Annotated in this window: 55 protein-coding genes and 1 pseudogene (1 of these 56 running past the window's edge); 42 read left to right on the top strand and 14 right to left on the bottom strand. The window is 57.2% G+C overall.

What is annotated here, in order from left to right; all coding sequences use genetic code 11:
• Window positions 1–41 carry the start of an acyltransferase gene (locus HMPREF3143_RS05380; protein WP_070532031.1) on the bottom strand. Its footprint begins 412 nt before the window's first position, so 41 of the gene's 453 nt are visible here — the first part of the coding sequence; its start codon is at window positions 39–41; its stop codon lies beyond the left edge, outside the window.
• Between the two features lie 96 nt (window positions 42–137).
• Here HMPREF3143_RS05380 and psiE point away from each other — a divergent pair, with 96 nt between their 5' ends.
• Window positions 138–548, top strand: coding sequence for a phosphate-starvation-inducible protein PsiE (gene psiE, locus HMPREF3143_RS05375; RefSeq protein WP_021242727.1), 411 nt, complete (start codon window positions 138–140; stop codon window positions 546–548).
• A 97-nt stretch (window positions 549–645) separates the two neighbouring features.
• On the opposite strand, the gene malG is transcribed toward psiE, so the two are convergent.
• The 3 genes from malG to malE all read right to left on the bottom strand — a co-directional run bounded on the left by malG (window position 646) and on the right by malE (window position 4407).
• Window positions 646–1536, bottom strand: coding sequence for a maltose ABC transporter permease MalG (malG, locus tag HMPREF3143_RS05370; RefSeq protein ID WP_008500077.1), 891 nt, complete (start codon window positions 1534–1536; stop codon window positions 646–648).
• A gap of 14 nt (window positions 1537–1550) precedes the next feature.
• Entirely contained in the window at window positions 1551–3095 is a 1545-nt protein-coding gene (gene malF, locus HMPREF3143_RS05365) for a maltose ABC transporter permease MalF (RefSeq protein WP_045407231.1), read from the bottom strand.
• Window positions 3096–3216: 121 nt separating this feature from the next.
• On the bottom strand, window positions 3217–4407 hold the full coding sequence (gene malE, locus HMPREF3143_RS05360) for a maltose/maltodextrin ABC transporter substrate-binding protein MalE (protein WP_008500079.1): 1191 nt from the start codon (window positions 4405–4407) through the stop codon (window positions 3217–3219).
• Between the two features lie 370 nt (window positions 4408–4777).
• On the opposite strand from malE, the gene malK reads away from it, so the two are divergent.
• The 5 genes from malK to ubiA all read left to right on the top strand — a co-directional run bounded on the left by malK (window position 4778) and on the right by ubiA (window position 9910).
• Entirely contained in the window at window positions 4778–5887 is a 1110-nt protein-coding gene (gene malK, locus HMPREF3143_RS05355) for a maltose/maltodextrin ABC transporter ATP-binding protein MalK (protein WP_008500080.1), read from the top strand.
• A 71-nt stretch (window positions 5888–5958) separates the two neighbouring features.
• Entirely contained in the window at window positions 5959–7284 is a 1326-nt protein-coding gene (locus HMPREF3143_RS05350; RefSeq protein WP_008500081.1) for a maltoporin, read from the top strand.
• Between the two features lie 112 nt (window positions 7285–7396).
• The gene (gene malM / locus HMPREF3143_RS05345) at window positions 7397–8350 is read left to right on the top strand and encodes a maltose operon protein MalM (protein ID WP_008500082.1); all 954 of its coding nucleotides are present in this window, start codon (window positions 7397–7399) and stop codon (window positions 8348–8350) included.
• A 180-nt stretch (window positions 8351–8530) separates the two neighbouring features.
• Window positions 8531–9028, top strand: a complete 498-nt coding sequence (gene ubiC / locus HMPREF3143_RS05340) for a chorismate lyase (protein WP_021242729.1) — start codon at window positions 8531–8533, stop codon at window positions 9026–9028.
• Window positions 9029–9040: 12 nt separating this feature from the next.
• A complete protein-coding gene (gene ubiA / locus HMPREF3143_RS05335) occupies window positions 9041–9910 on the top strand; it encodes a 4-hydroxybenzoate octaprenyltransferase (protein ID WP_023293539.1) in 870 nt (289 codons plus the stop codon).
• An 89-nt stretch (window positions 9911–9999) separates the two neighbouring features.
• On the opposite strand, the gene zntA is transcribed toward ubiA, so the two are convergent.
• Together zntA and HMPREF3143_RS05325 are read right to left on the bottom strand one after the other, a co-directional pair.
• A complete protein-coding gene (gene zntA, locus HMPREF3143_RS05330) occupies window positions 10000–12171 on the bottom strand; it encodes a Zn(II)/Cd(II)/Pb(II) translocating P-type ATPase ZntA (RefSeq protein ID WP_070532028.1) in 2172 nt (723 codons plus the stop codon).
• A gap of 76 nt (window positions 12172–12247) precedes the next feature.
• Complete coding sequence (locus tag HMPREF3143_RS05325) at window positions 12248–12874, bottom strand: lysoplasmalogenase (RefSeq protein ID WP_065102827.1); 627 nt, start codon at window positions 12872–12874, stop codon at window positions 12248–12250.
• Between the two features lie 129 nt (window positions 12875–13003).
• On the opposite strand from HMPREF3143_RS05325, the gene HMPREF3143_RS05320 reads away from it, so the two are divergent.
• Window positions 13004–13363: a DUF2500 domain-containing protein gene (locus tag HMPREF3143_RS05320; RefSeq protein ID WP_008500087.1), complete on the top strand. Its 360-nt coding sequence runs from the start codon at window positions 13004–13006 to the stop codon at window positions 13361–13363.
• Window positions 13364–13445: 82 nt separating this feature from the next.
• Here the strand turns inward: HMPREF3143_RS05320 and HMPREF3143_RS05315 are convergent, their stop codons facing one another.
• Window positions 13446–13727, bottom strand: coding sequence for a DUF1145 family protein (locus tag HMPREF3143_RS05315; RefSeq protein WP_008500088.1), 282 nt, complete (start codon window positions 13725–13727; stop codon window positions 13446–13448).
• Window positions 13711–14313, bottom strand: a complete 603-nt coding sequence (gene rsmD / locus HMPREF3143_RS05310; RefSeq protein WP_008500089.1) for a 16S rRNA (guanine(966)-N(2))-methyltransferase — start codon at window positions 14311–14313, stop codon at window positions 13711–13713. Before rsmD ends, HMPREF3143_RS05315 begins: the two co-directional genes overlap by 17 nt.
• Before the next feature lie 127 nt (window positions 14314–14440).
• On the opposite strand from rsmD, the gene ftsY reads away from it, so the two are divergent.
• The 6 genes from ftsY to livJ all read left to right on the top strand — a co-directional run bounded on the left by ftsY (window position 14441) and on the right by livJ (window position 21426).
• Entirely contained in the window at window positions 14441–15901 is a 1461-nt protein-coding gene (gene ftsY / locus HMPREF3143_RS05305) for a signal recognition particle-docking protein FtsY (RefSeq protein ID WP_070532026.1), read from the top strand.
• 2 nt (window positions 15902–15903) lie between these two features.
• A complete protein-coding gene (gene ftsE / locus HMPREF3143_RS05300) occupies window positions 15904–16575 on the top strand; it encodes a cell division ATP-binding protein FtsE (protein ID WP_008500091.1) in 672 nt (223 codons plus the stop codon).
• A complete protein-coding gene (gene ftsX, locus HMPREF3143_RS05295) occupies window positions 16562–17617 on the top strand; it encodes a permease-like cell division protein FtsX (RefSeq protein ID WP_025912214.1) in 1056 nt (351 codons plus the stop codon). The genes ftsE and ftsX overlap by 14 nt, the downstream gene beginning before the upstream one ends.
• A 251-nt stretch (window positions 17618–17868) precedes the next feature.
• Window positions 17869–18726 carry an RNA polymerase sigma factor RpoH gene (gene rpoH / locus HMPREF3143_RS05285; RefSeq protein ID WP_008500093.1) on the top strand — a complete coding sequence of 286 codons (858 nt, stop codon included), beginning with the start codon at window positions 17869–17871 and terminating at the stop codon, window positions 18724–18726.
• Between the two features lie 136 nt (window positions 18727–18862).
• Window positions 18863–20128: a 4-aminobutyrate--2-oxoglutarate transaminase gene (locus HMPREF3143_RS05280; protein ID WP_070532023.1), complete on the top strand. Its 1266-nt coding sequence runs from the start codon at window positions 18863–18865 to the stop codon at window positions 20126–20128.
• 197 nt (window positions 20129–20325) lie between these two features.
• Window positions 20326–21426: a branched chain amino acid ABC transporter substrate-binding protein LivJ gene (gene livJ, locus HMPREF3143_RS05275; RefSeq protein WP_021242735.1), complete on the top strand. Its 1101-nt coding sequence runs from the start codon at window positions 20326–20328 to the stop codon at window positions 21424–21426.
• Window positions 21427–21603: 177 nt separating this feature from the next.
• On the opposite strand, the gene panM is transcribed toward livJ, so the two are convergent.
• Window positions 21604–21987, bottom strand: a complete 384-nt coding sequence (gene panM, locus HMPREF3143_RS05270; RefSeq protein WP_008500097.1) for an aspartate 1-decarboxylase autocleavage activator PanM — start codon at window positions 21985–21987, stop codon at window positions 21604–21606.
• A 424-nt stretch (window positions 21988–22411) separates the two neighbouring features.
• Here panM and livK point away from each other — a divergent pair, with 424 nt between their 5' ends.
• From livK to ugpQ, 10 genes and pseudogenes are all read left to right on the top strand, one after another.
• Complete coding sequence (livK, locus tag HMPREF3143_RS05255) at window positions 22412–23521, top strand: high-affinity branched-chain amino acid ABC transporter substrate-binding protein LivK (RefSeq protein WP_008500098.1); 1110 nt, start codon at window positions 22412–22414, stop codon at window positions 23519–23521.
• 46 nt (window positions 23522–23567) lie between these two features.
• A complete protein-coding gene (livH, locus tag HMPREF3143_RS05250; RefSeq protein WP_070532021.1) occupies window positions 23568–24494 on the top strand; it encodes a high-affinity branched-chain amino acid ABC transporter permease LivH in 927 nt (308 codons plus the stop codon).
• Window positions 24491–25768 (top strand): branched chain amino acid ABC transporter permease LivM, encoded by a 1278-nt coding sequence (gene livM, locus HMPREF3143_RS05245; protein WP_008500100.1) that lies wholly within the window; start codon window positions 24491–24493, stop codon window positions 25766–25768. Before livH ends, livM begins: the two co-directional genes overlap by 4 nt.
• Complete coding sequence (livG, locus tag HMPREF3143_RS05240; protein ID WP_008500101.1) at window positions 25765–26532, top strand: high-affinity branched-chain amino acid ABC transporter ATP-binding protein LivG; 768 nt, start codon at window positions 25765–25767, stop codon at window positions 26530–26532. The genes livM and livG overlap by 4 nt, the downstream gene beginning before the upstream one ends.
• 1 nt (window position 26533) lies before the next feature.
• Window positions 26534–27247 carry a high-affinity branched-chain amino acid ABC transporter ATP-binding protein LivF gene (livF, locus tag HMPREF3143_RS05235; RefSeq protein WP_008500102.1) on the top strand — a complete coding sequence of 238 codons (714 nt, stop codon included), beginning with the start codon at window positions 26534–26536 and terminating at the stop codon, window positions 27245–27247.
• 247 nt (window positions 27248–27494) lie between these two features.
• A complete protein-coding gene (gene ugpB, locus HMPREF3143_RS05230) occupies window positions 27495–28811 on the top strand; it encodes a sn-glycerol-3-phosphate ABC transporter substrate-binding protein UgpB (protein ID WP_070532018.1) in 1317 nt (438 codons plus the stop codon).
• A 106-nt stretch (window positions 28812–28917) separates the two neighbouring features.
• Window positions 28918–29805 carry a sn-glycerol-3-phosphate ABC transporter permease UgpA gene (gene ugpA, locus HMPREF3143_RS05225; RefSeq protein WP_008503352.1) on the top strand — a complete coding sequence of 296 codons (888 nt, stop codon included), beginning with the start codon at window positions 28918–28920 and terminating at the stop codon, window positions 29803–29805.
• On the top strand, window positions 29802–30647 hold the full coding sequence (ugpE, locus tag HMPREF3143_RS05220) for a sn-glycerol-3-phosphate ABC transporter permease UgpE (RefSeq protein ID WP_013099125.1): 846 nt from the start codon (window positions 29802–29804) through the stop codon (window positions 30645–30647). Before ugpA ends, ugpE begins: the two co-directional genes overlap by 4 nt.
• A 1-nt stretch (window position 30648) precedes the next feature.
• Window positions 30649–31719 carry a sn-glycerol-3-phosphate import ATP-binding protein UgpC gene (locus tag HMPREF3143_RS05215; RefSeq protein WP_008503354.1) on the top strand — a complete coding sequence of 357 codons (1071 nt, stop codon included), beginning with the start codon at window positions 30649–30651 and terminating at the stop codon, window positions 31717–31719.
• Window positions 31716–32461 (top strand): annotated as a pseudogene (gene ugpQ / locus HMPREF3143_RS05210) (glycerophosphodiester phosphodiesterase). The gene HMPREF3143_RS05215 and the pseudogene ugpQ overlap by 4 nt, the downstream one beginning before the upstream one ends.
• Here ugpQ and HMPREF3143_RS05205 read toward each other — a convergent pair.
• The gene (locus tag HMPREF3143_RS05205; RefSeq protein WP_021242742.1) at window positions 32445–32822 is read right to left on the bottom strand and encodes a DUF2756 family protein; all 378 of its coding nucleotides are present in this window, start codon (window positions 32820–32822) and stop codon (window positions 32445–32447) included. The pseudogene ugpQ and the gene HMPREF3143_RS05205 overlap by 17 nt on opposite strands.
• A gap of 123 nt (window positions 32823–32945) precedes the next feature.
• On the opposite strand from HMPREF3143_RS05205, the gene ggt reads away from it, so the two are divergent.
• A complete protein-coding gene (ggt, locus tag HMPREF3143_RS05200) occupies window positions 32946–34691 on the top strand; it encodes a gamma-glutamyltransferase (RefSeq protein ID WP_175441108.1) in 1746 nt (581 codons plus the stop codon).
• Window positions 34692–34777: 86 nt separating this feature from the next.
• On the opposite strand, the gene yhhY is transcribed toward ggt, so the two are convergent.
• Window positions 34778–35266, bottom strand: a complete 489-nt coding sequence (gene yhhY / locus HMPREF3143_RS05195; RefSeq protein ID WP_069597759.1) for an N-acetyltransferase — start codon at window positions 35264–35266, stop codon at window positions 34778–34780.
• 256 nt (window positions 35267–35522) lie between these two features.
• Here yhhY and HMPREF3143_RS05190 point away from each other — a divergent pair, with 256 nt between their 5' ends.
• From HMPREF3143_RS05190 to gntU, 5 genes are all read left to right on the top strand, one after another.
• Window positions 35523–36560 carry an oxidoreductase gene (locus HMPREF3143_RS05190; RefSeq protein ID WP_070532016.1) on the top strand — a complete coding sequence of 346 codons (1038 nt, stop codon included), beginning with the start codon at window positions 35523–35525 and terminating at the stop codon, window positions 36558–36560.
• Window positions 36561–36682: 122 nt separating this feature from the next.
• Window positions 36683–37378 carry a pirin family protein gene (locus HMPREF3143_RS05185; protein WP_008503360.1) on the top strand — a complete coding sequence of 232 codons (696 nt, stop codon included), beginning with the start codon at window positions 36683–36685 and terminating at the stop codon, window positions 37376–37378.
• A gap of 101 nt (window positions 37379–37479) precedes the next feature.
• Window positions 37480–38475: a gluconate operon transcriptional repressor GntR gene (gntR, locus tag HMPREF3143_RS05180; protein ID WP_070532013.1), complete on the top strand. Its 996-nt coding sequence runs from the start codon at window positions 37480–37482 to the stop codon at window positions 38473–38475.
• A gap of 126 nt (window positions 38476–38601) precedes the next feature.
• Window positions 38602–39129, top strand: a complete 528-nt coding sequence (gntK, locus tag HMPREF3143_RS05175) for a gluconokinase (protein ID WP_008503362.1) — start codon at window positions 38602–38604, stop codon at window positions 39127–39129.
• A gap of 3 nt (window positions 39130–39132) precedes the next feature.
• Window positions 39133–40473 carry a gluconate transporter gene (gntU, locus tag HMPREF3143_RS05170; protein ID WP_014833577.1) on the top strand — a complete coding sequence of 447 codons (1341 nt, stop codon included), beginning with the start codon at window positions 39133–39135 and terminating at the stop codon, window positions 40471–40473.
• Between the two features lie 102 nt (window positions 40474–40575).
• Here the strand turns inward: gntU and plsB are convergent, their stop codons facing one another.
• Window positions 40576–42996 (bottom strand): glycerol-3-phosphate 1-O-acyltransferase PlsB, encoded by a 2421-nt coding sequence (gene plsB / locus HMPREF3143_RS05165; RefSeq protein ID WP_021242749.1) that lies wholly within the window; start codon window positions 42994–42996, stop codon window positions 40576–40578.
• 154 nt (window positions 42997–43150) lie between these two features.
• Between plsB and HMPREF3143_RS05160 the strand changes: the two genes are divergently transcribed.
• The 4 genes from HMPREF3143_RS05160 (at window position 43151) to HMPREF3143_RS05145 (ending at window position 45967) form a co-directional block, all read left to right on the top strand.
• The gene (locus HMPREF3143_RS05160; RefSeq protein ID WP_021242750.1) at window positions 43151–43519 is read left to right on the top strand and encodes a diacylglycerol kinase; all 369 of its coding nucleotides are present in this window, start codon (window positions 43151–43153) and stop codon (window positions 43517–43519) included.
• A gap of 108 nt (window positions 43520–43627) precedes the next feature.
• Complete coding sequence (lexA, locus tag HMPREF3143_RS05155) at window positions 43628–44236, top strand: transcriptional repressor LexA (protein ID WP_008503366.1); 609 nt, start codon at window positions 43628–43630, stop codon at window positions 44234–44236.
• A 63-nt stretch (window positions 44237–44299) separates the two neighbouring features.
• Window positions 44300–45637 (top strand): MATE family efflux transporter DinF, encoded by a 1338-nt coding sequence (dinF, locus tag HMPREF3143_RS05150; protein ID WP_070532012.1) that lies wholly within the window; start codon window positions 44300–44302, stop codon window positions 45635–45637.
• 120 nt (window positions 45638–45757) lie between these two features.
• Window positions 45758–45967, top strand: a complete 210-nt coding sequence (locus HMPREF3143_RS05145; protein WP_014830284.1) for a CsbD family protein — start codon at window positions 45758–45760, stop codon at window positions 45965–45967.
• A 69-nt stretch (window positions 45968–46036) separates the two neighbouring features.
• Here the strand turns inward: HMPREF3143_RS05145 and zur are convergent, their stop codons facing one another.
• Window positions 46037–46549 (bottom strand): zinc uptake transcriptional repressor Zur, encoded by a 513-nt coding sequence (zur, locus tag HMPREF3143_RS05140; RefSeq protein WP_008503369.1) that lies wholly within the window; start codon window positions 46547–46549, stop codon window positions 46037–46039.
• Between the two features lie 115 nt (window positions 46550–46664).
• On the opposite strand from zur, the gene HMPREF3143_RS05135 reads away from it, so the two are divergent.
• From HMPREF3143_RS05135 to pspG, 4 genes are all read left to right on the top strand, one after another.
• Complete coding sequence (locus HMPREF3143_RS05135; RefSeq protein ID WP_008503370.1) at window positions 46665–47153, top strand: cupin domain-containing protein; 489 nt, start codon at window positions 46665–46667, stop codon at window positions 47151–47153.
• 172 nt (window positions 47154–47325) lie between these two features.
• Window positions 47326–48636, top strand: coding sequence for a conjugal transfer protein TraF (locus HMPREF3143_RS05130; protein WP_021242754.1), 1311 nt, complete (start codon window positions 47326–47328; stop codon window positions 48634–48636).
• An 82-nt stretch (window positions 48637–48718) separates the two neighbouring features.
• Window positions 48719–49714, top strand: a complete 996-nt coding sequence (gene dusA, locus HMPREF3143_RS05125) for a tRNA dihydrouridine(20/20a) synthase DusA (RefSeq protein WP_059363913.1) — start codon at window positions 48719–48721, stop codon at window positions 49712–49714.
• 136 nt (window positions 49715–49850) lie between these two features.
• Complete coding sequence (pspG, locus tag HMPREF3143_RS05120; protein WP_023293521.1) at window positions 49851–50093, top strand: envelope stress response protein PspG; 243 nt, start codon at window positions 49851–49853, stop codon at window positions 50091–50093.
• Window positions 50094–50277: 184 nt separating this feature from the next.
• On the opposite strand, the gene HMPREF3143_RS05115 is transcribed toward pspG, so the two are convergent.
• Window positions 50278–51261, bottom strand: a complete 984-nt coding sequence (locus HMPREF3143_RS05115) for a quinone oxidoreductase (RefSeq protein ID WP_070532009.1) — start codon at window positions 51259–51261, stop codon at window positions 50278–50280.
• A gap of 60 nt (window positions 51262–51321) precedes the next feature.
• Between HMPREF3143_RS05115 and dnaB the strand changes: the two genes are divergently transcribed.
• From dnaB to tyrB, 5 genes are all read left to right on the top strand, one after another.
• Window positions 51322–52734, top strand: coding sequence for a replicative DNA helicase (gene dnaB, locus HMPREF3143_RS05110; RefSeq protein WP_070532006.1), 1413 nt, complete (start codon window positions 51322–51324; stop codon window positions 52732–52734).
• A 16-nt stretch (window positions 52735–52750) separates the two neighbouring features.
• The gene (alr, locus tag HMPREF3143_RS05105; RefSeq protein WP_008503376.1) at window positions 52751–53830 is read left to right on the top strand and encodes an alanine racemase; all 1080 of its coding nucleotides are present in this window, start codon (window positions 52751–52753) and stop codon (window positions 53828–53830) included.
• A 22-nt stretch (window positions 53831–53852) separates the two neighbouring features.
• Complete coding sequence (pnuC, locus tag HMPREF3143_RS05100; RefSeq protein ID WP_032656782.1) at window positions 53853–54410, top strand: nicotinamide riboside transporter PnuC; 558 nt, start codon at window positions 53853–53855, stop codon at window positions 54408–54410.
• Entirely contained in the window at window positions 54407–55417 is a 1011-nt protein-coding gene (locus tag HMPREF3143_RS05095; protein WP_008503378.1) for an AAA family ATPase, read from the top strand. The genes pnuC and HMPREF3143_RS05095 overlap by 4 nt, the downstream gene beginning before the upstream one ends.
• A 75-nt stretch (window positions 55418–55492) precedes the next feature.
• On the top strand, window positions 55493–56686 hold the full coding sequence (gene tyrB / locus HMPREF3143_RS05090) for an aromatic amino acid transaminase (RefSeq protein WP_063453163.1): 1194 nt from the start codon (window positions 55493–55495) through the stop codon (window positions 56684–56686).
• Window positions 56687–56740: the final 54 nt, after the last annotated feature.

Genomic DNA, 56740 nt, shown 5'->3' with positions numbered 1-56740 from the left:
CCACAGGTCACGTTACGAACCCCGGTTTGTTTACGCTCCATCGGTTTTCTTCCTACATAAAACATAATTAAAAAATATAGATCCCCGTCACATTTTTGCGTTATACAGAAACCTCGCCCTGGAGAATGAGGTGCTGTATGACATCCCTGACTCGCCCGCGCGTTGAGTTTATCTCAACTGTCCTCCAGACCGTGCTGAACCTCGGTCTGCTGAGCCTTGGCCTGATCCTGGTCGTCTTTTTGGGTAAGGAGACGGTGCATCTGGCGGATGTGCTGTTCGCCCCTGAACAAACCAGCAAATATGCGCTGGTGGAAGGCCTGGTGGTCTACTTTCTCTACTTTGAATTTATCGCCCTGATTGTGAAGTATTTTCAGTCCGGCTTTCACTTCCCGCTGCGTTATTTTGTCTACATTGGGATCACCGCGATTGTGCGGCTGATCATCGTCGATCATAAATCCCCGCTCGATGTGCTGATCTACTCGGCGGCGATCCTGCTGCTGGTGATCACCCTCTGGCTGTGTAACTCGAAGCGGCTGAAACGCGAATAAAAAAATGGCGGCCCGGAGGCCGCCTAACAACAGTCACAAGTTGGGTCAATACAATACGTCTAAAGTTGAGGGTTGCAGTGGCATAACAAAATGAAACTTAACCTTTCACACCGCCCGCCGTCAGGCCGTTCACCAGCCAGCGCTGCGCCAGCAGGAACACCACGGTAATCGGGATGGCAGAGAGTACGGCCGCCGCGGCAAAGTCGCCCCACAGGTAGTTTTGCGGGTTGAGGTATTGCTGCATCCCTACGGCCAGGGTGTAGCTGTTCACATCACGCAGTAACAGTGAGGCAACCGGTACTTCGGTGATCGCAGCGATAAACGACAGGATAAACACTACCGCCAGAATCGGCACCGACAGCGGCAACAGCACCAGGCGGAACGCCTGCCATGGGGTCGCGCCATCCAGCGCAGCCGCTTCTTCCAGCGAACCGTCGATGGTTTCGAAATAGCCTTTAATGGTCCACACATGCAGTGCGATACCGCCAAGGTAGGCGAAGATCACGCCACCGTGGGTGTTCAGACCGATAAACGGAATGTACTGGCCCAGGCGGTCAAACAGGGCATATAACGCCACCAGCGACAGCACCGCCGGGAACATCTGGAAAATCAGCATCCCTTTCAGCAGCGTCGCTTTGCCCGGGAAACGCATGCGGGCAAAGGCGTAAGCGCAGGTGGTGGACAGCGCCACGATACCAATGGCGGTAATACCTGCGATTTTCACCGAGTTCCACAGCCACAGCAGCACCGGGAACGGCGGCGGCGTGACGCGGCCATCCGCGTGTTCCACGCTGAAGCCCAGCGCGAGCTTCCAGTGCTCCCAGGAGATTTCGTCCGGGATCAGGCTCCCGGTGGCGAAGTTACCCGAACGCAGGGAGATGGCGATAACCATCAGCAGCGGGAACATGATCGCCGCGATAAAAATCAGCAGGCCCAGGTGCGTCGCCAGGAGGCGCAGTTTCTGAGATTTGGGTTGTACCATAGCCATGTTCAGTGCCCTCCTTAGTCAAATTTCATACGTGTGGCTTTCAGGTTCACAATCGCCAGGGCGCCCACCAGCAGGAAGATCAGGGTGGCAATCGCTGCCGCCAGACCGAAGTCCTGACCGCCGCCGCCTTCGAAGGCGATACGGTAGGTGTAGCTCACGAGCAGGTCGGTATAGCCTGCCGGCGTGGTGGTGCCAAGACGGTCCGGGCCGCCGTTGGTCAACAGCTGAATCAGCACGAAGTTGTTAAAGTTAAAGGCGAAGCTGGCAATCATCAGCGGGGTGAGCGGCTTGATGAGCAGCGGCAGCGTAATCTTAAAGAAGTTCTGGAACGGGCCCGCGCCGTCCATCGCCGAAGCTTCGTACAGGTCATCCGGGATGGCCTTCAGCAGCCCCATGCACAGGATCATCATGTACGGATAGCCCAGCCAGGTATTCACGATGATGATCATCGAGCGGGCGGTGGTTGGGTCGCTGAACCAGGCCGGTTTGATGCCGAACAGCGCGCTCAGCATCATGTTGATTTCACCGAAGCTCTGGTTAAACAGCCCTTTGAAAATCAGAATCGAGATAAACGACGGCACGGCATACGGCAGAATCAGCAGCACGCGGTAGATCGCTTTGCCCTTCAGGGATTCCCACTGGACAAGACAGGCCAGCACCATGCCCACGGCCACGGTGAGGATCACGGTCAGTACGGAGAAGACCACCGTCCAGACGAAGATGGCGAAGAACGGTTTCTGAATGCCTTCGTCGGTAAATACGCGGGTAAAGTTGTCCCAGCCGATGGTGACGGTATAGCCCGGGCTGAGTTTGTCATCACCCCATTTGCCGTCGGCAGTAATGGACTGATAGAAACCAATGTCGTTATTCGGACGGTACTTCACGCCGCTCTGGTTGTTGGTCAGCGTGCCGTCATCCGCCAGGGTATAGAGCGGTTGGGTGCCGGAGAACTGGCGCAGCGAGCTCATGATCACTTTGCTGTCGTCTGGCAGCACGGCGGTGAGCTGGGTCAGCGCCTGACGGTTTTGGGTGATGACGCGCAGGTTGGCACGTTCACCTTCCGGCAGAGCCTCGGCCTCTTTTAAGGCCAGCTTCTGCTCGCCGCCAAATTTGAAGGCGTCAGAGACATAGTATTTACCGCTTGCTTCGTCAGTAAGCGCTAACTTCCATTCGTTGCCTGCGGGATACAGGCCGAAGTTAAAGGTCTTGCCTGCCTGGTATGAGCGGTCCAGCAGGACCTGCTGCGCGCGTTCCTGCGCAAGCTGGTTGGTGCTGCTGTAGTTGGTAAACGCAATGGCGACGGTACAAATCAACGGGAACAGGACAAACAGCCCCATCCCGGCCACGCCCGGGTAGACATAGCGCCAGGCATAGGCTTTACGGTTGGCGAAAATATACAGGCCAGCAGAGCTCAAAATCAGCGTCATGATGGCGAACAGATATTCCCCTTGTACGTACATTAAAACAACAAGGTAACCCACCAGCAGACACAGCAGACCGATCGCTGACCATTTCAGCGCGTCGCTTTGCCACCAGCGTTTCTTTTTAATGACATCCATGGGGTTCTTCCTCTACAACGGTGGAATCTTATCGTCAGGTGGCGCTGCGCTTACCTGACCTACGGATCGTGCCGTAGTCGTAGGGCGGGTAAGCGCACGCGCTACCCGCCGTTTTTCAGACTTACTTAGTAATACGACCCTGAGCATCTTTCAGCGCGGCATCGACAGTCTGACGACCGCTTGCAGCGTTGATAACCGCGGTACGGGTGGCGTACCAGAATGCGGCCATCTGTGGGATGTTCGGCATGATTTCGCCTTTCTGGGCGTTATCCATGGTGGCCGCGATACGTGGGTCTTTCGCCAGCTGATCCTGGAAGGATTTCAGCGCAACGGCACCCAGCGGTTTGTCCTTGTTCACTTCATCCAGACCCTGATCGGTCAGCAGGTAGTTTTCCAGGAACTCTTTCGCCAGCTCTTTGTTCGGGCTGGCGGCGTTGATGCCTGCGCTCAGCACGCCAACGAACGGTTTAGACGGCTTGCCTTTGAAGGTTGGCAGCAGCGTCACGCCGTAGTTGACTTTGCTCTTGTCGATGTTGGTCCAGGCCCACGGACCGTTGATGGTCATCGCGGTTTCGCCTTTGTTGAACGCCGCTTCCGCGATGGAGTAATCGGTATCCGCGTTCATGTGTTTGTTCTTGATCAGGTCGACCAGGAAGGTCAGGCCCGCTTTCGCGCCCGCGCTGTCGACGCCCACGTCTTTCACGTCGTATTTGCCGTTTTCAAACTTGAACGCGTAACCGCCGTCGGCAGCAATCAGCGGCCAGGTGAAGTACGGCTCTTGCAGGTTGAACATCAGGGCGGATTTACCTTTCGCCTTCAGCTCTTTATCCAGTTTCGGGATCTCTTCCCAGGTTTTCGGTGGGTTAGGGACCAGGTCTTTATTGTAAATCAGAGACAGGGCTTCAACCGCGACAGGGTAAGCGATCAGCTTGCCGTTATAGCGAACGGCGTCCCAGGTGAACGGGAACAGTTTGTCCTGGAAAGCTTTGTCCGGGGTGACTTCAGCCAGCAGGCCAGACTGTGCGTAACCGCCAAAACGGTCATGCGCCCAGAAGATGATGTCCGGGCCGTCGCCGGTTGCCGCAACCTGCGGGAATTTCTCTTCCAGTTTGTCCGGGTGCTCTACGGTCACTTTGATGCCGGTGTCTTTCTCGAATTTTTTGCCCACTTCGGCCAGGCCGTTATAGCCCTTGTCGCCGTTAATCCAGATAACCAGCTTGCCTTCTTCAATTTTGGCGAGCGCCGGTGCGGAAATCATCATTGCTGCAAGGGCGGACAATGCGAAAACGCGTGCGCCAGTCTTGATATTCATATCTGCCATCCTTTTTGGTGATGTCTCGTGGTATGACTTCAGTGGTTCAACGTGACTCAGTCTCCTTATTTGACATCCTCTTTCCATCCTCCCAACCCCTACGCCCCACCCCCCGTTTGTGTGATCTCCGTTGCATAAATTTAAGTTATGAGTGCTGGCGCACATAAAAACGCACTGAATTTTGCAGGCGGCTTCACGAATTTTGCCTCAGCCCGCCCACGCCGGTCGCAGAGCCTGCTCTCTCATCCTCCCGCCTCCTCCCCCATAAAAAAGCCGGGGGGTGGAGGATTCGTGAAAGTAATGGATCCCCCATAGTCACCTTATCTTGAATGTTTCTGTCGGTGACAGGTTGTAACGAAGGGAGAAGGGCATGGCGAGCGTACAGCTGCGTAATGTAACGAAAGCCTGGGGTGACGTTGTGGTGTCGAAAGACATCAATCTGGACATCCACGAAGGTGAATTCGTGGTATTTGTCGGCCCATCAGGCTGCGGTAAATCAACCCTGCTGCGTATGATTGCCGGTCTTGAAACCATCACCAGCGGCGACTTGCTGATCGGTGATACCCGAATGAATGACATCCCGCCTGCCGAACGTGGCGTAGGCATGGTGTTCCAGTCTTATGCACTCTATCCCCATCTTTCCGTCGCCGAGAACATGTCCTTTGGTTTGAAGCTGGCCGGCGCGAAGAAAGAGGTGATTAACCAGCGCGTGACGCAGGTGGCGGAAGTATTACAGCTGGCGCACCTGCTGGAGCGTAAACCGAAAGCGCTTTCCGGCGGTCAGCGTCAGCGTGTGGCGATTGGCCGTACCCTGGTCGCCGAGCCGCGCGTCTTCCTGCTCGACGAACCGCTTTCCAACCTGGATGCCGCCCTGCGCGTCCAGATGCGTATCGAAATCTCCCGTCTGCACAAGCGTCTTGGCCGCACGATGATTTACGTCACCCACGATCAGGTCGAAGCGATGACCCTCGCCGACAAAATCGTGGTGCTGGATGCCGGCCGCGTGGCGCAGGTGGGCAAACCGCTGGAGCTGTATCACTACCCGGCAGACCGCTTTGTTGCGGGCTTCATTGGCTCGCCAAAGATGAACTTCCTGCCCGTCAAAGTGACCGCGACAGCCATTGAACAGGTACAGGTGGAGCTGCCAAACCGCCAGCAGGTCTGGCTGCCGGTCGACAGCGCCAACGTACAGGTGGGGGCAAATATGTCCCTCGGTATTCGTCCTGAGCATTTACTGCCGAGCCACATTGCCGATGTGACGCTGGAAGGTGAGGTTCAGGTCGTCGAACAGCTTGGTCACGAAACACAGATTCATATCCAGATCCCCGCCATCCGTCAGAACCTGGTCTACCGCCAGAATGACGTGGTGTTGGTAGAAGAGGGTGCCACATTCGCTATCGGCTTGCCGCCAGAGCGCTGCCATCTGTTCCGTGAGGATGGCACCGCATGTCGTCGGTTGCACAAAGAGCCAGGCGTTTAAGCAATCCCAAAAGAAGACACGAAACCGACAGGTGAAGTGTTCAAAGAAAAGCAATGATCTCAGGAGATAGAATGATGATTACTCTGCGCAAACTTCCTCTGGCAGTTGCCGTCGCAGCGGGCGTAATGTCTGCTCAGGCACTGGCCGTGGATTTCCATGGTTATGCTCGTTCCGGTATCGGCTGGACGGGTAGTGGCGGCGAACAGCAGTGCTTCCAGGCAACCGGTGCCCAAAGTAAATACCGTCTGGGTAACGAATGTGAAACCTATGCGGAACTGAAGCTGGGCCAGGAAGTGTGGAAAGAAGGCGACAAGAGCTTCTACTTCGACACCAACGTAGCGTACTCCGTGGCGCAACAGAACGACTGGGAAGCCACTGATCCTGCGTTCCGTGAAGCCAACGTGCAGGGTAAAAACCTGATTGAGTGGCTGCCAGGTTCCACCATCTGGGCCGGTAAGCGCTTCTATCAGCGTCATGACGTTCACATGATCGACTTCTATTACTGGGATATTTCAGGTCCTGGTGCCGGTATCGAAAACGTCGATCTGGGCTTCGGTAAACTGTCTCTGGCCGCGACCCGTTCTCAGGAAGCGGGTGGCTCATACATCTTCACCAGCAACGATATCTATCATGACTTCAAAGACACCGCTAACGACGTCTTCGATGTGCGCTTGGCGCAGATGGAAATCAACCCGGGCGGTACGCTGGAGCTGGGTGTTGACTATGGCCGAGCTAACAAAACTGACGGTTACAGCTTCGCTGACGGCGCATCTAAAGATGGCTGGATGTTCACCGCTGAACATACCCAGAGCATGCTGAAAGGCTACAACAAGTTTGTTGTCCAGTACGCTACCGATGCAATGACCACTCAGGGCAAAGGTATTCCGCAGGGTTCCTTCACCGGCAACAACTATGACAAAGACGCTGAAATTGGTGTTGTAAATAACAAGATTAACAACAACGGTTCCCTGGTTCGTATTCTCGACCACGGTGCGATCTCTCTGGGTGACAGCTGGGATCTGATGTACGTCGGTATGTATCAGGATATCGATCGTGACGACAACAACGGTACGACCTGGTACACCGTGGGTGTGCGCCCAATGTATAAATGGACGCCAATCATGAGTACCTTGCTTGAAGTTGGCTACGACAACGTTAAGTCGCAGAAAACTGACGATACCAACAACCAGTACAAAATTACCCTTGCACAGCAATGGCAGGCCGGTAACAGCATCTGGTCCCGTCCAGCGATCCGTGTCTTCGCAACTTACGCGAAGTGGGATGAGAAATGGGGTTATGACAACGGCATTGCAAAAAGCGATACCAAAGCCACAACCTACAGCCGTGGTGACAACGATGAGTGGTCCTTCGGCGCCCAGATGGAAATCTGGTGGTAATCCCGTCTTAATCTGACGTAATGACCAAACTGAGGGGCGCAAGCCCCTCAATCCTTGGGACGGCGCGCTATTGCCTGGCTACCGCTGACCTGTGCATTTTGAGGTGATAACAATGAAAATGAACAAAACTCTCCTTGCCCTTTGTTTATCCGCAGGGTTGCTGGCGAGCGCGCCTGCTGTAACGCTCGCTAATGTGAATTTCGTTCCGCAAAACACAACATCCGCGCCGGCCATTCCGGCAGCTGCGTTGCAACAGCTGGTCTGGACGCCTGTCGATCAATCTAAAGCCCAAACGACCCAGCTCTCGACGGGTGGGCAACCGCTTAATGTTCCGGGTATTAGTGGTCCGGTGGTCGCGTACAGCGTGCCCGCTAACATTGGCGAACTGACGTTAACGCTCTCCAGTGAAGTCAATAAACAGACCAGCGTCTTTGCGCCGAACGTGCTGATTCTTGACCAGAACATGACGCCTTCTGCGTTCTTCCCGAGCGAATATTTTACCTATCAGGAACCGGGTGTCATGAGCGCCGATCGCCTGGAAGGGGTAATGCGCCTGACGCCTGCGCTGGGTCAGCAGAAAATTTATGTACTCGTCTTCACCACGGAAAAAGATTTGCAGCAAACCACCACGCTGCTTGATCCTGCGAAGGCCTATGCCAAAGGCGTAGGTAACGCCGCACCGGATATCCCGGATCCGATCGCCCGCCACACCACTGACGGCCTTGTGAAGCTGAAAGTGTCGACCAGCAGTGCGTCCAGCGTCCTGGTCGGCCCGCTGTTTGGCTCCTCCGGTACCGGCCCTGTCACCGTGGGCAACACCGCTGCGCCTGCCTATACCGCACCCGCTGCCACGGCAGCCGCACCGGTAGCGACCGCAGCGCCGGCCCCGGCGAAGAAAGCGGAGCCGGTACTGAACGACACCGAAGAATACTTCAACAATGCCATCAAGCAGGCGGTGAAGCGCGGCGATGTCGATAAAGCGCTGAAGCTGCTTGATGAAGCCGAACGTTTAGGTTCAACCACTGCCCGTTCCACCTTTATCAGCAGTGTAAAAGGCAAGGGGTAACCGTTTCCCCACAATGCTGATTTGTTAGTCGTTTGGTGCGCCTGAGTGGGCGCACTTTTTTTCGTCTCCGCCGGGCTGTTGCACTCTTGTTGCGATCGTGATCGTTAAATAACGTTTGGCCCCCCTCAATCCGCGTTTCTGCGATACAATGCCTGTACGTTATGTATCGGAGAGTCTGGCATGTCACACCCTGCGCTAACGCAACTGCGTGCGCTGCGCTATTTCGACCAAATACCTGCGCTTGATCCGCAGCAGCTGGACTGGCTGTTGCTGGAAGATTCCATGACAAAACGTTTTGAGCAGCAGGGAAAAACGGTCACGGTGACCCTGATTCAGGAAGGGTTTGTCTCCGGCGATGAGATCGCCAACGAGCTGCCGCTGCTGCCGCACGAGCCACGTTACTGGCTGCGTGAAATTTTACTCTGCGCTGACGGCGAGCCGTGGCTTGCCGGACGGACGGTGGTGCCCGAGTCCACCCTTTCCGGGCCCGAGCTGGCGCTGCAGCGTCTGGGGAAAACGCCGCTGGGGCGTTACCTCTTCACCTCGTCAGAACTTACCCGGGATTTTATTGAAATTGGTCGTGATGCCGAACTGTGGGGGCGTCGTTCCCGCCTTCGCCTGAGCGGTAAACCGTTAATTCTGACGGAGCTTTTTTTACCGGCATCACCGTTGTACTAAGAGGAAGAAAAAATGGAGTGGAGCCTGACGCAGAATAAGCTGTTGGCGTATCACCGCTTAATGCGTACCGATAAACCGATTGGCGCGTTACTGCTGCTGTGGCCGACCTTATGGGCGCTGTGGGTCGCCACGCCGGGCGTGCCGCCGCTGTGGATCCTCGGCGTGTTTGTTGCTGGCGTCTGGCTGATGCGCGCAGCGGGCTGCGTGGTCAATGATTATGCCGATCGTAAATTCGACGGCCATGTTAAACGGACTGCCGGTCGTCCGTTACCCAGCGGACAGGTGACCGGGAAAGAAGCTCGCGTGCTGTTTGCTGTTCTGGTGCTGCTCTCTTTCCTGCTGGTGTTAACCCTGAACACCATGACCATACTGCTTTCCGTTGCGGCGCTGGCACTGGCCTGGGTTTATCCGTTTATGAAGCGCTATACCCACCTGCCTCAGGTGGTGCTGGGCGCAGCGTTTGGCTGGTCGATTCCAATGGCGTTTGCGGCAGTTAGTGAGTCCTTACCGCTCAGCTGCTGGCTGATGTTCCTGGCGAACATACTTTGGGCCGTGGCTTACGACACGCAATACGCGATGGTTGACCGCGACGATGACCTGAAAATTGGCATCAAATCCACCGCCATCCTCTTTGGCCGTCAGGACAAGCTGATTATCGGGATTCTGCAGGTCGCCGTGCTGGCGCTGATGGTGGCGATTGGCCGCCTGAACGGGCTGAACTGGGCGTTTTACTGGTCGGTGCTGGTGGCGGGGCTGCTGTTTGCGTACCAGCAAAAGCTGATTGCGAAGCGCGAACGCGACGCCTGCTTCAAGGCGTTTATGAACAATAACTACGTCGGTCTGGTGCTGTTTTTAGGGCTGGCGATGAGCTACTTCTTATAATAAAAGCCGGGTGGCGGCTTCGCCTTACCCGGCCTACGTTTTAGCAGGATATGTAGGCCCGGTAAGCGTCAGCGCCACCGGGCGTTTTTTTACCGGCGACGCAGCAGCCGCAGCGCGTTCGCCGTCACCAGCACCGTCGCGCCGGTATCCGCCAGCACCGCCAGCCACAGTCCGGTCATGCCGAGCAGGGTGGTCACCAGGAAAATCCCCTTCAGCCCCAGCGCGATGCCGATGTTCTGGCGGATGTTGGCACGCGTCGCCCGCGCAAGATCGATCATCTGCGCCAGTCCGGTCAGGCGGTTGTGGGTCAGCGCCGCGTCTGCCGTCTCTAGCGCCACGTCGGTGCCGCTGCCCATCGCAATGCCGATGGTGGACGCCTTCATCGCCGGGGCATCGTTAATCCCGTCTCCGACCATCGCCAGCGGGGCGTGCGCGTTCAGCTCCGTTACCGCGCTGACCTTATCCGCCGGCAGTAATCCGGCCTTAAACGCCAGCCCCAGCTCACCGGCAATCGCTGCCGCCGCGCGAGGGTTATCGCCGGTGAGAATCACGCCCTGCACGCCCAGCTGATGCAGCGCCGCCACGGCCTCTTTTGCGTCATCGCGCAGGGTGTCGCGCAGCGCCAGCATCCCTTTTGCGACGCCGTCCTGCATAACGGTCACGACAGTTTGTCCGGTCTGTTCTAACGCCTCTACCTCTGGATGAGAAGACTTGCCCGCCGCGACAATCAGAACTTTTTTACCGTCAACGGTGGCCTCAATCCCGGAGCCTACCAGCACCCGCTGAGCGGTTGCCGGCGGGATGTTCAGCCCGCGCGACTGCGCTTCCCGCACTATCGCCAGCGCCAGCGGGTGAGTGGAGCCCTGCTCAACGGCGGCGGCCAGGGTCAGCAGTTCGTCTTCACTGATTTCCTGCGGATACACACCGGTGACCTGCGGCTTGCCGACGGTCAGCGTACCGGTTTTATCGAAGGCGATATGCTGGACCTGGCTCAGCTGCTCCAGCGCCGCGCCGCCCTTAATCAGCGCCCCGCGACGTGCCGCAGCCGCCAGCCCGGAGGTAATGGCCGCCGGGGTGGAGATGACCAGCGCGCACGGGCAGCCGATCAGCAGTAGCGTCAGCCCTTTATAAATCCAGCCCTCCCACGGCGCGCCAAAGAACAGCGGTGGGACGACGGTGACCAGCAGGGCAACCAGCATAATGGCGGGCGTGTAGATGCGGCTGAAGCGGTCGATAAAGCGTTCGACCGGCGCGCGGCGCTCTTCGGCCTCTTCAATCAGCTTCAGGATGCGGTCGATGGCGCTGTCACCTGGCTCGGAAAGCACGGTGAGCTGCACCAGACGGTCGACGCTGGTGGCGCCAGCAGGCACTTTTTCACCTGCGGCACGTTCAACCGGAATGGACTCACCGGTCAGGGCACTTTCATCAAAGCTCGCGGTGGCGGTAAGCAGCGCGCCGTCGGCAGGCAGGCGTCCGCCTGCCGCGACTTCAATCACGTCGCCCGGACGCAGGGTCGTGATGGCGACCGTTTCACGCGTGCCGTTTACTACGCGCGTGGCGGTTTCCGGCTTCAGCGCTATTAGCGCGCTGACCCCTTTACGCGCCCGGCTCGCCGCCCAGCCCTCAAGACGTTCACCGATTAAGAACAGCAGCAATACCATCGCCGCTTCTGCCGTCGCGCCAATAAACAGCGCGCCGATGGCCGCCACGCTCATCAGCGTTTCAATGGCGAACCAGCTGCCGCTTTTCATCAGACGCAGCGCCTGACGGGCAATCGGGAACAGCCCGACCAGCGTGGTGGCGATAAACGCCAGGTTGCCGAACGGATGGTTGATCTGTTCCAGCCCCCAGCTCAGGGCCATCATGAGGATCAGGGTAATGAGCGGCAGGTTTTCTTTCAGTGAAGAGGTTTTTTCCGCGGGCGCGGCTTCACTACGCAGGCTGTAACCCGCCTTGCTTACCGCGTCTTCAACCTGTTTGCTGACGTCGCTATCGGCGCTAACCAGCAGCTTTTCGGTGGCGAACAGCACCTGAACGTGGCTGACGCCCGGCACCTGTTTCACCGCATTTTCCACTTTGCGGGCGCAGGCGGCGCAGTCCATGCCGTTAACGACCCAGCTGTAGCGGTTGCCGCTTTCAGGAAGCGTTTGAGTTTGCGTTTCGCACGCGCCTTCGCAGCAGCAGCCATCTTTCGACGGAACGGGACTGAGCTTAAGCGCCGAGAATTGAGGGACTTTTTTGGGTGTTTCTGGAGTCGACATGGCAGTCTCCGGCAATGATAATTTTCTCATTAACCGCAGCATACACTCTGGAGTCGACTCCAGAGTCAAGCGTTATTTAGATATACAGCGAACGCACAATCAGGAAGTGCCCGGCAAAGTAGCAGGCGGCGGCAATCGCGTTATCCGCCCGGAAACGGCGGCGATAGTGGCTACCCAGCCACACGATATTCCCAATCAGCAGCAGCGCGGCCCCGAAGAATGCGGACATTGCCGGAGCGGTCGGACGGAAGAACCACAGTTCACCTGCCAGCCATACCATCACCAGCGTCATGGCGATAAACGTGCAGATCGGCAACCGCATCTCTTCCAGACGCGACCAGATCACCGCGATCAGCAGGGCACCAATCACCAGCAGGACCAGCGGCAGCGGCCAGAAGAAAGAGAGCGTCATCTGGCTGGCGAAGAAGATGGTATACAGCAGATGCGACAGGAAAAACGCCCCTACGGCATACAGCAGGCGCTGGCGCGGCAGCAGGGTTAAGGCATCGCCAATCAGAGAGGCGCACAGCCCGGCGAGGACCAGATAGCTGACGGCATTAAACATCGGTGCTTGCCAGGCCAGCAGCAGGAGCAGCAACAGCGTGACGGGTTTAAACAGCCAGCGCTGCCAGGTGGGACCACGGTACGACGCATCGACATAAAGCCATGCGGAAAAACAGACAGCGATAAATGACCAAAGCATATTAACTCCCTGTATCTGTTAAGTCTGAATAATCAGTTTCTGATCCAGTGTAGTGACGCGGGCGGGCGTTTGGCAATGCCGGGGAAGGCAGGGTATCCTGAATTCCGCATAATCTGATGGGATAGTTGAATGAGCAAGATGCCGCTGTTTTTCATTATCGTGGTGGCGATTATCGTCATTGCCGCCTCGTTCCGCTTCGTGCAGCAGCGCCGCGAGAAGGCGGATAACGATGCCGCGCCGCTGATGCAAAAGCGCGTGGTGGTGACGAACAAACGCGAAAAGCCGCTCAATGACCGCCGCTCGCGCCAGCAGCAGGTGACGCCTGCGGGCACAACAATGCGTTATGAAGCGAGCTTTAAGCCGGAAACGGGCGGCCTGGAGATGACCTTCCGCCTGGAGGCGCAGCAGTACCACCAGCTGACGGTGGGGGAAAAAGGAACGCTGAGTTACAAAGGATCGCGGTTTGAGGGGTTTGTTCCGGAGTTGTAACGCCGGGCGGCACTGCGTTTGCCCGGCCTACGTGGTTTCGTAGGCCCGGTAAGCGAAGCGCCACCGGGCGACTAAACGCACCTTACTTCTTCACCTGCGCCTTAAACTTCTTCATCCACACCAGCAGCTCAAACACGCCGAAAATAAACACGCGCAGCTGCTGCCAGCCTGTCATCTGCGGGCCGTCTTTCGGCAGACCGTTTTTCAGCATCACCATCTGCAGGGCGTGCATGAACGAGGTGAAAATCAGCGCCACGTTAACGAAAATATTCATCGGGCGCGGGAACGGGTGCACCAGGTTGAGCAGCAAAAACGCCCAGACGCCCAGCATCAGCAGACGTCCCAGATTAATCAGTACCGGCATCGGATCCTCCTTGTGCCTGACGGTGATACAGACGATAAGCAACCTGACCTGCCACTTTTTCACGGTGCAGATCCCAGTGAGCGGGAACCGGCGGCAAACCGTTTTCCACTTCGCTTTCCACGTAAATCAATGCGTCATCCGCCAGCCAGCCGTTTTGCTCCAGCAGGGATAACGTCTCTTCCAGCAGCCCCTTGCGGAACGGCGGGTCGACAAACACCACGGTGTGCGGCGTGCCCTTTTGCGCGAGGAAGCTCAGCGTGTTGGTGTTCACCACTTTCGCGTTGCTCGCTTTCAGCGTCGCCAGATTTTGCTGCAGCGTCTGCGCCACGCCGCGCTCCATCTCCAGCAGCGTGGCGCTGGCAGCATAGCGCGACAGCGCTTCCAGCCCGAGCGCGCCGCTACCGGCGAAGCAGTCCAGGCAGCGGGCGTCTACCATTGACGGGGCCAGCCAGTTAAACAGCGTCTCGCGCACGCGGTCGGTAGTGGGGCGTAAACCCGGGCTGTCCGGCACCGGTAATTTCCGGCCTCGCCACTGACCGCCGATAATACGAATTTGACCGGCCGGGGCGCGGTTGGGTTTCTTCATCTCAGGAAAGCTCTGTTAACAATTGGCCTGCGATTGCGGGCGGTGATGTCAATTAAGTAAAGTGTTAGACTATTTCATCATTTTTTTAGCTTCCATGTATATAGCGCCGCGAGGAGTGTAGTCGCAGATGGCAAAACAAAAAAAACGTGGCTTCTTTTCCTGGCTGGGCTTCGGTGAAAAAGAGCAAGAAACAGAACAGAAAACCGAAGAGCAACAAGCCGTTGAAGAGCCATCGCAGCCTGAAACGCCAGTAGAAACCGCCGCGGTTGTCGATGCGGAAGAAACGGCGCACAGCAAAGAAGAGGTTGAAACCTTTGCTGAAGAGGTGGTTGAGGTCACTGAACAGGTTCAGGAGAGCGAGAAGCCAGAACCGGTTGTCGTAGAAGCCGCTATCGAAGCGCCACAGGCTGCTATCGAACACGAAGAGCTTCCGCTGCCGGAAGAGGTCAAAGACGAAGCGGTGTCTGCCGAAGAGTGGCAGGCCGAAGCGGAAACCGTTGAAATCGTTGAGGCGGTGGAAGAAGAAGCGGCGCTCGAGCCGGAGCTGACCGACGAAGAGCTGGAAGCCCAGGCGCTGGCGGCGGAAGCGGCTGAAGAAGCGCTCGTCGTTGTGCCGGTAGAAGAGCAGGCCGAAGAAGAGACCGTTCAGGAGCAGGAAAAACCGACCAAAGAGGGTTTCTTCGCGCGCCTGAAGCGCAGCCTGCTTAAAACCAAAGAAAACTTAGGTTCCGGATTTATCAGTCTGTTCCGCGGCAAGAAGATCGACGACGATCTGTTTGAAGAGCTGGAAGAGCAGCTGCTGATTGCGGACGTTGGGGTGGAAACTACCCGTAAGATCATCACTAATCTCACCGAAGGGGCGAGCCGAAAGCAATTGCGTGACGCCGAAGCGCTGTACGGCCTGCTGAAAGACGAGATGGGTGAAATTCTCGCAAAAGTTGACGAACCGCTTAATATTGAAGGCAAAACGCCATTTGTTATTCTGATGGTTGGCGTGAACGGCGTGGGTAAAACCACCACCATCGGCAAGCTGGCGCGTCAGTTCGAGCAGCAGGGCAAATCGGTGATGCTGGCGGCGGGCGATACCTTCCGTGCGGCGGCGGTTGAGCAGCTGCAGGTCTGGGGCCAGCGCAACAACATCCCGGTGATTGCTCAGCATACCGGCGCGGATTCCGCATCCGTGATCTTTGACGCCATCCAGGCGGCGAAGGCGCGCAACGTGGACGTGCTGATTGCCGATACCGCAGGGCGTTTGCAGAATAAATCGCACCTGATGGAAGAGCTGAAGAAGATCGTTCGCGTCATGAAGAAGCTGGACGAAGACGCACCGCATGAAATTATGCTGACCATTGATGCCAGCACCGGACAAAACGCCATCAGCCAGGCAAAACTGTTCCATGAAGCGGTAGGACTGACGGGGATCACGCTGACCAAACTGGACGGCACCGCGAAAGGCGGGGTGATCTTCTCCGTGGCCGACCAGTTCGGCATTCCTATCCGTTACATCGGTGTGGGCGAGCGTATTGAGGATTTACGTCCGTTTAAGGCGGACGACTTTATTGAGGCATTATTTGCCCGAGAGGACTAACAATGATTCGCTTTGAACACGTCAGCAAGGCCTATCTCGGTGGGAGACAAGCGCTGCAGGGGGTGACTTTTCACCTGCAGCCGGGCGAGATGGCATTCCTGACCGGCCATTCCGGCGCGGGGAAAAGTACCCTGCTCAAGCTTATCTGTGGGATCGAGCGGCCAAGCGCCGGGAAAATCTTTTTCAGCGGCCATGAGATCAGCCGTCTGAAAAACCGTGAGGTGCCGTTCCTGCGTCGTCAGATCGGCATGATTTTCCAGGATCACCACCTGCTGATGGATCGCACCGTTTTCGATAACGTGGCCATTCCGCTGATTATTGCCGGCGCCAGCTATGACGATATCCGCCGCCGCGTCTCTGCGGCGCTGGATAAGGTCGGGCTACTGGACAAAGCGAAGAACTTCCCGATCCAGCTTTCCGGCGGTGAACAGCAGCGCGTGGGTATCGCCCGCGCGGTGGTGAACAAGCCTGCCGTGCTGCTGGCGGATGAACCGACCGGTAACCTGGACGATGCCCTGTCAGAAGGGATTTTGCGTCTGTTTGAGGAGTTTAACCGCGTAGGGGTTACCGTATTGATGGCAACGCACGACATCGGGCTGATTTCCCGTCGTTCGTACCGCATGCTGACCCTGAGCGACGGGCATTTGCACGGAGGCCACGGTGAACAAGCGTGATGCAATAAACCAGATTCGGCAGTTCGGGAACCGGTTTGACCGTTTCCGTAAGCCGCAGGGCGGTGGTGACGGCAATCGTAATGCGCCGAAGCGCCAGAAGGCCGCGCCAAAACCGGCCTCCCGCAAAACCAACGTCTTTAACGAGCAGGTGCGCTACGCGTTCCACGGCGCGCTGCAGGACCTGAAAAGCAAACCGCTGGCGACGTTCCTGACGGTGATGGTAATCGCCATCTCCCTGACGCTGCCAAGCGTCTGCTACATGGTTTACAAGAACGTCAACCAGGCGGCGTCGCAGTATTATCCGTCTCCGCAGATCACGGTCTATCTGGATAAAGCGCTCGACGATAACGCGGCGGCGCAGGTGGTTGGGCAAATTCAGGCCGAGCAGGGCGTGGAGAAGGTCAACTATCTCTCACGTGAAGACGCGCTGGGCGAGTTCCGCAACTGGTCAGGCTTTGGCGGTGCGCTGGATATGCTTGAAGAGAATCCGCTGCCCGCCGTGGCGGTGGTGATCCCGAAGCTGGATTTCCAGGGGACCGATTCACTTAACACCCTGCGCGATCGCATCACGCGCATTAAAGGCATTGATGAAGTGCGCATGGATGACAGCTGGTTTGCGCGTCTCGCTGCTCTGACCGGGCTGGTAGGCCGCATCGCGGCGATGATTGGCGTGCTGATGGTGGCGGCGGTCTTCCTCGTCATCGGCAACAGCGTTCGTCTGAGCATCTTCGCTCGTCGCGATACCATCAACGTGCAGAAACTGATTGGTGCGACGGATGGCTTCATCCTCCGACCGTTCCTTTACGGTGGCGCACTGCTCGGTTTTTCCGGCGCATTTCTTTCACTGATATTGTCAGAAATTTTGGTGATGCGGCTTTCCTCTGCCGTGACTGAAGTGGCGCAGGTTTTCGGAACCAAGTTTGATATCAGCGGCTTAGGGTTCGATGAGTGCCTCTTACTGCTGCTGGTGTGTTCGATGATTGGGTGGGTGGCAGCGTGGCTGGCAACCGTTCAACATTTACGTCACTTTACTCCCGACTAATAAAAGCGTGATATAATCTTTCCCTGCACCGAGATGTTCGCTCTGCAGGGAAAGCGTCCCTGTTGTCTCTTCCCCTGTTATCATCTCCATGTCACATTTTGTGCGTAATTTATTCACCGTTGCACCTGGAACTTGTGGATAAAATCACTGTCTGATAAAAGAGTGAATGCTAATCTCGTTGCTCAAACGCTTTGGCATGGTTGTTGCCTGACGGGGACAGCCTGGACCAGAAGAAACACTGAGAGGAATGAATGACCAAAGAAATGCAAACTTTAGCTTTAGCCCCTGTTGGTAACCTGGAATCTTATATCCGGGCTGCGAACACCTGGCCGATGTTAACGGCCGAGGAAGAAAAGGAGCTTGCTGAAAAGCTGCATTACCAGGGCGATCTGGAAGCAGCGAAAAAGCTGATCCTGTCTCACCTGCGCTTTGTTGTTCACATTGCTCGTAATTATGCGGGCTATGGCCTGCCGCAGGCGGACTTGATTCAGGAAGGTAACATCGGCCTGATGAAGGCTGTGCGTCGCTTTAACCCGGAAGTGGGTGTGCGACTGGTCTCCTTCGCCGTCCACTGGATCAAAGCAGAAATTCATGAATACGTGCTGCGCAACTGGCGTATCGTGAAAGTCGCCACGACAAAAGCGCAACGCAAACTGTTCTTCAACCTGCGTAAAACCAAGCAGCGTCTGGGCTGGTTCAATCAGGATGAAGTGGAAATGGTGGCGCGCGAGCTGGGTGTTTCCAGCAAAGACGTGCGTGAGATGGAATCCCGTATGGCCGCGCAGGACATGACTTTTGACATGTCTTCCGACGACGACGCATCTGACAGCCAGCCGATGGCACCGGTTCTGTATCTGCAGGATAAAACCTCTAACTTTGCTGACGGCATCGAAGAGGACAACTGGGAAGATCAGGCCGCGAACAAGCTGAGCTATGCGATGGAAGGCCTCGACGAACGTAGCCAGGACATTATCCGCGCCCGCTGGCTGGACGAAGACAACAAGTCCACGCTGCAGGAGCTGGCCGACCGCTACGGCGTCTCTGCGGAACGTGTCCGTCAGCTTGAAAAGAACGCCATGAAGAAACTTCGCGCCGCTATCGAAGCGTAATTAACGCGAAGTACACCGAGAACCCCTGGATGAGAGTCTGGGGGTTTTGTTTTTTTAGCGCCCGCTCTGGCGAATTCCCTCCCCCTGGCAAACACTTACTGATGCGCTAAGCAGGCGACTTTCTCAGGGGGACAGGGTGAAAAACAACGAACTGAACGACCGGCGGTTACAGGCGACGCCGCGCGGCATCGGCGTGATGTGTAACTTCTATGCCGATAAAGGCGAAAACGCCACGGTGTGGGACGTGGAAGGCAATGAGTACATCGACTTCGCCGCCGGGATCGCGGTGCTGAATACCGGCCATCGCCATCCCAAAGTCATTTCCGCCATCGAAAAACAACTCCACGCGTTTACCCACACGGCCTACCAGATTGTGCCGTACGAAGGCTACGTGGCGCTTGCCGAGCGCATCAACCAGCGCGTGCCGATTGACGGCCCGGCCAAAACCGCGTTCTTCTCGACAGGGGCTGAGGCGGTCGAAAACGCGGTGAAAATTGCCCGCGCCTTTACCAAACGCCCCGGCCTTATCACCTTCGGTGGTGCGTTCCACGGCCGCACCTTTATGACCATGGCGCTGACCGGCAAAGTTGCGCCGTACAAGCTCGGCTTTGGGCCATTCCCCGGCTCGGTGTATCACGCCCAGTATCCGAATGAACTGCACGGCGTCAGCACGGCGGAAGCGTTGAAAACCCTGGAACGTATCTTTAAAGCGGATATTGCTCCTGACCAGGTCGCGGCGATTATTCTCGAACCGGTTCAGGGGGAGGGCGGCTTTAACATCGCCCCGGCTGATTTTATGCAGGCGCTGCGCGCCCTGTGCGATACCCACGGCATTTTGCTGATTGCCGACGAGGTGCAAAGCGGTTTCGCCCGCACCGGCAAGCTGTTCTCGATGGAACACCACTGCGTGAAGCCCGATCTGATCACTATGGCGAAAAGCCTGGCGGGCGGGATGCCGCTCTCGGCGGTGTCGGGCCGTGCTGAGGTGATGGATGCGCCCGCGCCGGGTGGGCTGGGCGGTACCTACGCGGGTAACCCGCTGGCGATTGCGGCGGCGCACGCCGTGCTGGACGTGATTGACGAAGAGGATCTCTGCACGCGATCGGCGCATCTTGGCCATCACCTGGTGGAAGTGTTGAACAAGGCGAAGGAACACTGCCCGTATATCGCGGATATTCGCGCGCAGGGCTCGATGGTGGCGGTGGAGTTTAACGATCCGCAAACGGGTCAGCCTTCGCCGGAATTTACCCGCCAGGTGCAGGAGCGGGCATTGCAGGAAGGTCTGCTGCTTCTGAGCTGCGGCGTTTACGGCAACGTCATTCGTTTCCTCTATCCGCTGACGATTCCCGAAGTGCAGTTCCGTAAAGCGCTGGACATTATCTCCGCGTCGCTGACACGTTAAAGCCACATGCCCGGCGGAACTCTCTGCCGGGCTTATCATATATTCATTTCAAATTTGCTATTCCAAAATCATAAAAATGGGGTATGTTTTAGCAGAGTATGCTGAAAAAGCGCGAACAGCACACCTATAACTGAAATAAAGCGCTGCACAACAACATCACAACAATCGTAATAACCATAATAATGGGGAATCTCAGGATGAACATGAAGGGTAAAGCGTTACTGGCAGGATGTATCGCGTTGGCATTCAGCACCATGGCGCAGGCAGACATCAAAGTGGCTGTGGTTGGCGCCATGTCCGGTCCGGTAGCGCAGTACGGCGACCAGGAGTTTACTGGCGCAGAACAGGCGGTTGCAGACATTAACGCTAAGGGCGGTATCAAGGGCGAAAAACTGCAGATCGTAAAATATGATGATGCCTGTGACCCGAAACAGGCGGTCGCGGTCGCGAACAAAGTGGTGAACGACGGGATCAAATACGTTATCGGTCACCTGTGCTCTTCTTCTACCCAGCCGGCGTCTGACATCTACGAAGACGAAGGTATCCTGATGATCACCCCGGCGGCGACCGCACCAGAGCTGACCGCACGCGGTTACAAGCTGACCCTGCGCACCACCGGTCTGGACTCTGACCAGGGCCCAACCGCGGCGAAATACATCGTTGAAAAAGTGAAGCCGAAGCGCATTGCCATCGTTCATGACAAGCAGCAGTACGGTGAAGGTCTGGCGCGTTCAGTGCAGGACAACCTCAAGAAAGCCAATGCCGACGTGGTGTTCTTCGACGGGATCACCGCCGGTGAGAAAGACTTTTCCACGCTGGTTGCGCGTCTGAAGAAAGAGAATATCGACTTTGTTTACTACGGCGGCTACCACCCGGAAATGGGCCAGATCCTGCGCCAGGCGCGCGCTGCCGGTCTGAAAACCCAGTTCATGGGCCCGGAAGGGGTGGCGAACGTTTCTCTGTCTAACATCGCGGGTGAATCCGCCGAAGGCCTGCTGGTGACCAAACCGAAGAACTACGACCAGGTCCCTGCGAACAAACCTATCGTAGATGCCATCAAGGCGAAGAAACAGGATCCAAGCGGCGCGTTCGTCTGGACCACCTACGCGGCGCTGCAGTCGCTGCAGGCGGGCCTGAACCAGTCAGCCGATCCGGCTGAGATTGCCACCTGGCTGAAAGCGAACACCGTCGAAACCGTTATGGGGCCTCTCTCCTGGGACACGAAGGGCGACCTGAAGGGCTTCGAGTTCGGCGTGTTTGACTGGCATGCGAATGGCACGGCGACAGACGCCAAATAATTTTCCCGTCGCCTTTCGCGCCGCAGGTGCGTTGGCTGCGTTATTCAACCCCGGTCACTTACTTATGTAAGCTCCCGGGGATTTCATAACTTGCCGCCTTCCTGCAACACGAAATGCTTGGGAAAATGCGGTAGAAATTGTAGGCCGGGTAAGGCGCAGCCGCCACCCGGCTTTCTTTTAGCGCTTCTCCCACCCGCTCTCCTGCGCCGTAAACCCTAACGCCTGCATAAACGCCGCCATGACGCCGCGGTCTTCTACGCCCACGTCGGCCATCCACCATGAGGTCACGCCCGGGTTTTCGCGGAGCACTTCTTCAATTAAATACTGCCCCACGCCGCGACGGCGGGTCACGTCACGCACGCGCAGCGAGTCCAGCGCCCCTTCCGTGCCGCTCAGCGTTACGCGAACGGCGGCCAGAAGACGCTCGTTAAAGCGCGCGGCATAGATACGGTGATTTTCGTCGACGGCCAGCGATGAAGGGGAATATTCCGGCCAGATCTTGCCCAGGTCGATATGATCCTGGTCGCTAAAGGTCACCAGACGCACGATAGTCAGTTTCATTAGCTGCTTGTCCAAATCAAATTGAGTAGGGGCAGTGTACTCAATTTATTCGCTCAGCGGCTTCCTCTTTTTATCGCCGTTTGCCAGGTGATTAGTTTTTTGGCAGCGCGTTGGGCAGTTTGAAAACACATGGATCGAAAAATAAGCAGGATTTTAACCTGAATGGCAGTGATTTATTCGGCGCTTTGTACCGTTATTTTATGCTGCAAACTGCACTTTTATTTGTTTATCTCTGCCTGATTTCAGAATATTATCTTTGCTTAATCGCCTGAAAAATAGAGATTTTAGTCTGGTTTTTGACAAAAACCTGCGCTAAACCATTAAAGGCACTGGTAAAAATAGCGTTGTTCATTAAAAGTACAGAATGCTTTTTAACCATAATAAAACAAAATATAAACACGACATCACGAATGGGGATTCAGAGATGAAAAGGAACGCGAAGACGTTAATCGCGGGGATGGTCGCACTGTCGATCTCGCATGCCGCCATGGCGGAAGACATAAAAGTTGCGGTAGTGGGGGCGATGTCCGGCCCTGTTGCCCAGTGGGGTGACATGGAGTTCAACGGTGCGCGCCAGGCCATCAAAGACATCAACGCTAAGGGCGGCATCAAGGGCGACAAGCTGGTGGGCGTGGAGTATGACGACGCCTGCGATCCGAAACAGGCCGTCGCGGTCGCCAACAAAATCGTCAACGATGGCATCCAGTATGTGATCGGCCACCTGTGCTCATCGTCCACCCAGCCCGCGTCTGACATCTACGAAGACGAAGGCATTCTGATGATCACCCCTGGCGCCACTAACCCTGAGCTGACCCAGCGCGGCTACCAGCACATCATGCGCACCGCCGGTCTGGACTCCTCTCAGGGGCCTACCGCCGCCAAATACATCCTTGAAACCGTCAAGCCGCAGCGTATCGCCATTATTCATGACAAGCAGCAGTACGGCGAAGGCCTGGCGCGCTCCGTTCAGGACGGCCTGAAAAAAGGCGGCGCGAACATCGTCTTCTTCGACGGGATTACCGCCGGTGAAAAAGACTTCTCCGCGCTGATCGCTCGTCTGCAAAAAGAGAATATCGACTTTGTTTACTACGGCGGCTACTACCCGGAGATGGGGCAGATGCTGCGTCAGGCGCGCGCCACCGGTCTGAAAACTCAGTTTATGGGGCCAGAGGGCGTGGGCAATGCCTCCCTGTCCAACATCGCCGGGGATTCTGCCGAAGGCATGCTGGTGACGATGCCAAAACGCTATGACCAGGATCCGGCCAACAAGGCTATCGTGGATGCGCTCAAGGCGCAGAAGAAAGATCCGAGTGGTCCGTACGTCTGGATCACCTATGCCGCCGTACAGTCTCTGGCCACCGCGCTGGATCGTACCGGCAGCAAAGAACCGCTGGATCTGGTGAAAGATTTAAAAGCACACGGGGCGAACACCGTGATTGGGCCGCTGAACTGGGATGAGAAAGGCGATCTGAAGGGATTTGAGTTTGGTGTCTTTAAGTGGCACGCCGACGGTTCGTCTTCGGCCGCCAAATAATTATCCCACCGCCCGGCATGACGGGCGGGTATAAAAAGGTTTGCATATGTCCGAGCAGTTTCTCTATTTCCTGCAGCAGATGTTTAACGGCGTCACGCTGGGAAGCACCTACGCGCTGATCGCCATCGGCTATACGATGGTTTACGGCATTATCGGCATGATCAACTTCGCCCACGGCGAGGTCTACATGATCGGTAGCTATGTCTCCTTTATGATTATCGCCGCCCTGATGATGATGGGCATCGACAGCAGCTGGCTGCTGGTCGCCGCCGGGTTTGTCGGCGCGATTGTGATTGCCAGCGCCTACGGCTGGAGCATCGAGCGCGTGGCCTACCGGCCGGTGCGCAGCTCCAAGCGTCTGATTGCACTGATTTCCGCCATCGGGATGTCGATCTTCCTGCAAAACTACGTCAGCCTGACCGAAGGCTCGCGCGACGTGGCGCTGCCAAGCCTGTTTAACGGCCAGTGGATTGTGGGAGCCAGCGAAAACTTCGCGGCCTCTATCACCACCATGCAGCTGGTTATCTGGGTCGTGACCTTTATTGCGATGCTGGCCCTGACGCTGTTCATCCGCTACTCGCGGATGGGACGCGCCTGCCGCGCGTGCGCAGAAGACCTGAAGATGGCGAGCCTGCTCGGCATCAATACCGACCGCGTGATTGCCCTGACCTTCGTGATTGGCGCCGCGATGGCTGCCGTCGCAGGCGTGCTGCTCGGCCAGTTCTACGGCGTGATCAACCCGTACATCGGCTTTATGGCCGGGATGAAAGCTTTTACCGCGGCGGTGCTGGGCGGTATCGGCAGTATTCCGGGCGCGATGATTGGCGGCCTGATCCTGGGCATGGCGGAAGCGCTCTCTTCGGCGTACCTGAGCACGGAATATAAAGACGTGGTGTCGTTTGCCCTGCTGATTCTGGTTCTGCTGGTCATGCCTACCGGTATTCTGGGCCGTCCGGAGGTAGAGAAAGTATGAAACCGATGCATTTTGCAATGGCGCTGCTCTCTGCCGCCATGTTCTTCGTGCTGGCGGGCGTCTTTATGGGCGTCCAGCTTGAGCTGAATGGCACCAAACTGGTGGTGGATACCGCCCCCGACATCCGCTGGCAGTGGGTGTTTATCGGTACCGCCGTCGTGTTCCTGTTCCAGCTGCTGCGTCCGCTGTTCCAGAAGTCGCTGAAAAACGTCTCCGGGCCGAAATTCGTCCTGCCGGCCATCGACGGGTCTACCGTTAAGCAGAAGCTGTTCCTCGTGGCGCTGCTGGTGGCTGCCGTGGCGTGGCCGTTCGTGGTGTCTCGTGGAACCGTGGATATCGCTACCCTGACCATGATCTACGTGATCCTCGGTCTCGGTCTGAACGTGGTGGTGGGGCTCTCAGGCCTGCTGGTGCTGGGCTACGGCGGCTTCTACGCCATCGGCGCCTACACCTTCGCGCTGCTGAACCACTATTACGGGCTCGGCTTCTGGACCTGCCTGCCGCTGGCAGGGCTGGTCTCTGCCGCCGCAGGCTTCCTGCTCGGTTTCCCGGTGCTGCGCCTGCGCGGTGACTACCTGGCGATTGTGACCTTAGGCTTCGGTGAAATCGTCCGTATCCTGCTGCTGAACAACACCGAAGTGACCGGCGGCCCGAACGGCATCAGCCAGATCCCGAAACCAACCTTCTTCGGCCTGGAGTTCAGCCGCACCGCCCGCGAAGGCGGCTGGGACACCTTCAGTAACTTCTTCGGCGTGAAGTATGACCCGTCCGACCGCGTCATCTGGCTCTATCTGGTGGCGCTGCTGCTGGTGGTCATCACCCTGTTCGTGATTAACCGCCTGCTGCGCATGCCGCTGGGCCGCGCGTGGGAAGCGCTGCGCGAAGATGAGATTGCCTGCCGTTCCCTGGGCCTGAACCCGACCCGCATCAAGCTGACCGCGTTTACCATCAGCGCCGCGTTTGCCGGTTTCGCCGGGACGCTGTTTGCCGCGCGTCAGGGCTTCGTCAGCCCGGAATCGTTCACCTTTGCCGAATCCGCCTTTGTGCTGGCGATTGTGGTGCTGGGCGGGATGGGCTCGCAGTTCGCCGTTATCCTGGCGGCCATCCTGCTGGTGGTCTCGCGCGAGCTGATGCGCGACTTTAACGAATACAGCATGTTAATGCTGGGTGGTTTGATGGTGCTGATGATGATCTGGCGTCCGCAGGGCTTGCTGCCGATGACCCGTCCACAGCTGAAGCTGAAGAACGGGCAAGCGAAAGGAGAGCAGGCATGAGTCAGCCATTATTATCCGTTAACGGTCTGATGATGCGTTTTGGCGGCCTGCTGGCGGTCAACAACGTGAATCTGGATTTGCACAAGAAAGAGATTGTCTCCCTGATTGGCCCGAACGGCGCGGGGAAAACCACGGTCTTTAACTGCCTGACCGGCTTCTACAAGCCGACGGGCGGCACCATCATGCTGCGCGATCAGCATCTTGAAGGGCTGCCGGGCCAGCAGATTGCCCGCATGGGCGTAGTGCGTACCTTCCAGCACGTGCGTCTGTTCCGCGAGATGACGGTGATTGAGAACCTGCTGGTGGCGCAGCATCAGCAGCTGAAAACCGGGCTGTTCTCCGGCCTGCTGAAAACCCCGGCCTTCCGCCGCGCCCAGGATGAAGCGCTCGATCGCGCCGCCACCTGGCTCGACCGCATTGGCCTGCTGCAGCACGCCAACCGTCAGGCGAGCAACCTGGCCTACGGCGATCAGCGTCGCCTGGAGATTGTGCGCTGCATGGTGACGCAGCCGGAAATCCTCATGCTCGACGAACCGGCGGCGGGCCTCAACCCGAAAGAGACCAAAGAGCTGGACGAGTTGATTGCCGAACTGCGCGATCACCACGACACCACCATTCTGCTGATTGAGCATGACATGAAGCTGGTGATGGGCATTTCCGACCGTATCTACGTGGTTAACCAGGGTACGCCGCTGGCAAACGGCACGCCGGAAGAGATCCGCAACAACCCGGACGTGATCCGCGCATACCTGGGTGAGGCATAAGATGGAAAAAGCGATGTTAACGTTCGACAAGGTCAATGCGCACTACGGCAAGATCCAGGCGCTGCACGACGTCAGCCTGCATATCAACCAGGGTGAAATCGTCACCCTGATTGGCGCCAACGGCGCGGGTAAGACCACGCTGCTCGGCACCCTGTGCGGTGACCCGCGCGCCACCAGCGGGCGGATTGTGTTTGACGGCAAAGACATTACCGACTGGCAGACCGCCAGAATCATGCGCGAGGCGGTGGCGATTGTTCCGGAAGGGCGTCGCGTGTTCTCGCGTATGACGGTGGAAGAGAACCTGGCGATGGGCGGCTTCTTCGCCCACCGCGATGAATACCAGACCCGCATCAAGTGGGTGTACGAACTCTTCCCGCGCCTGTGGGAGCGTCGCATCCAGCGTGCGGGCACCATGTCCGGCGGTGAACAGCAGATGCTGGCGATCGGCCGCGCGCTGATGAGCCAGCCGCGCCTGCTGCTGCTGGATGAGCCGTCGCTCGGCCTGGCGCCGATCATCATCCAGCAGATCTTCGACACCATTGAGCAGCTGCGTAAAGAGGGGATGACCATCTTCCTCGTTGAGCAGAACGCCAACCAGGCGCTGAAGCTGGCTGACCGTGGCTACGTGCTGGAGAACGGCCGCGTGGTGCTTGAGGATACCGGAGACGCACTGCTGGCGAACGAAGCGGTGCGGAGCGCTTACCTGGGCGGCTGAGCCGTCTGTATCGCCCGGTGGCGCTGCGCTTACCGGGCCTACAGGGATCGAGTAGGCCGGGCAAGGCGTAGCCGCCACCCGGCTTTTTTAACCACCACACCCCTTCACACAATCATCATCCCCCTGACCCTTTGCTGTCACTTATCTGTAAACAAACAGTTATTTTTCTGTCATTCGAGCATGTCATGTTACCTCGCGAGCATAAAACGCGTGATATCGCGCATCCGGCACAATAAGAGAGATGACAATGACATCGTTACGACACACAACTTTGGGTCTGGCACTGGGTCTGGCTTTTGCGACGAACGCAATGGCTGTGACGACCATTCCGTTCTGGCATTCCATGGAAGGGGAGTTGGGTAAAGAAGTTGACTCCCTGGCGCAGCGTTTCAACGACACCCATCCGGATTACAAAATTGTGCCGGTGTACAAAGGCAACTACGAGCAGAGCCTGAGCGCAGGCATCGCCGCCTTCCGTACCGGCAACGCGCCTGCACTGTTACAGGTTTATGAAGTGGGCACCGCCACCATGATGGCCTCCAAAGCCATCAAGCCGGTCTATGAAGTGTTCAAAGAAGCGGGTATTAACTTCGATGAATCCCAGTTCGTGCCGACCGTAGCGGGTTACTACACCGATTCCAAAACCGGACATCTGCTGTCTCAGCCGTTTAACAGCTCCACGCCGGTGCTGTACTACAACAAAGACGCCTTCAAGAAAGCCGGTTTAGACCCGGAGCAGCCGCCAAAAACCTGGCAGGACCTGGCCGAATACACTGCGAAGCTGAAAGCGGCGGGAATGAAGTGCGGCTACGCCAGCGGCTGGCAGGGCTGGATCCAGATCGAAAACTTCAGCGCCTGGCACGGCCTGCCGGTGGCGACCAAAAACAACGGCTTCGACGGCACCGACGCGGTACTGGAGTTCAACAAGCCGGAGCAGGTGAAGCACATCGCGCTGCTGGAAGAACTCAACAAGAAGGGTGACTTCAGCTACTTCGGGCGTAAAGACGAATCCACCGAGAAGTTCTACAACGGCGACTGCGCCATTACCACCGCCTCGTCCGGCTCGCTGGCGGATATCCGCCACTACGCCAAATTCAACTACGGCGTGGGCATGATGCCGTACGATGCCGACGTGAAGGGCGCGCCGCAGAACGCCATCATCGGCGGGGCGAGCCTGTGGGTGATGCAGGGTAAAGACAAGGGCACCTACAAAGGCGTGGCCGAGTTCCTTGACTTCCTGGCGAAGCCGGAAAACGCCGCCGAATGGCACCAGAAGACCGGCTACCTGCCGATCACCAAAGCCGCGTATGACCTGACCCGCGAGCAGGGCTTCTACAGCAAGAACCCGGGCGCGGATATCGCGACGCGTCAGATGCTGAACAAGCCGCCGTTGCCGTTCACCAAAGGCCTGCGTCTGGGCAACATGCCGCAGATCCGCACCATCGTGGATGAAGAGCTGGAAAGCGTCTGGACCGGGAAGAAAACGCCACAGCAGGCGCTGGATTCCGCAGTAGAGCGCGGGAATCAGCTGCTGCGCCGCTTTGAGCAGTCGACGAAATCGTAATCCGTGATTCGCCCGGTGGCGCTGCGCTTCCCGGGCCTACGATGTGCCCCATGTAGGCCGGGTAAGGCGTAGCCGCCACCCGGCATTGCTCAGGAACCCAATCTCAATGTCATCATCCCGTCCGGTGTTCCGTTCCCGCTGGCTGCCGTACCTGCTGGTCGCGCCTCAGCTGGTCATCACCGTTATCTTCTTTATCTGGCCTGCGGGCGAAGCGCTGTGGTACTCGGTACAAAGCGTCGATCCGTTTGGGCTCTCCAGCCAGTTTGTCGGGCTGGACAACTTTACCGCGCTGTTCCATGACAGCTACTACCTGGACGCCTTCTGGACGACGATCAGGTTCAGCGCGCTGGTCACCGTCAGCGGCCTTGTTGCCTCGCTGTTTTTCGCCGCGCTGGTGGACTATGTGGTGCGCGGCAGCCGCCTGTATCAGACCCTGATGCTGCTGCCGTACGCCGTGGCACCCGCCGTCGCCGCCGTGCTGTGGATTTTCCTGTTTAACCCCGGTCGCGGGTTGATTACCCATTTCCTGGCAGAGTTCGGCTACGACTGGAACCACGCCCAGAACAGCGGTCAGGCCATGTTCCTGGTGGTATTCGCCTCGGTGTGGAAGCAGATCAGCTACAACTTCCTGTTCTTCTTTGCCGCGCTGCAGTCCATCCCGCGTTCGCTGGTGGAGGCCGCCGCGATTGACGGCGCAGGGCCGATTCGTCGCTTCTTCAGGCTGTCGCTGCCGCTGATCGCCCCGGTGAGCTTCTTCCTGCTGGTGGTTAACCTCGTCTACGCCTTCTTCGACACCTTCCCGGTGATCGATGCGGCGACCGCAGGCGGTCCGGTGCAGGCGACCACCACGCTTATCTATAAGATCTACCGCGAAGGCTTCGCCGGGCTGGATCTCTCGGCCTCCGCCGCGCAGTCGGTGGTGCTGATGTTCCTCGTCATCATCCTCACGGTGGTGCAGTTCCGCTATGTTGAAAGTAAGGTGCGCTACCAATGATTGAGAACCGTCGCGGGCTGACGATTTTCAGCCATACCATGCTGATTCTGGGGATCATCGTCATCCTCTTCCCGCTGTACGTGGCCTTTGTCGCCGCCACGCTGGACACCAAAGCGGTGTTCGACACGCCGATGACGCTGATCCCAGGCACGCATCTGTTCGAGAACATGAAGACCATCTGGACCCAGGGCGTGGGCGCCAACAGCGCGCCGTTCTGGCTGATGATGCTCAACAGCTTCATCATGGCGTTCGGCATTACGGTCGGCAAAATTACGGTGTCGATGCTCTCGGCCTTCGCCATCGTCTGGTTCCGCTTTCCGCTGCGCAACCTCTTTTTCTGGATGATTTTTATCACCCTGATGCTGCCGGTGGAGGTGCGTATCTTCCCGACGGTGGAAGTGATCGCCAACCTCAAGATGCTCGACAGCTACGCGGGCCTAACCCTGCCGCTGATGGCCTCGGCGACCGCCACCTTCCTGTTCCGCCAGTTCTTTATGACCCTGCCTGACGAGCTGATTGAAGCCGCGCGCATCGACGGCGCGTCGCCGATGCGCTTCTTCCGCGACATCGTGCTGCCGCTGTCGAAAACCAACCTTGCGGCGCTGTTTGTGATCACCTTTATCTACGGCTGGAACCAGTACCTGTGGCCGCTGCTGATTATTCAGGACGTCAATCTCGGCACCGCCGTGGCGGGCATCAAAGGCATGATTGCCACCGGCGAAGGCACCACCCTCTGGAACCAGGTGATGGCGGCGATGCTGCTCACCCTAATCCCACCCGTAGTCATTGTTTTAGCCATGCAGCGCGCGTTTGTCCGCGGCCTGGTCGATAGCGAGAAATAAGATGGCAGGTTTAAAACTTCAGGCAGTAACCAAAAGCTGGGACGGCAAAACCCAGGTGATTCAGCCGCTCACGCTCGACGTGGCGGACGGGGAGTTTATCGTGATGGTCGGCCCGTCCGGCTGCGGCAAATCTACGCTGCTGCGCATGGTGGCGGGGCTGGAGCGCGTAACGTCCGGGGATATCTGGATTGACCGCCAGCGCGTCACCGAGATGGAGCCGAAAGACAGGGGCATCGCGATGGTGTTCCAGAACTACGCCCTCTACCCGCACATGAGCGTGGAGGAGAACATGGCCTGGGGGCTGAAAATCCGCGGCATGGGCAAAGGCCATATCGAGGAGCGCGTGAAAGAAGCGGCGCGCATTCTGGAGCTGGACGGCCTGCTCAAGCGCCGCCCGCGCGAACTCTCCGGCGGCCAACGCCAGCGTGTGGCGATGGGGCGCGCCATCGTGCGCGATCCGGCGGTATTCCTGTTCGATGAGCCGCTCTCTAACCTCGACGCCAAGCTGCGCGTGCAGATGCGTCTTGAGCTGCAGCAGCTGCACCGTCGTCTGAAAACCACGTCACTGTACGTTACCCACGATCAGGTTGAGGCCATGACCCTCGCCCAGCGCGTGATGGTGATGAACAAAGGCGTTGCCGAGCAGATTGGTACCCCCGTGGAAGTCTACGAGAAACCGGCCACCCGCTTTGTGGCGAGCTTTATCGGCAGCCCGGCGATGAATCTGCTCGAAGGGCGCATCAGCAGCACGGGCACGCACTTTGAGCTGGAAAGCGGGATGGCATTGCCGATCAACTGGTACTATCGTGGCTACGCCGGGCGTAAGATGACGCTCGGTATCCGCCCGGAACATATCGGTTTAACCTCTCAGGCGGAAGGCGGCGTGCCGCTGGTGATGGACACGCTGGAGATGTTAGGTGCAGATAACCTGGCGCACGGGCGCTGGGGCGAGCAAAAGATGGTGGTGCGTCTGGCGCATCAGGAGCGCCCTAAAGCAGGCAGCACGCTGTGGCTGCACCTGCCGGAAAATCATCTGCACCTTTTTGACGGTGAAACAGGACAACGAGTATGAGCAACTGGCCTTATCCCCACGTCGTCGCCCACCGCGGCGGCGGTAAACTGGCGCCGGAGAACACCCTGGCGGCGATTGATGTTGGCGCGCGTTACGGCCACACCATGATCGAGTTCGACGCCAAGCTGTCGAAAGACGGCGAGATTTTCCTGCTGCATGACGATAACCTCGAACGCACCAGCAACGGCTGGGGCGTGGCGGGCGAGCTGCCGTGGCGCGATTTGCTGAAAGTCGACGCCGGAAGCTGGTACAGCGGCGAATTCAAAGGCGAACCGCTGCCGCTGCTGGCGGAAGTGGCCGATCGCTGTCGCCAGCACGGCATGATGGCCAATATCGAAATCAAACCGACCTCCGGCACCGGGCCGCTGACCGGCAAAGTGATTGCCCTTGCCGCGCGCGAGCTGTGGGAAGGGATGACCGCGCCGCTGCTCTCCTCGTTTGAAATTGACGCCCTGGAGGCGGCACAGGCGGCCGTGCCGGAGCTGCCGCGCGGGCTGCTGCTGGACGAGTGGCGCGAGGACTGGCGCGAGCTGACGACGCGCTAGCGTGTGTCTCTATTCATCTTAATCACAAGCTGCTGGATGAGGCGCGGGTGAAGATGCTGAAAGACGCGGGACTGCATATTCTGGTTTACACCGTCAACAAACCCCAGCGTGCGGCCGAACTGCTGCGCTGGGGCGTGGACAGCATCTGTACCGATGCGATTGACCTGATTGGCCCGGACTTTAGTTCTGCGGATTAAGCATACTGCCATTCGACTGCGGCGGCAGCATATGCTGCTGTCCGCTGCCTGACGAAGTCATTCCACCTAACATTCCGCCGTTTCTGTTCGGCAGCGGCTGCTCGCGCACCTGCCCCTGCTGCACGCGCTGGGTGTTGGCGTTCATCTGATTTTGCAGGCTTTGCTGCTGCATCTGGGTCTGCGTTCTCAGCTGCTGATTCAGCATCCCTTTTTGCTGCTGTTGCTGGCTCATCATCTCGGTCTGCATACGCTGCTGGCTCGGGATGACATAACCCTGCTGGTTAGGGTTGTTCATGGTGTTGAGTGGCTGTGCGAGCGCGGCAAAGGGGATCAGCGCCGTAAGAATCAATAAGCGTTTCATTGTCATTTCCTCCTTTTGAGGTCTCTCTTAAGTTTACCCTGATTTCACCATGACGATGATTTTTTAGGAGTTGTGAACCAGGCTTAAGCGGGGAATATGGATCCCTTCACCTGGAGAACAATAATGATGAAACCAACGTTTTTGCGCTGGGTCGCCCTCGCCGCGCTGATGGCAGGCGGTACATTTAGCGTGGCGGCCAACCCGCCCGCGGCGCCTCCGGTCTCTTACGGCGTGGAGGAAGATGTCTTTCATCCCGTGCGGGCAACCCACGGCATGGTGGCGTCGGTGGATGCGCTGGCGACCCGCGTGGGCGTCGATATTCTCAGGCAGGGCGGTAACGCGGTGGATGCGGCGGTCGCCGTCGGCTATGCGCTGGCGGTGACGCACCCGCAGGCGGGGAACCTGGGCGGCGGCGGCTTTATGATGCTGCGCACCAAAGACGGGAAAACCACCGCCATCGACTTCCGTGAAATGGCGCCTTCTCAGGCGTCACGGGACATGTTCCTCGATGACCAGGGCAACCCGGACAGTAAAAAATCCCTGACCTCGCACCTGGCCTCCGGCACGCCGGGCACCGTTGCGGGCTTCTCGCTGGCGCTGGAAAAATACGGCACGATGCCGCTGAACAAGGTGGTGCAGCCTGCTATCAAGCTGGCGCGGGAGGGCTTTGTGGTGAATGACGCCCTGGCAGACGACCTCAAAACCTACGGCAGCGAAGTCATCCCGAATCACGAAAACAGTAAGGCGATCTTCTGGAAAGACGGTGAACCGCTGAAGAAGGGCGATAAGCTGGTGCAGAAGAACCTCGCCAAAAGCCTGGAGCTGATTGCGGAGCACGGTCCGGACGCTTTCTACAAAGGGGCGATTGCCGACCAGATTGCGCAAGAGATGCAGAAGAACGGCGGGCTCATCACCAAAGCGGATCTGGCGGACTACAAGGCGGTGGAGCGCGAGCCGATTAGCGGCACCTACCGCGGGTACGAGGTTTTCTCCATGCCACCGCCGTCTTCCGGGGGCATTCACATCGTGCAGATCCTCAACATTCTTGAAAACTTCGATATGCACAAGTTCGGCTTCGGCAGCGCGGATGCCATGCAGATAATGGCGGAAGCGGAAAAACGCGCCTATGCCGACCGCTCGGAATATCTCGGCGACCCGGACTTCGTGAAGGTGCCGTGGCAGGCGCTGACCAACAAGGCGTACGCCAAATCAATTGCCGATCAGATTGATATCAACAAGGCCAAGCCGTCGAGCGAGATCCGTCCCGGCAAGCTGGCACCGTATGAAAGCAACCAGACCACCCACTTCTCGGTGGTGGATAAAGACGGTAACGCGGTGGCGGAGACCTATACGCTCAACACCACCTTCGGCACCGGGATTGTGGCGGGCAATAGCGGCATTCTGCTGAACAACGAGATGGATGACTTCTCTGCCAAGCCGGGCGTGCCGAACGTCTACGGGCTGGTCGGCGGCGATGCGAACGCGGTAGGGCCGAAGAAACGTCCGCTGTCGTCCATGTCGCCCACCATCGTGGTGAAAGAGGGCAAAACCTGGCTGGTAACCGGTAGCCCGGGCGGCAGCCGGATTATCACCACCGTATTGCAGATGGTGGTGAACAGCATCGACTTTGGGATGAACGTTGCCGAAGCGACTAACGCCCCGCGTTTCCACCACCAGTGGCTGCCGGACGAGCTGCGCGTCGAGAAGGGCTTTAGCCCGGACACCATTAAACTGCTTGAGCAGCGTGGGCAGAAGGTGGCGGTGAAAGAGGCGATGGGCAGCACCCAGAGCATTATGGTGGGGCCGGACGGCGCGCTGTTTGGCGCATCAGACCCGCGTTCGGTGGATGATTTGACGGCGGGGTATTGATGTATTGCCCGGTGGCGCTGCGCTTACCGGGCCTACAACTGCACGAACGTAGGCCGGGTAAGGCGAAGCCGCCACCCGGCAAATCACTACTTCATTCTCGCCATATAATACGCATCCACATACTCGCCGTTGCGCAGGGCATAGCGCTTGCCGGTGCCTTCAATTTCGAACCCGTATTTTTTGTACACCGCAATCGCCGGCTCGTTATCGACAAACACCGTCAGCTCAATGCGGTCAACGCGCAGCCAGTTATCGCACATATCAATCATGGTGCGCATCAGCGCGCTGGCAACGCCCCGGTTTTGCCACTGCGCGCCGACACAAATCCCAAAATCAGCCACATGGCTGCGGCGTGGGCGTTGCGCGACGGCGATGCACAGATGCCCGGCGACATGACCGTCTATACAGGCGACCAGTTGCTTAATGCCGGGCTGGTCGGTGAGTCGTTCTTGCCACATTTGCTCAGATGGATGAGGAACCTGTAGTGTGTTGTGGTACACCTCCGGTTGGGCGTGGATCTGACGAATGGCGTCATAATCTTTCGGTTCCGCATGGCGTATCACTATCTCACTCATTCCTTGTTCCTCAGTCAGTTAAACGTCCCTTCCAACATCAATGACTTTAAAATTTGAGTCAACCGCTATTTTTTGCAAAAAGTATTGGACAAGTGCGAATGAGAATGATTATTATTGCTCTGCATTCAGGAAGACCCCTACGGGAACCTGAAAGCACGACATTGCTCACATTGCTTCCAGTATTACTTTAGCCAGCTTTTAGCTGGCTTTTTTTTTGTTATGGTTAGACTCAGTAACCTTCCAAAAGGACTGAGCTATGACACTACATTGCGCATTTATTGGATTTGGTAAAAGTACGACCCGCTATCACCTTCCGTATGTTCTTAACCGCAAAGACAGCTGGCATGTGGCCCATATCTACCGCCGCCGCGCGAAGCCGGAAGAGCAATCTCCGCAGTATTCCCACATCCACTTCACCAGCGATCTCGATGAGGTGCTTAACGACCCGCAGGTGAAGCTGGTGGTTGTCTGCACCCATGCCGACAGCCATTTTGACTATGCCAAACGCGCGCTCAATGCGGGTAAAAACGTGCTGGTAGAAAAGCCGTTCACCCCGACTATTGCCGAAGCGAAAGCGCTGTTCGCGCTGGCGAAAAGCAAAGGCCTGACCGTCACGCCGTATCAGAACCGTCGCTTTGACAGCTGCTTCCTGACGGCGAAAAAAGCGATTGAAAGCGGCAAGCTCGGCAACATCGTGGAAATCGAAAGTCACTTCGATTACTACCGTCCGGTGGCGGAAACGCAACCCGGACTGCCGCAGGATGGTTCGTTCTATGGTCTGGGCGTGCACACCATGGACCAGGTCATCTCCCTGTTTGGCCGCCCGGACCACGTGGCGTATGACATTCGCAGCCTGCGCAATAAAGCCAACCCGGACGATACCTTCGAAGCCCAGCTGTTCTACGGCGACCTGAAGGCCATCGTCAAAACCAGCCATCTGGTGAAAATCGACTACCCGAAATTTATCGTTCACGGCACTAAAGGTTCGTTTATCAAATACGGTATCGACCAGCAGGAGACCAGCCTGAAGGCCAATATCATGCCGGGTGAGCCAGGCTTTGCCGCGGACGATTCCGTGGGCGTGCTGGAGTATGTGAACGACGAGGGCGTGACGGTCAAAGAAACGCTGAAGCCGGAAACCGGCGACTATGGCCGCGTCTATGATGCGCTGTTTGAGACCCTCACAAACGGCACGGCGAATTACGTCAAGGAATCTGACGTTCTGACCAACCTCGAAATCCTTGAGCGGGCCTTCGAACAGGCTTCTCCTGCCACGGTAACCCTCGCGAAATAAGCAAAAACGGCTCCTCTGCACTTGTTCACAATTTTTGAACAGAGGAGTCAATTTTCACCCCCTATGATCCCAGGCCGTTTGCGTCCACACTTACTCCATCGAAACGAACTGAGGGTGAAACAATGATCTACTTACGCAAAGCAAACGAACGTGGTCACGCGAATCATGGCTGGCTGGACTCATGGCATTCATTCTCGTTTGCCGACTACTACGACCCGAACTTCATGGGCTTCTCCGCACTGCGCGTGATTAACGACGACGTGATTGATGCAGGCCAGGGCTTTGGTACCCACCCGCACAAAGACATGGAAATCCTGACCTATGTGCTGGAAGGTGCGGTTGAGCACCAGGACAGCATGGGCAACAAAGAGCAGGTTCCGGCGGGCGAGTTCCAGATTATGAGCGCGGGTACCGGGGTGCGTCACTCCGAGTACAACCCAAGCAAAACGGAAAAACTGCACCTGTATCAAATCTGGATCATTCCAGAAGAGACCGGCATCACGCCGCGCTACGAGCAGCGCCGCTTCGACGCCAAACAGGGTAAACAGCTGGTGCTCTCCCCGGATGCGCGTGAAGGTTCCCTGAAAGTGCATCAGGATATGGAGCTGTACCGCTGGGCGCTGGCGAAAGATGAACAGTCCGTGCATCAGATTGCCGCTAACCGCCGCGTCTGGATCCAGGTGGTGAAAGGGGAGGTGTCCATCAACGGCACCAAAGCGACAACCGCCGATGGTCTGGCCATCTGGGATGAGCAGGCGATCTCCGTGCATGCCGACAGCGAAAGCGAAATTCTGCTGTTTGACCTGCCGCCGGTGTAATAAAACATAAATAAATCCCCATCCTTCCCTTTGACAGGGGAAGGATGGGCTTTGTCCGTGGTAAACTGAGCAAATCTCTCACTTCAAGATTTCTCAGGACGATGAAAAAGAAACGCCCCGTACTTCAGGATGTCGCCGATCGCGTCGGTGTGACCAAAATGACGGTCAGCCGTTTTTTACGTAACCCGGAACAGGTTTCCGTGGCGTTACGTGGCAAGATTGCCGCTGCCCTTGATGAACTGGGTTACATCCCCAACCGTGCACCCGATATACTCTCGAATGCGACCAGCCGCGCGGTGGGCGTTTTGCTTCCTTCTTTGACCAACCAGGTTTTCGCCGAAGTATTACGTGGAATTGAAAGCGTCACCGATGCGTTTGGCTACCAGACCATGCTCGCCCACTACGGGTACAAGCCGGAACTCGAAGAGGAACGTCTTGAATCGATGCTTTCCTGGAACATTGACGGCCTGATTTTAACCGAACGTACCCACACTGCCCGCACGCTCAAAATGATTGAAGTGGCCGGTATTCCGGTCGTGGAGCTGATGGACAGCCAGTCGCCGTGCCTCGACATCGCCGTCGGCTTTGATAACTTCGAAGCGGCGCGCCAGATGACGGCGGCCATTATCGCCCGCGGGCATCGTCATATCGCCTATCTGGGTGCGCGTCTTGATGAACGTACTATCATCAAACAGAAGGGATACGAGCAGGCGATGCTCGACGCGAACTTAACCCCGTACAGCGTGATGGTGGAGCAGTCCTCTTCCTTTACGTCGGGTATTGAGCTGATGCGTCAGGCGCGACGCGAGTATCCGCAACTGGACGGTATTTTCTGTACCAACGATGACCTTGCGGTCGGCGCAGCGTTTGAGTGCCAGCGTCTGGGGCTGAAGATCCCTGATGATATGGCGATCGCCGGTTTCCACGGCCATGACATCGGTCAGGTGATGGAGCCGCGTCTGGCGAGCGTCCTGACGCCGCGTGAACGTATGGGCCGCATTGGCGCAGAACGCCTGCTGGCGCGCATTCGTGGCGAGACGGTTACGCCGAAAATGTTAGATTTAGGTTTCACCTTGTCACCGGGTGGATCTATTTGAACTGACAAATTTGAAGTAGCTCACACTTATTCACTTCGCGCACGTTTGGATATTGCTTCTCTTTTGCCCCGGCAGGACAATGTTACCGATAACTGTTACCCGTAACAATTGACTGAGGGACACCCTTTGAGCACGACTAATCACGATCACCACGTCTACGTCCTGATGGGCGTTTCCGGTAGCGGGAAATCAGCCGTGGCCAGCGAAGTGGCGCATCAACTCCAGGCTGCGTTTCTTGATGGCGACTTCCTCCATCCGCGCAGCAACATCATGAAAATGGCCTCCGGCGAGCCGCTGAACGACGACGACCGCAAACCGTGGTTGCAGGCGCTGAACGACGCCGCGTTCGCGATGCAGCGCACCAACAAAGTCTCCCTGATCGTCTGCTCCGCGCTGAAAAAAACCTACCGCGATCTGCTGCGCGACGGCAACCCGAACCTCTCTTTCATCTACCTGAAAGGGGATTTCGAGGTGATTGAAAGCCGCCTGAAGGCGCGTAAAGGTCACTTCTTCAAAACCCAGATGCTGGTGACGCAGTTTGAAGCGCTGCAGGAGCCGGGTGAAGACGAAAAAGACGTCTTAGTGGTTGATATCGATCAGTCACTGGAGGGTGTTGTTGCCAGCACCATCGAGGTCATTAATAAAAGGCAGTAAGTTTTGAGTACATTAACGCTAGTTTTGACAGCAGTAGGTTCGGTATTGCTGCTGTTGTTTTTAGTGATGAAGGCGCGCATGCACGCCTTTGTTGCTTTGATGGTGGTTTCTATTGGTGCTGGTCTCTTTTCCGGTATGCCGCTCGACAAGATCGCCGCGACGATGGAAAAAGGGATGGGCGGTACGCTGGGCTTCCTGGCGATTGTGGTCGCGCTGGGCGCGATGTTTGGCAAGATTTTGCACGAGACGGGCGCGGTCGACCAGATTGCCGTCAAGATGCTGAAATCCTTTGGCCACAGCCGCGCGCACTACGCGATTGGTCTGGCAGGGCTGATTTGCGCGCTGCCGCTGTTCTTCGAAGTGGCCGTTGTGCTGCTGATAAGCGTCGCCTTCTCCATGGCGCGCCATACCGGCACTAACCTCGTGAAGCTGGTCATTCCGCTGTTTGCGGGCGTGGCGGCGGCCGCAGCGTTTCTGCTGCCGGGGCCTGCCCCGATGCTGCTGGCTTCCCAGATGCACGCCGACTTTGGCTGGATGATCCTGATTGGCCTGTGCGCGGCAATCCCGGGGATGATTATCGCCGGTCCGCTGTGGGGCAACTTCATCAGCCGTTACGTTGAGCTGCACATTCCGGACGACATTACCGAGCCGCACCTGGGCGAGGGCAAAATGCCATCCTTCGGCTTCAGCCTGTCGCTGATCCTGCTGCCGCTGGTGCTGGTGGGCCTGAAAACCATCGCCGCGCGCTTTGTGCCGGTCGGTTCTACCGCCTACGAATGGTTTGAGTTCATTGGTCATCCGTTCACGGCGATCCTGGTGGCGTGCCTGGTGGCGATTTACGGCCTGGCGATGCGTCAGGGGATGCCAAAAGACCGGGTGATGGAGATCTGCGGTGCGGCGCTGCAGCCTGCGGGGATTATCCTGCTGGTGATCGGTGCAGGCGGCGTATTCAAGCAGGTGCTGGTGGATTCCGGCGTGGGCCCGGCTCTGGGCGAAGCGCTGACCGGGATGGGCTTGCCGATTGCGGTCACCTGCTTTGTGCTGGCTGCGGCGGTGCGTATCATCCAGGGTTCCGCCACCGTGGCGTGTTTAACCGCCGTGGGTCTGGTGATGCCGGTGATTGAACAGCTGAACTACTCCGGGGCCCAGATGGCTGCCCTCTCTATCTGTATCGCGGGCGGTTCGATTGTGGTCTCTCACGTTAACGACGCGGGCTTCTGGCTGTTCGGTAAGTTTACCGGCGCCACCGAAGCGCAAACCCTGAAAACCTGGACGCTGATGGAAACTATCCTCGGCACGACGGGTGCAATTGTCGGGATGATTGCCTTTACGCTGCTCAGCTAAATGCAATGATTTAACAAGGCAAAAAAAGGCCCGGTAGCGTCAGCGCTTACCGGGCCTTTTTATTATCCAGGGCGTCAGGCCGGGCCATAACCCGGCATTGTGTTACTCGCCCTGCGTGGCGCTCTCAATCGTTAAGCGCACGTCCGAGGTAATCAGCTCTGCCAGCATCTGGTACACCTTCAACGTCTCTTCCGGCTCGGCATCACCCGTATCGCTGATGAAGCCTTCATCGCGCAGCGTCAGCACCAGAGAACTGAAGACCGCTTTGTCGAAGAATTCAGGGGCGTTAATGCCGTGCAGAACGGACAGGCGCTGGGCCAGCGTCCGGCTCTCTTTCTCCAGCGTACCGCGGTTGATGGACGGGTTCGCGCTCAGCAGCCAGAACGTGATGGCGTAGCGCTGCAGCGTTTCGCGCGCACCGGCCGCCAGCAGTTGCAGGGTGCGGGAGCGTGACGGATTGATGTGCAGCTCGTCGTTGTTCAGGGTAATCAGCCCCTGGCGACGCATCTCTTCCGTCATCTTATCCAGTTCTGTCGCCAGCTCATCCTTACTCCAGCGCAGGAACAGCTCCGCTTTCAGCATCGGATAGATGGTCTCAAGATGGCGCAATAGCTCCTGACGGGAGATATGACGATGCTGGGTAATAATGGCGGCCATGAGCGACGGCAGCATCAGCATATGCGTGATGTTGTTGCGGTAGTAGGTCATCAGAACGGCCTGCTCGCGCGGCAGAATGATGATGTCGCCGATCGTGTCTTTTTCGACTTCAAACTTGTTCATCTGCAACGCGTGATCGATAAGTTCACTGGCGGTTGCAGAAGGCACGGTCGAATCAACCGAATACGGCACGTTACGCATCATATCCAGATAACAATCCAGCTGCTCCGTGAGCTGTTCACGGGTCAGCGAGCGCTGACGCGAAGCCAGAAGTGCCGTACAGCAGAGGTTCATGGCGTTAGCCGCACCGGCGTTGTTAATGCGCACCATCAGCTCGGATGCGATGCCGTTAACCGTTGGCGTTAACCAGGCCGGACGCACCGCTTCGATAGGATCGATGGACTCGCGCCATTCCGGCACATGATGGTTCAGGTAGGTCATCAGCGGCATCGGCTCGCCGAAGTTCACGTAGCCCTGACCGAGATTACGCAGCTTGCTCAAGCCGCGCAGCATCTGCGGCAGGCTCTCTTTCTCTTTGGTCGCACCGCGCAGCTCTTTCGCGTACGTGCCCACTTCCATCACGTGCTCGTAGCCGATGTAGATAGGCACCAGCGTGATCGGACGGGTGCCTCCGCGCAGCATGGCCTGGATGGTCATCGACAGCGTGCCGGTCTTCGGATCGAGCAGACGACCGGTACGGGAACGACCGCCCTCCACGAAGTACTCCACGGAATAGCCGCGGCTGAACAGCTCGCCAAGATACTCGCGGAACACGGTGGAGTAGAGCTTGTTGCCCTTGAAGGTACGACGAATAAAGAACGCGCCCAGGCGACGGAAAATCGGGCCCGCGGGCCAGAAGTTCAGGTTGATACCGGCTGCGATGTGCGGTGGCACCAGCCCCTGGTGATAGAGCACGTAGGAAAGGAGCAGGTAGTCCATGTGGCTGCGGTGGCAGGGGACATAGACAATCTCATGGCCATCGTGCGCCAGCTGACGTACACGCTCAGCGTTATGCACGTTGATGCCCTGATACAGGCGGTTCCAGGTAAAGCCGAGAATACGATCGGACAGGCGAATCATCTCGTAAGAGAAGTTCGCTGCGATCTCTTCCATCAGCGCAATGGCGTTCTGCTGAGCTTTCTCATGCGAAATTTTCTTGCTGCGCGCTTCATCTTCAACGGCGCGGGCAATCGCTTTTGAAGCCAGCAGCTTGTTGAACAGATCCTGACGCGCCGGGAGGCGTGGCCCTACGGCCGCCAGGCGCTGACGGGCGAAGTGCATACGCGCCACGCGCGCCAGTTTTTGCGCGATGATCTTGTCGGTGCCGTGCTCATCCGCCATGCGACGCAGCGAAACGGAAGGGGAGAAGCGCACAAAGCTGTCGCGTCCCAGCCAGGAGACCGCGAAGAACTTCTGGATGCCGTTAAGCATGCGCAGCGGCGGATTCTCTTCGCCTTTTTCACGACCCGGACGACGACCAAACATCACCGATACCGGCACCATCTGCACATCCAGATCGGGGTTGCTGCGGTGCAGGTCGAGATAGTCATGGAACAGCTTGATGGACTCTTCTTTCGGCGTGTAATAGGTAAACACGCGCGGCCCGCCGTGGATGAAGACGTAGCGCGGCAGCAGCGTACCGTCAACTTCCAGCGGTTCAAGCGGGTCAGGTAAGTCATGCGCCAGACACTGGGCGCGAAGCGTCAGTAAGTCTGCCTTCGAGTTATAAGGCAAAACGTACATAATAGGGCGCGACGTATCGAGCCCCAGTTCCAGCGCGGGTTCTGCTGGGATAGACTTGCTTTTTACCAGGATGCTTAATGGTAAATTAAGTAATTTGTAGTAAATTCGTGGCCAGCCGGACATAAACGATGTAAAGCCTCTGGTTAATAATGCAATTGCGGCGCAAGGATAACAGAAAGCGCGCAAAATTTCTGTTGTTACCCGTCATACTTCAGGCTGTAGCGAAACGCGCTCCGCCTCATGTTAATGACGCTCTTTTTTAAAAAAGGTTCTTTTAATGGCCAATAATACCACTGGGTTAACACGTATCATCAAAGCCGCCGGCTATTCATGGAAAGGTTTCCGTGCCGCATGGGTCAACGAAGCCGCTTTTCGCCAGGAGGGCGTCGCCGCTATCATCGCGGTGATCGTCGCCTGTTTCCTTGATGTTGATGCGATTACCCGCGTACTGCTTATCGGTTCCGTACTTCTGGTGATGATAGTGGAAATTCTTAATAGCGCTATTGAGGCCGTTGTTGATCGCATTGGTTCCGATTTCCATGAGCTTTCTGGCCGTGCAAAAGACATGGGCTCTGCTGCCGTGTTGCTGGCGATTATCACTGCCGTTATCACCTGGGTCACCCTGCTTTGGTCACATTTCCGATGAGCCTCGAGGAATAATTAAGTCCCTGGTTTTTTGTGCAGTTTTTGGTTCCAAAATCGCCTTTGACTGTATATACTCACAGCATAACTGTATATACACCCAGGGGGCGGAATGAAAGCGTTAACGACCAGGCAGCAAGAGGTGTTTGATCTCATTCGGGATCATATCGGCCAGACGGGTATGCCACCCACGCGTGCGGAAATCGCGCAGCGTCTGGGCTTCCGTTCTCCGAATGCTGCCGAGGAACACCTGAAAGCGCTGGCGCGTAAGGGTGTGATTGAGATTGTGTCAGGCGCGTCGCGTGGTATCCGCCTGCTGGTGGAAGAAGAGACGGGCATTCCGCTGATAGGCCGCGTTGCTGCAGGTGAGCCGCTGCTGGCACAACAGCATATTGAAGGTCACTACCAGGTCGATCCCGGCATGTTCAAACCGAGCGCTGATTTCCTGCTGCGCGTCAGCGGCATGTCGATGAAAGACATCGGCATTCTTGATGGCGATCTGCTTGCGGTGCATAAAACCCAGGACGTGCGAAACGGCCAGGTCGTGGTCGCACGCATTGATGACGAAGTGACCGTTAAGCGTCTGAAAAAGCAGGGTAACACTGTTCAGTTGCTGCCCGAAAACAGCGAGTTCACCCCGATTGTGGTCGACCTCCGCGAACAGAGCTTCTCTATTGAAGGTCTGGCGGTAGGCGTGATTCGCAACGGTGAATGGCTGTAATCTCTTCCTGACAGGCTATGGCACCGCTGTAGCCTGATTCATTCCCCACTCCCGGTATCTTTCATGTCACTGCTGACGGCATCCGACAAGGCATTGTGGCGTCTTGCCCTGCCGATGATTTTCTCCAATATTACCGTGCCCTTGCTGGGGCTGGTCGATACTGCCGTTATAGGCCATCTTGATTCACCGGTTTATCTTGGCGGCGTGGCGATTGGCGCGACGGCAACCAGCTTCCTGTTTATGCTGCTGCTCTTTTTGCGCATGAGTACCACCGGTCTTACCGCACAGGCTTATGGCGCGAAAGATCCGCTGCGTCTGGCGCGCGCACTGGTGCAGCCGCTGATCCTCGCGCTTGGCGCGGGTGCGTTAATCGTTGTATTGCGGGCCTCCCTGATCGATCTTGCGCTTCATATTGTCGGTGGCAGCGAAGCGGTACTGGCGCAGGCGCGACGGTTCCTGGAAATCCGCTGGCTCAGCGCACCCGCCTCGCTGGCAAATCTGGTTCTGCTGGGGTGGCTACTGGGCGTGCAGTACGCCCGCGCGCCCGTGATTTTGCTGGTGGTGGGTAACCTGCTCAACATTGTTCTGGACGTCTGGCTGGTCATGGGTCTGCATATGAACGTGCAGGGCGCGGCGCTGGCGACGGCGATTGCCGAATACGGGACCTTTATCATTGGCTTGTGGATGGTCCGGCGTGTGCTGGCCATGCGCGGGATCTCCCTGGCGCTGCTCAAAACCGCATGGCGCGGCAATATCCGTAAGCTGCTGGCGCTCAACCGTGACATCATGTTGCGCTCGCTTCTTCTTCAGCTCTGCTTTGGTGCGCTGACGGTTTTCGGGGCTCGACTGGGGCCGGAAATCGTTGCGGTGAATGCGGTATTGATGACGCTTCTGACCTTTACCGCCTATGCGCTGGACGGCTTTGCCTACGCGGTTGAAGCGCATTCCGGACAGGCGTACGGCGCGCGCGAAAGCGGGCAGCTACGGGAGGTCTGGCGGGCTGCCTGCCGTCAGTCGGGGCTGGTGGCGCTGGCCTTTGGTCTGGTTTACGCCTGCTTCGGTGAGCAAATCGTTGCATTGCTTACCTCTCTCCCTGCGCTGCGCGAGCTGGCGAGCCACTATCTGATCTGGCAAGTCGTCTTACCGGTTGTTGGCGTCTGGTGTTATCTGCTGGACGGCATGTTTATTGGGGCGACGCGCGGAGCCGAAATGCGCAACAGTATGGCTGTCGCGGCGGCCGGATTTGGCCTGACGCTGCTGACGCTCCCCTGGCTGGGTAATCATGGCCTGTGGCTGGCCCTGGCCGTCTTCCTCTCGCTGCGCGGGTTATCGCTGGCGTTTATCTGGCACCGGCACTGGCAAAACAATACCTGGTTTCCCTCGCGCTCCGATATATCGTGACGGTTAAAGATTCCGAATATGAAATTAACCACGGAATCCTTAACTACAATAATTATCACGTCCAGCAGAAAAGAACGTAACGGACGTTACGACCCGACGCTTAACGAAGAGGACACGATGATGAATAAAGACGAAATCGGCGGCAACTGGAAGCAGTTCAAAGGTAAAGCGAAAGAACAGTGGGGTAAGCTGACGGATGACGACATGACCGTCATCGAAGGTAAACGAGATCAGCTTGTCGGTAAAATCCAGGAGCGTTACGGCTACGCAAAAGACCAGGCGGAAAAAGAAGTGGGCGACTGGGAAAAACGCAACGACTACCGCTGGTAACCGGGCTACACCCGAAAGTACAAGGAAGTACACCCTGAGGGCGGCCATGAGCCGCCTTTGCTTTTGCCGCTAACGCGGCTTTTTCTTCACCAGGATAGAGTGGTCGTGCTGACACGCGTCCTGATGGCGACAGGCTTCCACCTCCACGCACGCGGAACAGAGCCCGTGCGCTTCAATCACGTTATGACGCAGGGCAAAGCCCATTTTCGCTGCCAGCGTATGCATAATATCTTCCACGCCTTCCGCAGCCTCTTCCTTCACCACGCCGCAGCGGTCACAGATAAACATCGCCGATGTGTGGGTGGGCTGATCGAACAGATGGCATAGCACATAGCTGTTGGTGGATTCCACCTTGTGCACGAACCCTTGTTCAAGCAGGAAATCCAGAGCGCGATAGACCGTCGGCGGCTTTGCCTGCGGCTCGCTTTCGCGGAGCAGATCCAGCAGATCGTAGGCGCTGATGGCACCCTGCTGCAGGCTCATCAGACGTAATACTTCAAGGCGCTGCGGAGTCAGGCGCACATTGCGTTGCGCACACAGCTTTTCGGCCTGCGCTAACAGCTCTTTTGTGGACTTATCCATGTAGCACCCCGGATGTTATAGGACGGAAAACCTTCACTTTATCATGTTCTGCTAAAAACACCGAGATCCGCCAGTCTGTGCTATACCTGACCCATCGAAAACCGGGAGAACCAGAATGAAAAGACCTGACTGCATTCGACACTGGCGCGACGTGGAAGGCGCGGATGACTCGACCTACCCCGACAGCGATGAGCTGTTTTCCATTGGTGCTCCGCTGGCTCGCAAGCTTGGGCTCGGGCGTATTGGCATCCATCATGAGCGCCTGCCGCCTGGGCGCAGAACGTCCTATCCGCATGCGGAGAGCGACGAAGAAGAGTTTGTTTACGTGCTCGAAGGCTACCCTGAAGCCTGGATTAACGGCTACTTGTGGAAACTGGAGCCTGGCGATAGCGTAGGTTTTCCCGCCGGAACCGGCATCTGCCATACCTTTATCAACAACACGGACGATGAGGTTCGGCTCCTGGTCGTTGGCGAGGCCAACAAGAAGCACAACCGCATCTACTACCCGCTCAACCCCGTGTATGCCGCCACGCGGGAAGATCGCTGGGTAGATCATCCCCCGCAGTTTTTTGGACCGCATGATGGAAAACCTGGGAAAAAATAATTTCCTCTTCTATAAATATTGAGGGCCGTCACAAAATATAACAGGCCGTAAGGGAGTTTTACTTAGGGAAAGAAATAGCGGGTCTTTTACTACTTATTCACAGCAATAGTTCGTTCCTGTTTGGGTGATAACAGACAGGGGTTATTTCATAACAGACTATAACGGGCATACTGTGAAAAAAAATTTTAAATTTTCGGTGGTTAGCATTGCTGTCTCCTTGTTTATGGCAAATCAGGCGGGAGCAGCCAATACCTGGACAGAATCACGCAGCGACGCAATGGGTGGCACCGGCGTGGCTTCGGGAAGCTATGGCAGTGGGGCGTTAATCAACCCCGCGCTGCTGGCAAAGGCAAAACCGGACGATGATGTGACGGTCATATTGCCTTCGGTTGGCGCGCAAATCACGGATGAAGACAATCTTCAGGACGAGATTGATAACATCAACGACAAAATTAATCACTACAAGGATGTGGTTGATAATCTCACGCCACGAGAAATTATCACCAATCCATTAGGTTCCATTAATCAATTCCAGGGCGCGGCCAAAGATCTGGCCGATGAGCTGGACTATCTCAAAGGCAAAACCGCACGCGCAACGGCAGGGGCAGGGCTTGCGGTGAGTATCCCTAACGATGTCCTTTCGGTAGCCTTCATGGCGAAAGGCTATGCCCATGGCCGGGTGAGCTCGTCTATCGATCAGCAAGATATTGATTACCTTCGCCGTATTCAACGAAGCAATGTCGTGGCTGCCGGTGTCGCGCTGGACGCTGCGCTGAATGGTACGGATCAGATCACCAAAAACCTCAACTCAACGGCATCCGGCCGGGCGGCGATAGTCTCCGATTACGGTGTTGCTGTTGCCCGTCAGTTCGATCTGGGTGGCGTCCCGGTTTCCGTGGGGGTTACGCCAAAACTGCAAAAAACCTGGGTCTATAACTACACCACGTCAATCTACGATTATGACAGTAACAAGTGGAACGACAGCCGCTACCGCACTGACGATACGGGCTTCAACGTGGATGCCGGTATTGCGGCCGATTTCGGCGAACACTGGACCGTGGGCGTGAGCGGACAAAACCTGATGTCGCGTGATATCGACACCAAAGACATCCGTATTCGCAACGGCCGTACGGGAGAAGTGGTGAGCTATAAAGACACCTATCAGATCCGTCCGCTGGTGACCGCCGGTGCTGCCTGGCACAACGACCTGGTGACGCTGACCGCCGATGGCGATCTGACCGAAACCAAAGGCTTCAAGAGCGAAGATACATCGCAGTACGTGGGTGTCGGTGCCGAGGTGACGCCGCTGAGCTGGCTGGCGGTGCGTGCGGGTTATCGTGCCGACGTGAAGGGTAACGACAGCAATGTCTTTACCGGCGGTGTCGGTTTCGCGCCGTTTAGCACCGTGCATGTTGACCTGATGGGCCTGTACGGTGAAGACGAAACCTGGGGCGCAGGGGCTCAGCTGAGCATGACGTTCTAAAGTCCACCGGAGGCGCTGCGCCTCCGGCTTTTCTTTGTGCTATAGTAGCGCCCCTTTTCCACCAGATGCTTAAAACTTCGCCATGTCGTCAGAATTACAGACCGTTTTCCCTGCACACCGTTTTTCCATTGCGCCAATGCTCGACTGGACGGACAGACACTGCCGCTATTTCCTGCGCCAGCTCTCCCGCCGTACGCTGCTGTACACCGAAATGGTGACCACAGGCGCAATCATTCACGGCAAGGGCGACTATCTGGCCTATAGCGAAGAAGAGCATCCGGTTGCCCTGCAGCTGGGCGGCAGCGATCCGGCCGCGCTGGCGCAGTGCGCGAAGCTGGCTGAAGCGCGCGGCTACGACGAGATCAACCTCAACGTTGGCTGCCCGTCCGATCGCGTGCAAAACGGCATGTTCGGCGCCTGCCTGATGGGGAACGCGCAGCTGGTGGCGGACTGTATCAAGGCGATGCGCGACGTCGTTTCCATTCCGGTAACGGTCAAAACCCGTATCGGGATTGACGACCAGGACAGCTACGAATTCCTGTGCGATTTCATCAATACGGTCTCCGGCAAGGGCGAATGCGAGATGTTCATCATCCACGCGCGAAAAGCCTGGCTCTCCGGCCTGAGCCCGAAAGAGAACCGTGAGATCCCGCCGCTGGACTACCCGCGCGTGTATCAGCTGAAGCGTGACTTCCCGCACCTGACGATGTCCATTAACGGCGGCATCAAGTCGCTGGAAGAGGCCAAAGCGCATCTTGAACATATGGATGGGGTGATGGTCGGGCGCGAGGCGTATCAGAACCCGGGCATTCTGGCGACGGTCGATCGCGAAATCTTTGGCATCGAAGGTGCAGACACCGATCCGGTTGGCGTCGTGCGTGCGATGTATCCTTACATTGAGCGCGAGCTGAGCAACGGTACGTATCTCGGCCATATCACTCGCCATATGCTTGGGCTGTTCCAGGGCATTCCGGGCGCGCGTCAGTGGCGTCGCTACCTGAGCGAAAACGCCCATAAAGCCGGGGCCGATATTGAGGTGCTGGAACATGCGTTGCGCCTGGTGGCGGACAAGCGATAACTTTCGCTAAAAGTTCGTCAAATTCACCACGCCCTGCGAATTCTCGCGGGGCGTTTTGCTTTAAGAACAACACGTTATGTCTGGCATGATTCTTGTAATGTTTGCTGCATCATTCGGGAACTCGTGGGAGAGCACCATGCTGGAACTACTTTTTGTGATTGGCTTTTTTGTCATGCTGTTAGCAACGGGCATTTCGCTGCTCGGCATTCTGGCGGCTATCGTGGTGGCGACGGTCGTCATGTTTATTGGCGGATTGTTTGCCCTGACGATCAAACTGCTGCCGTGGTTACTGCTGGCCGTCGCGGCGGTGTGGGTGATACGGGCGATTAAATCGCCAAAAGTGCCCAGTTATCAGCGCAATAACCGCTTCCGTTACTAAGGTATTGAGGGGTTCGTCACAGAGTTGTAACTTTTCCGGCAGCCTGGCTTAGAACAGAATAGGATTTACTTATCGAATCTGTCACTATGACTGCCGTTAAAGAATTCATCGCGCTGTACCCTACATACAGCCGAACTAAAAAAAGAAAGGGCTTCCCACGGGAAGCCCAATTTCTTTTTGGGGCTCAGGGAATCAATAAACTCGACCCCTGCGTTGCCCGGCTCTCCAGCACCTCATGCGCGCGCTGCGCATCGGCTAGCGGGTATTTCTGCGCTTCTGCCACATCCACCTTAATGACGCCGCTGGCGATCAGCGAGAACAGCTCGTTGCTGGCTTCCTCAAGTTCTTCCCGGTTGGTGATGTAGCCTTGCAGGGAAGGGCGCGTGACGTACAGCGAGCCTTTCTGGTTAAGGATGCCCAGATTCACGCCGGTGACTGCGCCTGACGCATTCCCGAAGCTCACCATCAGCCCACGACGCTGCAGGCAGTCCAGCGACGCTTCCCAGGTGTCTTTCCCTACCGAGTCATACACCACGCGCACCTTTTTGCCGCTGGTGATCTCCTTCAGCCGTTCGACAATGCTCTCTTCACGGTAGTTAATCACCTGCCAGGCGCCCGCCTGCAGCGCGCGCTGGGCTTTTTGGGCATTGCCCACGGTGCCGATCAGTTTTGCGCCCAGCGCTTTTGCCCACTGACAGGCGATGAGCCCGACGCCACCCGCCGCGGCATGAAACAGGAACTGCTCGTCGGGTTTAATTTCATAGGTTTTGCGCAGCAGGTAGTAAACGGTTAACCCTTTCAGAAAGGAGGCCGCCGCCTGCTCAAAGGAGATGGCGTTGGGCAGCAGGGCGGCTTTATCCGCCGGGACGTTGTGGACGGAACTGTAAGCGCCCAGCGCAGATTGCGCATACACCACGCGGTCGCCCTCTTTAAGATGCTTAACCGCGCTGCCCACTTTGACGACGACTCCGGCCGCCTCGGTGCCCAGTCCGCTCGGCATCGACGGAGGCGGGTAGAGCCCGCCGCGAATATAGGTGTCGATGTAGTTTATGCCGATGGCTTTGTTTTCAACCTGCACTTCGTTTTCGCCAGGCGCGGTGGGGGTGAACTCCACCGCGTTGAGTACGTCAGGGCCACCATGCTTGTGAAATTCAATACGTGTTGCCATGCTTCCTCCAGAATGTGGTAATCTTTCGACCCACTCTTTATCTCGGTAACTCCATTCACTATGGCAGGAAACAAACCCTTCAACAAACAGACTGAACCTCGCGAGCGTGATTTCCAGGTCGCAGGGTTAAAAGTCCCGCCGCACTCGATTGAAGCGGAACAGTCGGTGTTGGGCGGTTTAATGCTGGATAACGAGCGCTGGGACGACGTCGCCGAGCGCGTGGTGTCTGAGGATTTCTACACCCGTCCGCACCGTCATATCTTTACCGAAATGGCGCGCCTGCAGGAGTCGGGTAGCCCGATTGACCTGATCACCCTCGCGGAATCGCTGGAGCGTCAGGGACAGCTGGACAGCGTCGGCGGGTTTGCCTATCTGGCAGAACTGTCAAAAAACACGCCAAGTGCGGCAAACATCAGCGCTTATGCTGACATCGTGCGTGAACGCGCCGTTGTCCGCGAGATGATCGCGGTGGCGAATGAGATCGCCGAAGCGGGTTTTGATCCGCAGGGTCGCACCAGTGAAGACCTGCTCGACCTTGCCGAGTCTCGCGTCTTCAAAATCGCCGAAAGCCGCGCCAACAAAGACGAAGGCCCCAAAAATATCGCCGACGTCCTCGACGCCACCGTTGCCCGTATCGAACAGCTGTTCCAGCAGCCGCACGACGGTGTGACCGGGGTGAACACCGGCTATGACGATCTCAACAAGAAAACCGCCGGTCTGCAGCCGTCGGATTTGATTATCGTCGCCGCGCGTCCGTCGATGGGTAAAACGACATTTGCGATGAACCTCGTCGAAAATGCGGCGATGTTGCAGGATAAGCCGGTACTGATTTTCAGCCTTGAGATGCCCTCCGAGCAGATCATGATGCGTTCTCTGGCATCGCTGTCGCGCGTGGACCAGACCCGCATCCGTACCGGTCAGCTCGACGATGAGGACTGGGCGCGCATCTCCGGCACCATGGGCATTCTGCTGGAAAAACGTAACATCTATATTGATGACTCCTCCGGCCTGACGCCGACGGAAGTCCGTTCCCGCGCGCGTCGTATCGCCCGCGAACACGGCGGTATCGGCCTTATCATGATCGACTATCTTCAGCTGATGCGCGTCCCGTCGCTCTCCGACAACCGTACGCTGGAGATCGCCGAAATTTCCCGCTCGCTCAAGGCGTTAGCCAAAGAGCTGCACGTGCCGGTGGTGGCGCTGTCGCAGCTTAACCGCTCTCTGGAACAACGTGCCGACAAGCGCCCGGTCAACTCCGACCTGCGTGAATCCGGCTCGATCGAGCAGGATGCCGACTTAATCATGTTCATCTACCGTGATGAGGTTTATCACGAGAACAGCGACCTGAAAGGGATCGCCGAAATTATTATTGGTAAACAACGTAACGGCCCGATCGGGACGGTGCGTCTGACCTTTAACGGCCAGTGGTCGCGTTTCGACAACTATGCCGGTCCTCAATATGATGATGAGTAATTTCTAAGGAATTCAAATGCAAGCGGCAACTGTTGTCATTAACCGCCGCGCTCTGCGACACAACCTGCAACGTCTGCGTGAACTGGCACCCGCCAGCAAGCTCGTTGCAGTCGTGAAAGCGAACGCTTACGGACACGGTCTTCTTGAGACCGCGCGAACGCTCCCCGATGCCGACGCCTTTGGCGTCGCCCGTCTTGAAGAAGCCCTCCGCCTGCGCGCGGGGGGGATTACCCAGCCGATTCTGCTCCTCGAAGGCTTTTTCGAAGCCGCCGATCTGCCAACTATCGCGGATCAGCATCTGCACACGGCGGTACACAACGAAGAACAGCTGGCCGCGCTGGAAACCGCTGAGCTGAGCGAGCCGGTGACCGTGTGGATGAAGCTTGATACGGGCATGCACCGTCTGGGCGTGCGTCCGGAAAGCGCCGAAGCGTTTTATCAGCGTTTATGCCGGTGCAAAAACGTGCGCCAGCCGGTGAATATTGTCAGCCACTTCGCCCGTGCCGATGAGCCCGAGTGCGGTGCGACCGAGCGACAGCTGGATATCTTTAATACCTTCTGCGAAGGCAAGCCGGGGATGCGCTCGATCGCCGCATCCGGCGGTATTCTGCTGTGGCCGCAGTCGCATTTCGACTGGGCGCGACCGGGCATCATTCTTTACGGCGTGTCGCCGCTGGAGAATAAACCCTGGGGACCGGACATGGGTTTCCAGCCGGTGATGTCTCTGGTGTCTACTCTGATTGCCGTGCGTGAACACAAAGCCGGTGAACCGGTGGGCTATGGTGGCACCTGGACCAGCGAGCGCGACACGCGTCTCGGCGTGGTGGCGATGGGCTACGGCGACGGCTATCCACGCGCTGCACCAACGGGTACGCCGGTGCTGGTTAACGGTCGCGAGGTGAAGATCGTTGGCCGCGTGGCGATGGACATGATTTGCGTCGATCTGGGGCCAGAAGCGCAGGATAAACCCGGCGACGATGTGGTGATGTGGGGGGAAGGTTTACCCGTTGAACGTATTGCTGAAATCACTAAAGTGAGTGCTTACGAACTTATCACCCGCCTGACGTCGCGGGTGGCGATGAAGTACATCGACTAACATTTCATTCCAGGGAAGGATAATGTCCCCTTCAGAAATCGCTGCATGTCTGGCCTATGCTCTCTCCGTCTGGCTGGCCGCCAGAAACAATATCCATACGTGGTGGATAGGCATCATCGGTAGCGGGCTTTATGCCTGGGTCTTCTATTCTGTGCAGCTTTATGCTGACGTTACCCTTCAGTTCTTTTTCATCATAACGAGCATAACCGGCTGGCTGCATTGGCTTAAAGGCAATCATGGAGAGGTCTTGTCTGTCCGTCGTACCAGACCGGGACATTTTTTTATGCTTTTAGCCTGCGCCGTAAGCGTAGCAGCGGCGTACGGGTGGATATTGCATCTCTATACCAACGCATGGGCCCCCTGGCTGGACTCCATCATTTTGACATTCAGTATTCTTGCTCAGTTTATGTTGATGGGACGGCGTCTGGAAAACTGGTACATCTGGCTTGCCGTTAACACGCTGGCAGTACCGCTGTACGCGACGAGAGAACTGTATCTGACCGCCGGTTTATATCTGGTGTTTTGGTTTAATGCGTGGCACGGACTGTATCAGTGGCGCAAGGAGATCCGTGCGCAATGACGCTGTATGCCAACGGCCTGGTGGTAGGCAAATTCGCACCATTACATGCAGGCCATGAAGCGCTTATCAATACGGCACTTGAGCAGTGCGAGACGGTCTGTATCATCAGCTATTCGTCGCCGGAAATACGCGGTTACGAACCTGAAAAGCGGCTTAACTGGTTAACAACGCGCTTTCCGCAATGTCGCCACCTCGTGCTTTCGCCGCATGTGTTGGCTGCATATGGCCTTGCGCCACCGCCACCGAATGACGCTGATGACGATCTTCACCGGCATTATGTTGCAACGCTGTGTGAGGACATTTTGCACTGTCAGCCAGAGGCGGTATTTACTGCCGAAGACTATGGAGACGGGTTTGCCGCTGTCCTGAGCCAGCGTTTCGGACGACCGGTTGCGCACGTGCGTCTCCAGCGTCAACGGGGACCAGAGGCCCCTTCGGGAACGCTCATCCGTTCTGATGTTCATCGTTATCGTAAGATGATGTCCCCAGAGGTGTACCGCAGCTTTGTTTTTCGTATCTGCTTATTAGGTGGAGAATCGACGGGCAAAAGCACGCTAGCAAAGGCTCTGGCGCAGACGCTAAACGTTCCGTACGTTGCAGAGTATGGCCGTGAACACTGGGAAGCGAAGAACGGTATCCTGGATCGGGAGGATTTGCTGCATATTGCCCGCGAGCAAGTACGTCGGGAAGCATTAGCCTGCACGGCGCCTTATCTGGTCTGTGATACCTCACCTTTAACGACCCTGTTTTACGCACTCGATCAGTTTGGCAGCGCGCCGCAGGCGTTAAAGGAGTTAGCTGAACGAGACTATGCGCTGGTCGTACTTTGCGGAGATGAATTTCCGTTTGTGCAGGATGGCACCCGGCAGGGCGAGGCGTTTCGCCACCGACAGCAAGTATGGTATGAAGCAGAGCTGTCGGCACGAAATATTCCTTTTCTGCGCGTGCGGGGCTCACTGCCTGAGCGAATCGATCACATTTGCCGATATATCCAGGGACCGATCTGATATCGCTCTCGACCTTCATCTGCTTCCGGTTTATTGTTGAAATCCCTGCCTCATCGAATTCCGGAGAACCATCGCGTGTTTCAGAAAGTTGACGCCTATGCCGGCGACCCTATCCTCTCCTTAATGGAGCGTTTCAAAGAAGATCCTCGCAGCGACAAAGTGAACCTCAGCATCGGTCTGTATTACAACGAGGATGGCATTATTCCTCAATTAAAAGCCGTTGCCGAAGCCGAAGCGCGTCTGAATGCGGTTCCACACGGCGCGTCTCTTTATCTGCCGATGGAAGGGCTAAACGCTTATCGCAACACCATTGCACCGCTGCTGTTCGGCGCCGATCACGCAGTGCTCGCGCAAAAACGCGTGGCGACTATCCAGACGCTGGGCGGCTCGGGTGCGCTGAAAGTCGGTGCAGACTTCCTGAAAAAATATTTCCCGGATTCAGGCGTGTGGGTCAGCGACCCGACGTGGGAAAACCACGTTGCGATCTTCGAGGGCGCGGGCTTTAAGGTGGCGACCTATCCGTGGTTCGACAGCGAAACGAACGGCGTGCGCGTTGACGCGCTGCTGGAAAAGCTGAACACGCTGCCAGCGCGCAGTATTGTGCTGCTGCACCCATGCTGCCATAACCCAACCGGGGCGGATCTCACCAATGCCCAGTGGGATGCGGTGATCGAGGTGCTGAAGACCCGCGACCTGATCCCGTTCCTCGACATTGCCTACCAGGGCTTTGGCGCGGGTATGGAAGAAGACGCCTATGCCATCCGTGCCGCTGCCAGCGCCGGGCTGCCTGTACTGGTGAGTAACTCCTTCTCTAAGATCTTCTCCCTGTACGGTGAACGCGTTGGTGGCCTGTCCGTGGTGTGTGAAGACGCCGAAGCGGCGGGCCGCGTGCTGGGCCAGCTGAAAGCGACGGTGCGCCGTATCTACTCCAGCCCGCCAAACTTTGGTGCTCAGGTAGTGGCGACGGTTCTCGGTGACGAAACGCTGAAAGCGTCCTGGCTTGCCGAAGTGGAAGCGATGCGTAAGCGCATCCTGTCGATGCGTCAGGCGCTGGTTAACGTCCTGAAAGAGGCTGTGCCAGGGCATAACTTTGATTATCTGCTCAAGCAGCGCGGGATGTTCAGCTATACCGGACTGAGCGCGGCACAGGTCGATCGCCTGCGCGAAGAGTTCGGTGTCTACCTGATCGCCAGCGGCCGTATGTGCGTGGCGGGCCTGAATGCCGGCAACGTTCACCGCGTGGCGCAGGCGTTTGCAGCTGTGATGTAAACACTCACTACTTATTGTCGCCCTCTCCCTGTGGGAGAGGGCATCAGGCCGCAG

Source organism: Enterobacter sp. HMSC16D10 (assembly GCF_001807145.1).
GTDB classification, from domain to species: domain Bacteria; phylum Pseudomonadota; class Gammaproteobacteria; order Enterobacterales; family Enterobacteriaceae; genus Enterobacter; species Enterobacter roggenkampii.
This window is presented reverse-complemented; position numbering and strand designations above follow the sequence as displayed.

What these genes read in the sequence shown, in the direction of transcription:
- HMPREF3143_RS05135 (WP_008503370.1), top strand. Translation starts at nt 46,665, where the DNA reads ATGAAAAGACCTGACTGCATTCGACACTGGCGCGACGTGGAAGGCGCG.
- psiE (WP_021242727.1), top strand. Translation starts at nt 138, where the DNA reads ATGACATCCCTGACTCGCCCGCGCGTTGAGTTTATCTCAACTGTCCTC.
- ugpA (WP_008503352.1), top strand. Translation starts at nt 28,918, where the DNA reads ATGTCATCATCCCGTCCGGTGTTCCGTTCCCGCTGGCTGCCGTACCTG.
- livK (WP_008500098.1), top strand. Translation starts at nt 22,412, where the DNA reads ATGAAAAGGAACGCGAAGACGTTAATCGCGGGGATGGTCGCACTGTCG.
- HMPREF3143_RS05320 (WP_008500087.1), top strand. Translation starts at nt 13,004, where the DNA reads ATGAGCAAGATGCCGCTGTTTTTCATTATCGTGGTGGCGATTATCGTC.
- gntR (WP_070532013.1), top strand. Translation starts at nt 37,480, where the DNA reads ATGAAAAAGAAACGCCCCGTACTTCAGGATGTCGCCGATCGCGTCGGT.
- HMPREF3143_RS05215 (WP_008503354.1), top strand. Translation starts at nt 30,649, where the DNA reads ATGGCAGGTTTAAAACTTCAGGCAGTAACCAAAAGCTGGGACGGCAAA.
- livJ (WP_021242735.1), top strand. Translation starts at nt 20,326, where the DNA reads ATGAACATGAAGGGTAAAGCGTTACTGGCAGGATGTATCGCGTTGGCA.
- zur (WP_008503369.1), bottom strand. Translation starts at nt 46,549, where the DNA reads ATGGATAAGTCCACAAAAGAGCTGTTAGCGCAGGCCGAAAAGCTGTGT.
- pnuC (WP_032656782.1), top strand. Translation starts at nt 53,853, where the DNA reads ATGTCCCCTTCAGAAATCGCTGCATGTCTGGCCTATGCTCTCTCCGTC.
- HMPREF3143_RS05315 (WP_008500088.1), bottom strand. Translation starts at nt 13,727, where the DNA reads ATGCCGGTACTGATTAATCTGGGACGTCTGCTGATGCTGGGCGTCTGG.
- ugpB (WP_070532018.1), top strand. Translation starts at nt 27,495, where the DNA reads ATGACATCGTTACGACACACAACTTTGGGTCTGGCACTGGGTCTGGCT.
- ftsY (WP_070532026.1), top strand. Translation starts at nt 14,441, where the DNA reads ATGGCAAAACAAAAAAAACGTGGCTTCTTTTCCTGGCTGGGCTTCGGT.
- HMPREF3143_RS05190 (WP_070532016.1), top strand. Translation starts at nt 35,523, where the DNA reads ATGACACTACATTGCGCATTTATTGGATTTGGTAAAAGTACGACCCGC.
- ftsE (WP_008500091.1), top strand. Translation starts at nt 15,904, where the DNA reads ATGATTCGCTTTGAACACGTCAGCAAGGCCTATCTCGGTGGGAGACAA.
- ubiA (WP_023293539.1), top strand. Translation starts at nt 9,041, where the DNA reads ATGGAGTGGAGCCTGACGCAGAATAAGCTGTTGGCGTATCACCGCTTA.
- livM (WP_008500100.1), top strand. Translation starts at nt 24,491, where the DNA reads ATGAAACCGATGCATTTTGCAATGGCGCTGCTCTCTGCCGCCATGTTC.
- livG (WP_008500101.1), top strand. Translation starts at nt 25,765, where the DNA reads ATGAGTCAGCCATTATTATCCGTTAACGGTCTGATGATGCGTTTTGGC.
- ggt (WP_175441108.1), top strand. Translation starts at nt 32,946, where the DNA reads ATGATGAAACCAACGTTTTTGCGCTGGGTCGCCCTCGCCGCGCTGATG.
- ugpE (WP_013099125.1), top strand. Translation starts at nt 29,802, where the DNA reads ATGATTGAGAACCGTCGCGGGCTGACGATTTTCAGCCATACCATGCTG.
- dinF (WP_070532012.1), top strand. Translation starts at nt 44,300, where the DNA reads ATGTCACTGCTGACGGCATCCGACAAGGCATTGTGGCGTCTTGCCCTG.
- ubiC (WP_021242729.1), top strand. Translation starts at nt 8,531, where the DNA reads ATGTCACACCCTGCGCTAACGCAACTGCGTGCGCTGCGCTATTTCGAC.
- HMPREF3143_RS05095 (WP_008503378.1), top strand. Translation starts at nt 54,407, where the DNA reads ATGACGCTGTATGCCAACGGCCTGGTGGTAGGCAAATTCGCACCATTA.
- livF (WP_008500102.1), top strand. Translation starts at nt 26,534, where the DNA reads ATGGAAAAAGCGATGTTAACGTTCGACAAGGTCAATGCGCACTACGGC.
- lexA (WP_008503366.1), top strand. Translation starts at nt 43,628, where the DNA reads ATGAAAGCGTTAACGACCAGGCAGCAAGAGGTGTTTGATCTCATTCGG.
- rsmD (WP_008500089.1), bottom strand. Translation starts at nt 14,313, where the DNA reads ATGAAGAAACCCAACCGCGCCCCGGCCGGTCAAATTCGTATTATCGGC.
- rpoH (WP_008500093.1), top strand. Translation starts at nt 17,869, where the DNA reads ATGACCAAAGAAATGCAAACTTTAGCTTTAGCCCCTGTTGGTAACCTG.
- pspG (WP_023293521.1), top strand. Translation starts at nt 49,851, where the DNA reads ATGCTGGAACTACTTTTTGTGATTGGCTTTTTTGTCATGCTGTTAGCA.
- malF (WP_045407231.1), bottom strand. Translation starts at nt 3,095, where the DNA reads ATGGATGTCATTAAAAAGAAACGCTGGTGGCAAAGCGACGCGCTGAAA.
- zntA (WP_070532028.1), bottom strand. Translation starts at nt 12,171, where the DNA reads ATGTCGACTCCAGAAACACCCAAAAAAGTCCCTCAATTCTCGGCGCTT.
- malM (WP_008500082.1), top strand. Translation starts at nt 7,397, where the DNA reads ATGAAAATGAACAAAACTCTCCTTGCCCTTTGTTTATCCGCAGGGTTG.
- HMPREF3143_RS05115 (WP_070532009.1), bottom strand. Translation starts at nt 51,261, where the DNA reads ATGGCAACACGTATTGAATTTCACAAGCATGGTGGCCCTGACGTACTC.
- malE (WP_008500079.1), bottom strand. Translation starts at nt 4,407, where the DNA reads ATGAATATCAAGACTGGCGCACGCGTTTTCGCATTGTCCGCCCTTGCA.
- yhhY (WP_069597759.1), bottom strand. Translation starts at nt 35,266, where the DNA reads ATGAGTGAGATAGTGATACGCCATGCGGAACCGAAAGATTATGACGCC.
- alr (WP_008503376.1), top strand. Translation starts at nt 52,751, where the DNA reads ATGCAAGCGGCAACTGTTGTCATTAACCGCCGCGCTCTGCGACACAAC.
- HMPREF3143_RS05205 (WP_021242742.1), bottom strand. Translation starts at nt 32,822, where the DNA reads ATGAAACGCTTATTGATTCTTACGGCGCTGATCCCCTTTGCCGCGCTC.
- HMPREF3143_RS05325 (WP_065102827.1), bottom strand. Translation starts at nt 12,874, where the DNA reads ATGCTTTGGTCATTTATCGCTGTCTGTTTTTCCGCATGGCTTTATGTC.
- plsB (WP_021242749.1), bottom strand. Translation starts at nt 42,996, where the DNA reads ATGTCCGGCTGGCCACGAATTTACTACAAATTACTTAATTTACCATTA.
- dusA (WP_059363913.1), top strand. Translation starts at nt 48,719, where the DNA reads ATGTCGTCAGAATTACAGACCGTTTTCCCTGCACACCGTTTTTCCATT.
- HMPREF3143_RS05160 (WP_021242750.1), top strand. Translation starts at nt 43,151, where the DNA reads ATGGCCAATAATACCACTGGGTTAACACGTATCATCAAAGCCGCCGGC.
- HMPREF3143_RS05145 (WP_014830284.1), top strand. Translation starts at nt 45,758, where the DNA reads ATGAATAAAGACGAAATCGGCGGCAACTGGAAGCAGTTCAAAGGTAAA.
- malG (WP_008500077.1), bottom strand. Translation starts at nt 1,536, where the DNA reads ATGGCTATGGTACAACCCAAATCTCAGAAACTGCGCCTCCTGGCGACG.
- HMPREF3143_RS05185 (WP_008503360.1), top strand. Translation starts at nt 36,683, where the DNA reads ATGATCTACTTACGCAAAGCAAACGAACGTGGTCACGCGAATCATGGC.
- panM (WP_008500097.1), bottom strand. Translation starts at nt 21,987, where the DNA reads ATGAAACTGACTATCGTGCGTCTGGTGACCTTTAGCGACCAGGATCAT.
- livH (WP_070532021.1), top strand. Translation starts at nt 23,568, where the DNA reads ATGTCCGAGCAGTTTCTCTATTTCCTGCAGCAGATGTTTAACGGCGTC.
- dnaB (WP_070532006.1), top strand. Translation starts at nt 51,322, where the DNA reads ATGGCAGGAAACAAACCCTTCAACAAACAGACTGAACCTCGCGAGCGT.
- malK (WP_008500080.1), top strand. Translation starts at nt 4,778, where the DNA reads ATGGCGAGCGTACAGCTGCGTAATGTAACGAAAGCCTGGGGTGACGTT.
- HMPREF3143_RS05350 (WP_008500081.1), top strand. Translation starts at nt 5,959, where the DNA reads ATGATGATTACTCTGCGCAAACTTCCTCTGGCAGTTGCCGTCGCAGCG.